The organism is Pseudobutyrivibrio sp., assembly GCF_015057185.1.
Lineage (GTDB): Bacteria > Bacillota > Clostridia > Lachnospirales > Lachnospiraceae > Pseudobutyrivibrio.
In genome coordinates, this window is the sequence record NZ_SVEV01000017.1 from 1 (window position 1) to 57,671 (window position 57,671).

Annotated in this window: 49 protein-coding genes (1 of these 49 running past the window's edge); 11 read left to right on the plus strand and 38 right to left on the minus strand. The window is 38.2% G+C overall.

The window, feature by feature from the left end; all coding sequences use genetic code 11:
- Positions 1–229 precede the first annotated feature (229 nt).
- Positions 230–673: a C-glycoside deglycosidase beta subunit domain-containing protein gene (locus E7276_RS08210; RefSeq protein WP_294216138.1), complete on the minus strand. Its 444-nt coding sequence runs from the start codon at positions 671–673 to the stop codon at positions 230–232.
- Between the two features lie 10 nt (positions 674–683).
- Positions 684–1,556, minus strand: a complete 873-nt coding sequence (locus tag E7276_RS08215; protein WP_294216141.1) for a sugar phosphate isomerase/epimerase family protein — start codon at positions 1,554–1,556, stop codon at positions 684–686.
- A gap of 334 nt (positions 1,557–1,890) precedes the next feature.
- Here E7276_RS08215 and E7276_RS08220 point away from each other — a divergent pair, with 334 nt between their 5' ends.
- Together E7276_RS08220 and E7276_RS08225 are read left to right on the plus strand one after the other, a co-directional pair.
- Positions 1,891–3,771, plus strand: coding sequence for an OPT family oligopeptide transporter (locus E7276_RS08220; protein ID WP_294216143.1), 1,881 nt, complete (start codon positions 1,891–1,893; stop codon positions 3,769–3,771).
- The gene (locus E7276_RS08225) at positions 3,761–4,096 is read left to right on the plus strand and encodes a PqqD family protein (protein WP_294216145.1); all 336 of its coding nucleotides are present in this window, start codon (positions 3,761–3,763) and stop codon (positions 4,094–4,096) included. The genes E7276_RS08220 and E7276_RS08225 overlap by 11 nt, the downstream gene beginning before the upstream one ends.
- Before the next feature lie 115 nt (positions 4,097–4,211).
- On the opposite strand, the gene E7276_RS08230 is transcribed toward E7276_RS08225, so the two are convergent.
- The 19 genes from E7276_RS08230 to E7276_RS08320 form a co-directional block, all read right to left on the minus strand.
- The gene (locus E7276_RS08230) at positions 4,212–5,378 is read right to left on the minus strand and encodes a MalY/PatB family protein (protein ID WP_294216147.1); all 1,167 of its coding nucleotides are present in this window, start codon (positions 5,376–5,378) and stop codon (positions 4,212–4,214) included.
- Between the two features lie 14 nt (positions 5,379–5,392).
- The gene (locus E7276_RS08235) at positions 5,393–6,277 is read right to left on the minus strand and encodes a DUF3737 family protein (RefSeq protein WP_294216150.1); all 885 of its coding nucleotides are present in this window, start codon (positions 6,275–6,277) and stop codon (positions 5,393–5,395) included.
- A gap of 70 nt (positions 6,278–6,347) precedes the next feature.
- Entirely contained in the window at positions 6,348–6,701 is a 354-nt protein-coding gene (locus tag E7276_RS08240) for a nuclear transport factor 2 family protein (protein WP_294216153.1), read from the minus strand.
- A 177-nt stretch (positions 6,702–6,878) separates the two neighbouring features.
- Positions 6,879–7,118 (minus strand): polya polymerase, encoded by a 240-nt coding sequence (locus E7276_RS08245; protein ID WP_294216155.1) that lies wholly within the window; start codon positions 7,116–7,118, stop codon positions 6,879–6,881.
- A 14-nt stretch (positions 7,119–7,132) separates the two neighbouring features.
- Entirely contained in the window at positions 7,133–8,119 is a 987-nt protein-coding gene (locus tag E7276_RS08250; RefSeq protein WP_330598956.1) for a flavodoxin family protein, read from the minus strand.
- A 12-nt stretch (positions 8,120–8,131) separates the two neighbouring features.
- The gene (locus E7276_RS08255) at positions 8,132–9,094 is read right to left on the minus strand and encodes an ABC transporter ATP-binding protein (RefSeq protein WP_294216157.1); all 963 of its coding nucleotides are present in this window, start codon (positions 9,092–9,094) and stop codon (positions 8,132–8,134) included.
- Positions 9,094–10,083, minus strand: a complete 990-nt coding sequence (locus E7276_RS08260) for an ABC transporter ATP-binding protein (protein ID WP_294216159.1) — start codon at positions 10,081–10,083, stop codon at positions 9,094–9,096. Before E7276_RS08260 ends, E7276_RS08255 begins: the two co-directional genes overlap by 1 nt.
- Positions 10,084–10,101: 18 nt before the next feature.
- A complete protein-coding gene (locus tag E7276_RS08265; RefSeq protein ID WP_294216161.1) occupies positions 10,102–11,010 on the minus strand; it encodes an ABC transporter permease in 909 nt (302 codons plus the stop codon).
- Positions 11,011–11,034: 24 nt separating this feature from the next.
- Positions 11,035–11,997: an ABC transporter permease gene (locus E7276_RS08270; protein ID WP_294216164.1), complete on the minus strand. Its 963-nt coding sequence runs from the start codon at positions 11,995–11,997 to the stop codon at positions 11,035–11,037.
- 116 nt (positions 11,998–12,113) lie between these two features.
- A complete protein-coding gene (locus E7276_RS08275; protein ID WP_294216167.1) occupies positions 12,114–13,739 on the minus strand; it encodes an ABC transporter substrate-binding protein in 1,626 nt (541 codons plus the stop codon).
- A gap of 244 nt (positions 13,740–13,983) precedes the next feature.
- Entirely contained in the window at positions 13,984–15,624 is a 1,641-nt protein-coding gene (locus E7276_RS08280) for an ABC transporter substrate-binding protein (RefSeq protein WP_294216170.1), read from the minus strand.
- A 30-nt stretch (positions 15,625–15,654) separates the two neighbouring features.
- Positions 15,655–16,803 carry a Gfo/Idh/MocA family protein gene (locus tag E7276_RS08285; RefSeq protein ID WP_294216173.1) on the minus strand — a complete coding sequence of 383 codons (1,149 nt, stop codon included), beginning with the start codon at positions 16,801–16,803 and terminating at the stop codon, positions 15,655–15,657.
- 15 nt (positions 16,804–16,818) lie between these two features.
- The gene (locus E7276_RS08290) at positions 16,819–17,811 is read right to left on the minus strand and encodes a sugar phosphate isomerase/epimerase family protein (RefSeq protein WP_294216177.1); all 993 of its coding nucleotides are present in this window, start codon (positions 17,809–17,811) and stop codon (positions 16,819–16,821) included.
- 1 nt (position 17,812) lies between these two features.
- A complete protein-coding gene (locus E7276_RS08295) occupies positions 17,813–18,223 on the minus strand; it encodes a Zn-ribbon domain-containing OB-fold protein (protein ID WP_294216180.1) in 411 nt (136 codons plus the stop codon).
- A 12-nt stretch (positions 18,224–18,235) separates the two neighbouring features.
- Positions 18,236–19,519 (minus strand): thiolase family protein, encoded by a 1,284-nt coding sequence (locus E7276_RS08300; RefSeq protein WP_294216183.1) that lies wholly within the window; start codon positions 19,517–19,519, stop codon positions 18,236–18,238.
- Between the two features lie 10 nt (positions 19,520–19,529).
- The gene (locus tag E7276_RS08305) at positions 19,530–20,495 is read right to left on the minus strand and encodes an aldo/keto reductase (protein WP_294216187.1); all 966 of its coding nucleotides are present in this window, start codon (positions 20,493–20,495) and stop codon (positions 19,530–19,532) included.
- Positions 20,496–20,531: 36 nt separating this feature from the next.
- Complete coding sequence (locus tag E7276_RS08310) at positions 20,532–21,017, minus strand: VOC family protein (RefSeq protein ID WP_294216190.1); 486 nt, start codon at positions 21,015–21,017, stop codon at positions 20,532–20,534.
- Positions 21,018–21,038: 21 nt separating this feature from the next.
- Entirely contained in the window at positions 21,039–21,974 is a 936-nt protein-coding gene (locus tag E7276_RS08315) for a sugar phosphate isomerase/epimerase family protein (RefSeq protein WP_294216192.1), read from the minus strand.
- On the minus strand, positions 21,974–22,966 hold the full coding sequence (locus tag E7276_RS08320) for a sugar phosphate isomerase/epimerase family protein (RefSeq protein WP_294216195.1): 993 nt from the start codon (positions 22,964–22,966) through the stop codon (positions 21,974–21,976). The genes E7276_RS08315 and E7276_RS08320 overlap by 1 nt, the downstream gene beginning before the upstream one ends.
- A 138-nt stretch (positions 22,967–23,104) precedes the next feature.
- Between E7276_RS08320 and E7276_RS08325 the strand changes: the two genes are divergently transcribed.
- Positions 23,105–25,039, plus strand: a complete 1,935-nt coding sequence (locus E7276_RS08325) for a BglG family transcription antiterminator (RefSeq protein ID WP_294216197.1) — start codon at positions 23,105–23,107, stop codon at positions 25,037–25,039.
- A gap of 40 nt (positions 25,040–25,079) precedes the next feature.
- Here E7276_RS08325 and E7276_RS08330 read toward each other — a convergent pair whose 3' ends face one another.
- From E7276_RS08330 to E7276_RS08345, 4 genes are all read right to left on the minus strand, one after another.
- Positions 25,080–27,494: a GH39 family glycosyl hydrolase gene (locus tag E7276_RS08330; RefSeq protein ID WP_294216198.1), complete on the minus strand. Its 2,415-nt coding sequence runs from the start codon at positions 27,492–27,494 to the stop codon at positions 25,080–25,082.
- A gap of 35 nt (positions 27,495–27,529) precedes the next feature.
- Positions 27,530–28,054 (minus strand): nitroreductase, encoded by a 525-nt coding sequence (locus E7276_RS08335; RefSeq protein ID WP_294216200.1) that lies wholly within the window; start codon positions 28,052–28,054, stop codon positions 27,530–27,532.
- Positions 28,055–28,244: 190 nt separating this feature from the next.
- On the minus strand, positions 28,245–31,571 hold the full coding sequence (locus E7276_RS08340) for a DEAD/DEAH box helicase family protein (RefSeq protein WP_294216201.1): 3,327 nt from the start codon (positions 31,569–31,571) through the stop codon (positions 28,245–28,247).
- Positions 31,572–32,639 (minus strand): Eco57I restriction-modification methylase domain-containing protein, encoded by a 1,068-nt coding sequence (locus E7276_RS08345; protein ID WP_294216203.1) that lies wholly within the window; start codon positions 32,637–32,639, stop codon positions 31,572–31,574. It lies immediately after the preceding gene.
- Between the two features lie 203 nt (positions 32,640–32,842).
- Here E7276_RS08345 and E7276_RS08350 point away from each other — a divergent pair, with 203 nt between their 5' ends.
- Complete coding sequence (locus E7276_RS08350) at positions 32,843–33,085, plus strand: helix-turn-helix domain-containing protein (RefSeq protein ID WP_294216205.1); 243 nt, start codon at positions 32,843–32,845, stop codon at positions 33,083–33,085.
- A gap of 228 nt (positions 33,086–33,313) precedes the next feature.
- On the plus strand, positions 33,314–33,409 hold the full coding sequence (locus E7276_RS08355) for a putative holin-like toxin (protein WP_294216207.1): 96 nt from the start codon (positions 33,314–33,316) through the stop codon (positions 33,407–33,409).
- A 138-nt stretch (positions 33,410–33,547) separates the two neighbouring features.
- Here E7276_RS08355 and E7276_RS08360 read toward each other — a convergent pair whose 3' ends face one another.
- Positions 33,548–34,459: a restriction endonuclease subunit M gene (locus E7276_RS08360; protein WP_294216210.1), complete on the minus strand. Its 912-nt coding sequence runs from the start codon at positions 34,457–34,459 to the stop codon at positions 33,548–33,550.
- A 166-nt stretch (positions 34,460–34,625) separates the two neighbouring features.
- Positions 34,626–35,792, minus strand: coding sequence for an MFS transporter (locus E7276_RS08365; protein ID WP_294216212.1), 1,167 nt, complete (start codon positions 35,790–35,792; stop codon positions 34,626–34,628).
- A gap of 436 nt (positions 35,793–36,228) precedes the next feature.
- On the opposite strand from E7276_RS08365, the gene E7276_RS08370 reads away from it, so the two are divergent.
- Together E7276_RS08370 and E7276_RS08375 are read left to right on the plus strand one after the other, a co-directional pair.
- The gene (locus E7276_RS08370; protein WP_294216215.1) at positions 36,229–36,519 is read left to right on the plus strand and encodes a nucleotidyltransferase family protein; all 291 of its coding nucleotides are present in this window, start codon (positions 36,229–36,231) and stop codon (positions 36,517–36,519) included.
- Complete coding sequence (locus E7276_RS08375; protein WP_294216218.1) at positions 36,500–36,904, plus strand: HI0074 family nucleotidyltransferase substrate-binding subunit; 405 nt, start codon at positions 36,500–36,502, stop codon at positions 36,902–36,904. The genes E7276_RS08370 and E7276_RS08375 overlap by 20 nt, the downstream gene beginning before the upstream one ends.
- A 56-nt stretch (positions 36,905–36,960) precedes the next feature.
- Here E7276_RS08375 and E7276_RS08380 read toward each other — a convergent pair whose 3' ends face one another.
- A complete protein-coding gene (locus E7276_RS08380; protein WP_294216221.1) occupies positions 36,961–38,829 on the minus strand; it encodes a hypothetical protein in 1,869 nt (622 codons plus the stop codon).
- A 70-nt stretch (positions 38,830–38,899) separates the two neighbouring features.
- A complete protein-coding gene (locus E7276_RS08385) occupies positions 38,900–40,522 on the minus strand; it encodes a glycoside hydrolase family 43 protein (protein ID WP_294216224.1) in 1,623 nt (540 codons plus the stop codon).
- Positions 40,523–40,660: 138 nt separating this feature from the next.
- On the opposite strand from E7276_RS08385, the gene E7276_RS08390 reads away from it, so the two are divergent.
- Both E7276_RS08390 and E7276_RS08395 read left to right on the plus strand, forming a co-directional pair.
- Positions 40,661–41,485, plus strand: a complete 825-nt coding sequence (locus tag E7276_RS08390) for an AraC family transcriptional regulator (RefSeq protein ID WP_294216227.1) — start codon at positions 40,661–40,663, stop codon at positions 41,483–41,485.
- 121 nt (positions 41,486–41,606) lie between these two features.
- The gene (locus E7276_RS08395) at positions 41,607–43,148 is read left to right on the plus strand and encodes a DUF5597 domain-containing protein (RefSeq protein WP_294216230.1); all 1,542 of its coding nucleotides are present in this window, start codon (positions 41,607–41,609) and stop codon (positions 43,146–43,148) included.
- Between the two features lie 56 nt (positions 43,149–43,204).
- Here E7276_RS08395 and E7276_RS08400 read toward each other — a convergent pair whose 3' ends face one another.
- From E7276_RS08400 to E7276_RS08420, 5 genes are all read right to left on the minus strand, one after another.
- On the minus strand, positions 43,205–44,500 hold the full coding sequence (locus E7276_RS08400) for an MFS transporter (RefSeq protein ID WP_294216233.1): 1,296 nt from the start codon (positions 44,498–44,500) through the stop codon (positions 43,205–43,207).
- 141 nt (positions 44,501–44,641) lie between these two features.
- Complete coding sequence (locus E7276_RS08405) at positions 44,642–45,472, minus strand: ThuA domain-containing protein (protein ID WP_294216235.1); 831 nt, start codon at positions 45,470–45,472, stop codon at positions 44,642–44,644.
- Position 45,473: 1 nt separating this feature from the next.
- Positions 45,474–46,520 (minus strand): NAD(P)-dependent oxidoreductase, encoded by a 1,047-nt coding sequence (locus tag E7276_RS08410; RefSeq protein ID WP_294216237.1) that lies wholly within the window; start codon positions 46,518–46,520, stop codon positions 45,474–45,476.
- A gap of 127 nt (positions 46,521–46,647) precedes the next feature.
- A complete protein-coding gene (locus tag E7276_RS08415) occupies positions 46,648–47,307 on the minus strand; it encodes a class II aldolase/adducin family protein (RefSeq protein ID WP_294216241.1) in 660 nt (219 codons plus the stop codon).
- A 22-nt stretch (positions 47,308–47,329) separates the two neighbouring features.
- Positions 47,330–48,478, minus strand: a complete 1,149-nt coding sequence (locus E7276_RS08420; protein WP_294216244.1) for an iron-containing alcohol dehydrogenase family protein — start codon at positions 48,476–48,478, stop codon at positions 47,330–47,332.
- A gap of 302 nt (positions 48,479–48,780) precedes the next feature.
- Here E7276_RS08420 and E7276_RS08425 point away from each other — a divergent pair, with 302 nt between their 5' ends.
- On the plus strand, positions 48,781–49,500 hold the full coding sequence (locus E7276_RS08425) for a phosphatase PAP2 family protein (RefSeq protein ID WP_294216246.1): 720 nt from the start codon (positions 48,781–48,783) through the stop codon (positions 49,498–49,500).
- On the opposite strand, the gene E7276_RS08430 is transcribed toward E7276_RS08425, so the two are convergent.
- Positions 49,466–50,701 carry an MFS transporter gene (locus tag E7276_RS08430; RefSeq protein ID WP_294216248.1) on the minus strand — a complete coding sequence of 412 codons (1,236 nt, stop codon included), beginning with the start codon at positions 50,699–50,701 and terminating at the stop codon, positions 49,466–49,468. The genes E7276_RS08425 and E7276_RS08430 overlap by 35 nt on opposite strands.
- A gap of 9 nt (positions 50,702–50,710) precedes the next feature.
- Entirely contained in the window at positions 50,711–52,678 is a 1,968-nt protein-coding gene (locus tag E7276_RS08435) for an oxidoreductase (RefSeq protein WP_294216250.1), read from the minus strand.
- A 170-nt stretch (positions 52,679–52,848) separates the two neighbouring features.
- Here E7276_RS08435 and E7276_RS08440 point away from each other — a divergent pair, with 170 nt between their 5' ends.
- The gene (locus tag E7276_RS08440; protein ID WP_294216253.1) at positions 52,849–54,414 is read left to right on the plus strand and encodes a xylulokinase; all 1,566 of its coding nucleotides are present in this window, start codon (positions 52,849–52,851) and stop codon (positions 54,412–54,414) included.
- Between the two features lie 102 nt (positions 54,415–54,516).
- Here the strand turns inward: E7276_RS08440 and E7276_RS08445 are convergent, their stop codons facing one another.
- Together E7276_RS08445 and E7276_RS08450 are read right to left on the minus strand one after the other, a co-directional pair.
- Complete coding sequence (locus E7276_RS08445; RefSeq protein WP_294216256.1) at positions 54,517–55,944, minus strand: nuclear transport factor 2 family protein; 1,428 nt, start codon at positions 55,942–55,944, stop codon at positions 54,517–54,519.
- Between the two features lie 4 nt (positions 55,945–55,948).
- Positions 55,949–57,671, minus strand: partial view of a carboxylesterase family protein gene (locus E7276_RS08450; protein WP_294216258.1) — the 3' portion only. 122 nt of this gene lie beyond the right edge of the window; only the last 1,723 of its 1,845 coding nucleotides appear in the window; the start codon falls outside the window, past its right edge; its stop codon occupies positions 55,949–55,951.

Consider the following 57,671-nt stretch of genomic DNA (forward strand, 5'->3'; position numbering starts at 1 on the left):
CCTTTGAACAATGATTTTTATTAACCGGCAAGTTAACAATCATTATTCTATGAGAGGCACTCATTTTTTACAAACCTGATATTTTTACCCTAACAGGAATGCTCCTAGCCTTTGGCTATTGGAATATTATCATTAAAATTTAATTGATAATAGAAAAATATGCCATGAAATAGTAATATTTCATGGCATATCCTTCTATACATTATTTTCCTAAGTAGCCCACAAGAGGTTAAACTATTAATAATCGTCTCTCATTAACATGATGTCCAAACTCTGGCATGAATACCATGCTCTCCTTATCAGGATCCAAACCGTCCTGAATAATTGGTGGCATATAGCTTGAAGTAAAGCAGAATCCATACTTCAGGTCATGATAACCCTGTGCAAGTCCACCTGGCTTTTTCACCTTTAGAACTGCTGGACAGGTTGTTGCCCAATGTGTTTGGAAATCGGTACGCATTTCCTCATTTATGAAATCCTCACCCTTGATGTTCCAGACTATATCATCCTTCTCAATTTTCTCTCCATCGATGTAAAGAGTTCCCGGACGAATCTGTGAAAGAAAAATTCCCCTATAATATGGAAGTCTTACTTTAAATTGAAATCCTGTAATATTTCCATTTTCATCTTTTGTATTTCTAAATCCTACTGATTGAATAACCTGCTTTTCCATTGTCTACCTCCTAATCGCCCAAAAGATTCTTCAACATAATGTGGTGTTTTCTAAGTGTCTGACCAACCTCATAGCCATCATCATATTTGTCAGCACCTTCATATTCACTGAGCAAATATCCATCATAGCCATTATCCTGCATTACCTTGATGATTTCTGGATAAGGAATTGTTGTCTCTTCAAAATCATCACTCATATTGATGAATTTTGCATGGCAGCAATAAATATAAGGAAGTAATGGAATAATATCCTCTGGCTCATTAGGTGTGTAAAGTGGATCTCTCCACTCGCCCTCTTTGAAACCAGTTCTAAATACAGAGAAATCTATATTTAAACCAAAGTTCTTTGTGCCTGTTTCCTTAATAAAATCTACAAAATCTGTAACAAGCTTTCCTTTTAAATTAGAAGGAGTATGAATCTCAGGGCACATTTTGATGCCAAGCTCCTCTGCTAATGGAAGTGCGTCCTTGATAATCTCTCTCCAATTTGTCACAGGCTCAAGCAAGTCATTAATAACCGGCATTTTTGTTCGCATAACTGTAAATCCAAGTCTGTGAGCAAGGCGAATATCTCGCTTTAACATTTCCACAGACTCCTCCGTTGTCAGGTCTCTATCACCAAGCACATGAGAGTCTATCCAGTTTCCATATTCTAATGGAACGATTTCATACTTATCGCAAAGTCTCCACCAATTTTCTACCCATTCGTCTGTTGGATAAGGGTAATTCTCGATGTGAGTGTTAGCAAGGATTTCTATACCATGAGCACCCATGTCATGAATATCCTCAAAGCAATCCTCAAGTGTTTTTGTAAGACCAAATTCGGCTGAGTAACTATAAAGAGCCACACCACGCTTAGGTCCCGTCTTGTTGTACTGATACATAATAATTCTCCTTTTTCTTATAGTGTGTTAATGTTCTCTAATCACTCCAGCCGGCTATTTACCGGCGAGCTGTTCTACTAAGATGTCTAGGGATATTCTATGGGAGAAACCCGAATGAAGCTTTAAACTATTTACTATGAATCTGCCATTTTATTGCAATTTTTCACATCTAAATCCAAGTTTTGCAACAATTTAGATAATATTATTGCGACCTCGTTCATTTTAAATGCAAATTTAACTTTCACGCTTTAATGTGTTAATACATCAAATTGCAAACACTTTAAAGTGAAGGTATAATTGGTTCATTCTGTAATTTAGAAAAGGAGAAAATGTAATGAACGAAGAATTCAAACCTTACATCCCTGCGGATAAGGTTACTCCTGAGATTACTCCAGCTTCTATTATTATTGGTTTACTCTTAGCAGTAATCTTCGGTGCTGCTAACGCATACCTTGGACTTAAAGTTGGTATGACAATTTCAGCTTCTATTCCAGCAGCTGTTATTTCAATGGCAGTTATCCGCATCATCATGAAAAAGGATTCAATCCTTGAAAGCAACATGGTTCAGACAATTGGTTCCGCTGGTGAATCACTTGCTGCAGGTGCAATCTTTACAATGCCTGCACTTTTCATCTGGGCTAGAGAGGGCGTTATGGAAATGCCTTCACTTATCACAATCACTGTAATCGCTCTTTTCGGAGGACTTCTTGGTGTATTCTTTATGGTACCACTTAGAAGCGCTCTTATCGTACAGGAGCATGGTACTCTTCCTTATCCAGAAGGAACTGCTTGTGCAGAGGTTCTTCTTGCTGGTGAAGAGGGTGGTTCATCTGCAAAGTCAGTATTCCTTGGAATGGGAATCGGTGCCGTTGTTAAGTTCATCGTTGATGGCTTCCACTTAGTATCAGACGCTTGTGTGTTTACAATCAACTCATTTAAAACAGCATTTTCTGCTCAGGTTTATCCTTCACTTGTTTCAGTAGGTTACATCTGTGGCGCTCGTATTTCAGCATACATGTTTGCCGGTGGTATTATTGGCTGGTTTGTACTCATTCCAGCAATCGTTACTTTCGGTAGCGACATCACATTATATCCAGCATCTGTTTCTATTGCTGAGTTATATGCAACTGGTGGTGCTAGTGCTATCTGGTCAAACTACATCAAGTACATTGGTGCTGGTGCAGTAGCTTCAGCTGGTATCATCAGTCTTATCAAGACATTACCACTTATCGTTAGAACATTTACAGACTCAATCAAGAGTATCTCTCAGAAGACTGCAAAGTCATTCGAGCGTACTGCTTTAGACTTAGACATCAGAGTTGTACTTATTGGTATTGCCTTACTCATCCTTGCTATCTGGCTTGTACCTTTCGTACCTGTTACACTTCCAGGTGCAATCCTTATCGTAATCTTCGGTTTCTTCTTTAGTGCCGTAAGCTCACGTATGGTTGGTCTTGTAGGTAGCTCAAACAACCCAGTTTCTGGTATGACAATTGCTACAATCCTTATTGCAACAATCTGCCTTAAGGTTCTCGGCGACACAGGCGCTCACGGTATGAAGGGTGCTATCGCAATCGGTTCTGTTATCTGTATTGCAGCTTGTATGGCTGGTGATACATCACAGGATTTAAAGACAGGTTACATTCTTGGTGCTACACCTAAGAAGCAGCAGATTGGTGAGATCATGGGTACTATCGCAGCAGCTCTTGCTATCGGCGGTGTTATGATTCTTCTTGATAAGGCATATAGTTTTGGTTCAGGAGCTCTTGCTGCTCCACAGGCTACAATGATGAAGATGATCATCGAAGGTGTTATGAATGGAAACCTTCCATGGAACTTAATTTTCATCGGTGCATTTATTTCAATCGCTGTTGAGATCCTTGGTATTGCAGCCCTTCCTGTTTCAATTGGTTTATACCTTCCACTTGAGCTTTCATCAACAATTATGATTGGTGGTCTTATCAGAAAGTTCACAGACAGCTACAGCAAAAAGCGCCACGGAAAAGAAGGACAGGGTGTTCTCTTCTGCTCAGGTCTTATTGCTGGTGAAGGTTTAGTTGGTGTTATCATTGCTATTTTTACAGTTACAGGTGTTACAGGCTACATTGATCTTTCTTCAAAGGTTCCTACTGGTAATACTTCTGTAATCATTGTATTAGTATTAATCGCAGCAGCTGTAATTAAAGCAGCAGTAGACAAAGGAAATGAAAAATAATCAAAACTTTTTAGACTATGTATTCAAAATAAATGATGACCTTGTTTGGAAACAGGACGAAAACGGACAGGTCACAGTAGATATGGAAAACAAAGGTTTCACAAATAGAATTGCTCAGAAATTCTTTAAGAAGCCTGCTGTTTCCCATATAGAACTTGAAGGCATGGGAAGCTTCATATTTACCTGCATCGATGGAAAACGTAGTGTGTACGACATCGGATTATTACTCCATGACAAATTCGGAGACGAAGCCGAACCACTTTACGAACGCCTCAGCGTTTACATGAAGCACCTCGAAAATGTAGGATTTATACGTAAGGTATAAAAATACCCCGTTACGCTCTCAAGCCTGAGATATTGTCTTAGTGCACTAACACGTGCACTGCCGACAACACTCAGAGCTTGATAGCTACGGGGTATTTTTTTGCTTAAATTATATATTATCTAAGAATTTTATTGACTCCTTCTCTTAGACGACTTAAGCCGTCTTCTAGGGTAGCTTTTGTGCAAGCCACATTCATACGAAGGAAGTATCTACCTGCCTCACCATATTCAACACCCTCAGTGATATATAAGCCAGTTTCTTTTCTAATGAAATGGGCTACTTCATCACTGGTTTTGCCAAGACCGCTTATGTCTAACCATACAAGGTAAGTTGCCTCGGCCTTTACTACCTTAATCTCAGGAATCTCTTTTTCAACAAACTCCTCTACTCTATGTCTGTTGGCAAATACATACTCACGCATCTCATCAAGCCACTGTCCACCCTCATTGAAGGCTGCAATAGTGACTACCTGAGCAAATGCATTTGGCTCTGCTACCTCATCAGTATTAAGGGCTCTCCAGACCTTATGTCTAATGAATTTATTAGGAATAACAACTGCTGATGTCTGCATGCCTGCAATGTTGAATGCCTTTGTAGGAGCAATACATGTAATACTAATATCCTTACAAGTATCAGATACACTGGCAAAAGGAACGTAATCCTTGCCTGGTGCTGTTATGTCGCAGTGAATCTCATCAGATACCACTGTAACACCGTATTTCTCAGCCAGCTGACCTACCTTTTCAAGAGTATCTCTGTCCCATATATTTCCGGCAGGATTCTGCGGATTACAGAGAATCATAAGTGATGCCTGAGGGTCAGACATTTTCTCTTCTAGGTCTTCTAAATCCATAGAGTACTCACCATTCTCATATTTGAGCGGACTCTCCAGTGGTCTGCAACCATTATTGATAATGCTGTTAAAGAATATATTATATACAGGTGTCTGTATAATTACCTTTTCGTTAGGAGTTGTAAGCTTTCTAACTATAGAAGAAATAGATGGGATAACACCTGTAGAAAAAACAAGCCACTCCTTTTGAATATCAAATCCATGGCGAGTTTTCCACCAATTCTGATAAGCCTTGTACCAGTCATCCACAATATCTGAATAACCAAAAACCCCGTGTTCTAATTTCTTTGCAATAGCAGCCCTAATCTCTGGGGCAGCCTGAAAATCCATATCAGCCACCCACATTGGAAGCTCATTTGCTGCCACATCCCATTTTAACGAATCAGTACCACGTCGATTAATATCTACATCAAAATTGTATTTTCCCATTTTTTTCTCCAAAACTAGTTATTTCTACGCCACTCTACAACTTCCTGCTTTTCTCCAACTGCCTTGCAGACAATCTTTGTAAGGCTAGGATCTACCATATCCTTTTCTACAATTAGTGTCTCAATCTCAGGAGCTGAAATTGTACCACTGATTGGATTGAACACACTATCTACCTTGCTTGTAATCTCTGCGTCAATGTTTTTAGCATATTCAAATGAAAGGGTTGTATTGATAAGCTTGCAGTTTTTCATTGTAAGATTATCAATGTAGCAAAGTCCCTGTAAGCTCTCAATTGTACAATTTACAAATGTGACATTCTTAGAATTCCAGCCTAAGTACTCTCCACAAATATATGAATCATAAACTGTAACATTCTCTGTATTCCAGAAAGCATCCTTTGACAATAATACGGAATTACGAATTGTGATATTCTTAGCTCCGTCAAAAGAATAGTTGCCATCTAATCTAAGACCGTCAACCTCAATATTCTCCGAGTTCATAGCAAAGTAATGTCCCTTTGCTGTAACCTGCTTGATATTGATGTTTTTGCAATTCCAGAAGGTCTCCTCTGCATTTGTAAGGTCAACATTTTCAAGGGTAACTCCATCACAACGTCTGAAATTCTTAGGGGCAGTAATGAGAGAATCCCTGATAGTGATATTGTTAGTGTACCAAACGCCTGAACGTGCCATCTCGAACCAGTTACAATTCTCTACTAAGACGTTGTTAGAATACCAAATAGGATACTTCCATTTGAACTGAGAACCATAAACCTCAATGTTCTTGCTCTCCTTTAATGGTGACTCTCCATCATCAAAAATAGAATCATATATTTTGGCACCATCTACTGCATATAGTGCTCTCTCGCCTTTGAAAAATTCTTGTCTATACTCGTTCATTTAAAATAACCTCCATAATCAAATCCAGACGTTATTGTATCACCGAAATTTAATTTTGTAAAATTAAATTTTACGGCATAGAGTCTGACTCTACTGGCTGTAGGACGTCCCAATGCTCTGCAAGTTTTCCATCTACAAGTCTATATATATCAACTACCCTACAGCGAGTATCACCGTTTGGAGCAGTATTTTTCAGATAAACTGCCACCATATTATCCTCTTCAATCATAAATTTAATTTGAAGATGAAACTCTGGATTTTCCTTGAATTTATCCTCAAATGCATCCATGAGTGCTTGACGCCCCTGTCCAACACCAGGATTGTGCTGGATATAATCTTCTCTAACGTATTTTTCTGCTGCACTTATAATGTGATCATTAAAAAATTCCTGATAAAAATTTCTAATAACTTCTTTGTTTGTCATTTTAATTTCTCCTAATAATATTAATTTTTATTATAACCGATATTTGTCTTATGTCTTACAACTAAAAAGTTTTTTCACATATTTCACACAAAGTTGCAAAATTTTAAAAAGAACTAAAATAAAAATAACCTCTAAAATCCACAAGGTGCAGCCAAGTTAATGGCTGCACCCTTTTTTTTATGACTCTACTGGTACCAGATATTCTTTGATGTACTGAAAATCATCAATGTTGTAACACACGATTTCATACTCAGTAATCTCTGGATTAGAAAAAATACCTGTGAGAGCAATGAATTGTGTAAGCTTTGATGCAAGGTTAAGAACATCCTTTTCATCAGTGATAAGCTCTACTCTACCTGTACATTTTTCCAACGCCTTAAAAAATCCATCAATGTTTTGTATTTCTTTTACTCTCATGGTTTCCTCCTAAACTATGCATTGATTGTAGAATCAAAATTCTTAATTCTTTCATTCATAAGCTTATCAAGCTTTTCCTTATTTGCCATAATCTTTGGACCACAAATTGCACCAAATCCTTGAATTTCCAGTGTGTGCTCTCTAAGCCCCTTGAATGTACCACGCGCACGCTCCTGCTCTTCTTTTGTAAACTCTACCTGGATTCCATCATTAACAATTGAAAGCTGACCATGAATTCCACAGATTGGGCATGTTACTGTTGTAGAACCTGGGTTAACCATAAGAAGTCTCTGATGACATACTGGACAAACCTCTTCAGGCTTTCCTTCTGGACGGAAGAACTCAACTGAGTCATCCTCAAGACCAAGAACTGTTCTCTTACCCATCTCGTGCATATTCTCAATAAGCTTGTCATCAAGGTATGGATTTCCTGTTGTACCCATGCAATTAGCATTGTAATTGCCCATTACCTTCATCATTGGAGGGAATCCAAAGATATGAAGTGTTGCTGTACCCATTGATGTCCAATCGTCTGTGATAGCTCCACCAATCGAAATATATGATACAGTTCTCTTCTTGAGTCGCTCCATTGGAAAATCATCAGCATTTCCTGGGAGCTCACCATTTCTTCTCTTATCGAGAACATAAGTAATTGCAGAATAATCATGTCGGCATGAAAATCTGTCAATAAAATCCTTTAGCTGACCTACTGGCTGAAGAGCGTATACTGGGGCACCAAGAATAATTGCGTCAGCCTCACGAATTTTATCCTCAAGAGCTTGAAAATCATCTTGGAAAATACATACATTATCTTTTCCCTTCTCAAGAGCTGTGGAGCAAGCACCACAGCCACGGCATCTACCTATGTTCATGTTTATCGTATTTACGAATTCGATTATTGCATCCGGCTTAGCGGACTTTGCACCAAAAAGAGCCTCTTTTACTAATATATCTGAGTTTCCATTCTTTCTACCAAAAGAAATACCTAAAACTTTCATCATCTTTCTCCATTTCTATATAAATTGTTCTGCATAGTGACAAGCCACAACGTGATTTGGCTTCATTTCCCTAAGCTTTGGTTCCTCTGCATAGCATTTTTCTGTTGCATAAGGACATCGAGCTGCGAATCGACAGCAAGGCTTTGGATCGATTGGCGATGTAAGTTCTCCTTTTAACACCATTCTCTCATGTTTTGCATGTACATCAGGAATAGGTATAGCACTAAGCAATGCCTGTGAATATGGATGAATAGTGTGTTTAAATATTTCATCCGCAGGACATTTCTCAATCATCTGACCTAAGTACATAACTACAATGTCATCTGAGATATGTTTAACAACTGACATATCGTGAGTGATAAACATGTATGTGAGGCCTCTTTCCTCCTGTAAATCCTGAAGTAGATTTAAAATCTGTGCTTGAATAGAGACATCAAGAGCGGATACCGGCTCATCACAAACAATGAACTCAGGGTTAAGTGATAGGGCTCTGGCAATGCCTATACGCTGACGACGTCCGCCGTCAAGTTCATGAGGGTAAACGCCCTCTAGTCTCTTTGCAAGCCCAACAAGTTCCATCATCTCTTTGGCCTTTGCAGTAACCTCAGATTTTGACATTCCCTTGTTGTTAGTTTTAATAGGTTCCTCAACAAGCTGAAGAACGTTCATTCTTGGATCCAAGCTGGCATATGGATCCTGGAATATCATCTGTATATTTGCACGATATTTTTTCTTAAATTCTTTAATTGGCATATTTGCAATATCTACGCCGTTATATAATACTTCTCCTGATGTTGGCTCATGAAGTCTCATGAGAGTTTTTCCAAGTGTGGATTTACCACAACCTGACTCACCAACAACACCTACTGTTTTTCCTTTTTCAATACTTAAAGATACATTATCTACTGCATGAAGGGTTCCTCGAGGAGTAGAAAAATATTTCTTCAGGTTTTTAATCTCTAATAAATTCTCTGCCATTATTTTTCTTCCTCCACTTTTTCTCTTGCCTGATATTTAAGGCATTTAACCACATGACCATCTGAGATTTCATATGGTGTTGGGTCGTGAAGCTTGCATGCATCACATTTTTCATCACATCTGTCATAGAAGCTACAGTGGCTTGGCAAATCTGATGGGTCACAAACCATTCCTGGGATAACATGTAGACGCTCCACCTCTTTGTCTAATGAAGGAATTGATTTGTATAATGCCTTTGTGTAAGGATGCTTTGGATTATCAAAAATTTCCTCCAAAGTTCCATATTCAACAATTTCACCAGCGTACATTACTGCACAGTGGTCACACATTTCTGCTACAACACCAAGGTCATGAGTGATAAGTATTGTTGATGTGTTGTGCTTTTTTTGAAGAGCACGCATCATATCAAGAATCTGGGCCTGAATAGTAACGTCAAGTGCTGTAGTAGGCTCATCTGCTATAAGCAGCTCTGGCTCGCAGGCAAGTGCTATGGCAATTACGATACGCTGCTTCATTCCGCCTGAGAACTGATGAGGATAATCCTTATATCTTTCTGGAACGATTCCTACAAGAGCAAGCATATCCTGAGCGCGCTTTAATGCCTCTGCCTTAGAGCATTTGTCATGTAACAAGATAACCTCTGCTATCTGGTCACCTACTGTTTTAACCGGATTAAGAGCTGTCATTGGGTCTTGGAAAATCATTGAGATTTTCTTACCTCTTACTGCCCTCATTTCTCTTTTTGATTTCTCTAAAAGGTTTTCACCCTGGAATTTTATTTTTCCTTTTTTGATAGCTCCAACTCTCTCTGGAAGAAGTCCCATGATTGCCAGAGCAGTTGTTGTCTTACCTGCACCTGTCTCCCCAACAAGTCCAAGGATTTCCCCTTTTTTCATGGTAAGCTTTATATTATTTACAGCCTCTACTACCTCATCTTCTGTTTCGTAGTGAACAACCAAATCTTCTATCTCTAAAATATTTTCGTCCATCTCTAACTCCTCTAACATTTACTTCGACTTAGGATCAAATGCGTCACGCAAGCCATCACCTAAAAGGTTGAAGGCGAAGCATGTAATCATAATCATAAGAGCTGGGAAAAGCATCATGTATGGACTACTTGTGAGATAAGATTTGCCATCATTAAGGATAAGTCCCCACTCTGGTGTAGGTGCAGCCAAACCAACTCCGATGTAACTCATTGAAGACATCATCATGATTGATACTGCAAGGAATCCTACAAAATAGATAATCATTACACCTGCTGCATTTGGAATCATGTGTTTGAAAATCATTTTCATCTGGCCAACACCGATTGCCTCTGAAGATTCGATATAATCACAGCCACGAACACGAAGAATTGCCGCGCGGTTGTTTCTAGCCATTGTAGGCATTGATGCAAACATTACTGCTGCAACAAGTTGTGGAATACCATTTCCTAATACAGAAACGATACACATTGCCATCATAATCATTGGAATAGACTGGAAAATATCCATAATTCTCATGATTATTGTATCTACCTTTCCACCACAGTAGCCTGCAATAATTCCAAGCAAACCACCGGAAAAAAGTGCTGCGATTGTACAGAACAACGCAATAAATAGTGAGTATCTAGCGCCGTAAACACATCGGCTAAAAATATCTCGGCCAAACTGGTCTGTGCCAAATAAATGAGCACTGCTTGGCTTTTGCATCATTGCTGTGTAGTCCTGAGCCTGATAATCATATGGTGCTATAAAATTAGCGAATAATGCTACTAGGATAAGAAGGCCTACAACTATAAGACCAATGATCGCTGTTTTATTTCTTCTAAATCTTTTCCATGCTTCATAAGCTGGAGTTGATTTAATAGGTTTGTTTCTCTTTGCCTTTTTCTTTGCTATTTTCTCCATCTCTGGAGTGTACATTTTTGCCATTTCTTTCTCCTCCGTCAATGAATATTAAGCTACTTTTTTTACTTTCTTTTTACCACCAGAAATAATGGTAGTTTTAAGTCTTGGATCAATGATGATGAAGCTTATATCAACTAGCAAATTGATTACCGTAAGTACGATAGCTATGATAAGGGCTCCACCAAGAACTGATGGGTAATTACGCTGTGTAATTGAATCCGTAATGTACTTACCAACACCAGGAACACCAAATACTGTTTCAAGAACCATAGCACCACCAATGGAATTTCCAAGGTTTGTTCCTATTGACTGAGCAACTGGAATCATTGCATTTCTAAGGGCATGGTGCTTTGTGATGTTTCGCTCTGTCTGTCCCTTTGCTCTAGCTGTTCTGATGTAATCCTCTGAAAGCACCTCAAGCATTGATGAACGAGTGATACGTGTGTAGCTTGCTACCGATGAAAGTCCGATACAAAGCATTGGCATAATATATCCTGCTGCTGTCTCAATTCCGTTTGAAGGAAGCAAGTGATAAGTTACGGCAAATATAAAAATCAATACCAAACCAACAACGAACTCTGGCACTGATTGGAAAAACATAGAAATGACAAGTACTAACGAGTCAATCCATGTGTATTTTCGAAGTGCAGATATAATACCTAAAATAATACCGATGATAGCACCAATGGCCACCGCTCCAAGTGTAATAAGACCTGATGTCTTTAGTCTTGGAAGAATCTCTGATAATACTGAATTTCCTGTTCTATAGGAATCTCCAAAATCTCCTCTTGTTACAATACCTTTTATATAGTTTCCATACTGAATAATAACCGGATCATTAAGACCTAATTCTTCACGTTTTGCCTCTACCTGTTCTTGAGTAGCATCGTTACCTAGAATTACTCTGGCTGGATCGCCAGGAGTAAATGTTTTTAGTGCAAAAATAATTGCTGACACTCCAAGCATTATAGGAATGAGATACAAAATTCTCTTGATAATATATTTAATCATCGCATTCTCCCATAATTTAATAATCTTTTCCCTTTCGGGAAGAACCGCCTATCGAAGACCTCGCAGGCTCGGAAGGCGGTTCGTGGTAAACAATTTCTTGCTCAGCAAGAAATTATTTACTCCCTGTAGAAATTAGTTACATCAAGGAATCCTCTTTCTCTTGTTGTAAGTCCCTTAATATCTGTCTGAGTAATAACAGCCTTCATTTCTGGGCAAAGGTTAAGTACTAATGTGTCCTTCTTGAAAAGCTCTTCAAGCTCTGCAACCTTTTCTTTAGCCTCATCATTGTCCTTAGCCTGAATTACTGCCTCAACTGCTGCTTCGATTTCAGGTGTTGTATACTTGTCACCACCGATATTGAATGTATCAATTGACTCCTGATCAAAGAATACCCAAGCTGATGGATTTCTTGAATCAAGGTACTCACCTACGATAATTACATCATAGTCGCCACCATTAGCACCCTGTACAAATGTTGGAATGTCAACTGTGTTGATTTCAAGTGTGATACCAACCTGTGCAAGCTGTGCCTGCATTACTGTGTACAAACCTTCTGTATCCTGAGCACCAAGTGCTGTGATTGTAAGTCCATCACCATAACCAGCTTCTTCAAGAAGTGCCTTAGCACCTTCAATATCCTGTGCTCTTTCCTCTGTTGTATAGTAATCAACTGCAAATGGTACATCTGCATCAATATAGCCAAGTGACTGTGTTCCCTGTCCACCAGTCTGGTATGCAGCAATTGCGTCGTAATCAAATGCCTTATCAATTGCTTCTCTTACTCTTACGTCCTGCATTGGCTTAGAATCACGAATGTTCATCCAAAGGTGCATTACCTGACCAAAGCTGTAGAATGAAGTCTTTACATTCTCATTGCTTACATATGTTGATGCCTGAGCAACTGAGATATCATAAGCTACTGTTGCATCACCAGCTTCAACTGCCATTTCACGGCTTGCAGCATCCTGAGTGAATGTAAACTTGATTTCTTTGAAGTATCCAGCGTAATCTGGGTTCCAATAATCTTCATTTCTCTCAAGGAGTACATACTGTCCCTGAACCCATTCCTTAAATTTGTACTTACCAGAACCAATAACTGGATTCTTAGAAGCAGCTTCATATCCGCCACATGCTTCAACTTCTTCCTCTGAGAAAATACCAAATGGAGTCCATGTAAGCATTGTGATAATATCTGGAGCAATAGTATTAAATCCAAGGATTACTGTATGCTCATCAACAACCTCGTTCTTTGAAGGATCAAGGAACTTACCACCATCATTGTTGCCTGACTGAGAAGCAAGTGTCTCAAATGTGTAAACAACATCTTCTGGTGTCATTGTTGAACCGTCTGTCATTTTTACATCATCACGAAGTGTGAACTGTAATCTGTAATCATCAACCCATTCCCAGGCTGTAGCAAGGTTAGGAATAATCTCACCAGTTGTCTGATCCTGAGCTACAAGTGTATCAAGCATAGCGCCAGAAATGATACTAGACTCATTTTCTGACTGGCCAACAAGTGTTGGTGCAAGTGATGATGGTTCAGAAGCAAGTGCAACCACGAGAGTTTCATCAGTTTTTTCTGTGTTTGCAGCGTCTGTGTTAGCTGTATTTTCAGCTACAACCTTTTCGCCTTCACCAGAAGCTGTGTTCTGGCTTCCTGAATCAGAGCCGCCGCAGGCAACCATTGAAAGTGCCATTACTGCAGCAAGACCAGTACTAACTAATCTCTTCAATTTCATTTTTCTTCTCCTTTTCAATCCCTAATTCTTTCAAGTGTTTTTTACCCAATACTAACTACTTGATGTATTAATTTTAGCGATTAAGGAGTTTCGAAAATATTTCGTTTTTGTCCAAATTGTGAACAAAACACATCAAAAATAGCCTGATGTTAATAATAATTTTTATCAAATAGTCATATAGGTCAAAAATCAAATATGGATTTTTGACCTATATCTTTTTATTCATGTGTATATCAAACTTGATTTACTTATAAAGACTAGTAATATCGATATAACCTCTTTCAAGAGTCTTATATCCCTTGATATCCTTTGATGTCATATTTGCATACATCTCTGGGAAGGTATTTGAAAATGGCATACTCTCTTTTACTAGATCTTCAAATTCTTTTGCATATTCCTTTGCCTTTGTCTCATCTGGCTCCTGAATCAGCTTGTCCAAAATCTCTTCGATTTCAGGTGTTGTCCACTTTGCACCACCGATGCAGAATGTATCAATACTAGACTGTCTAAAGAATGTGCAAATAGCAGGATATCTAGCATCAACCATATCACCTACATGAATCAAATCGTAATCACCACTGTTAGCAGCGCCTACAAATGCAGGAGTATCTAAGATTTCAATTGTGACATTGATGCCAACTTGACTAAGGTTATCCTGAATAACAGTAAATACCTGTTCCTGATCCTGCATTCCTACTAATGTAAGATCAAGACCATCGCCGTAGCCTGCTTCCTCAAGAAGTGCCTTAGCTCCCTCAATATCTACTGCTCTTTCCTCTGCTGTAAATGTTTCATTATAGTATATGCTGTCATCTGGGAAATAACCATGGACTTCTGTTCCAAAGCCACCGGTTCCTACCTGGGCAATAGCATCAAAATTTAAAGCCTTATCAATAGCTTGACGAACTCTAATATCACTTGTTGCACCAGCATTTGGTCCCATGTTGTACCACAATCTTGTATTCTGACCAAAGCCATGAACAATAAGATTGATTTCCTCGTTTCCAGCATATGTAGCAGCTGTATTTATAGGCATGTTATAGGCTACCTGTGCGTCTCCTGAAAGGATAGACATTGCACGTGCAGCTGGGTCCTGGATAAATACAAGTTTTATCTCTTTGAAATATCCTACATAATTGTCATCCCAGTAATCATCATTTCTCTCAAGTAAAATGTACTGACCATTTACCCATTCCTTGAAACGATATTTTCCTGAACCCATAACAGGATTTTTATCTGCAGCTTCATAGCCACCTAAAGCATTTACCTCGTCCTCACTAACAATTCCAAAGTTACCCCAAGCAAGCAGATTCAAAAAATCTGGTGCTGTTGTATTAAACTCAATTGTTACAGTATGCTCATCATCTGCTACTGCTCCAGAAAGGAATCTTCCTGTATCAGTATTTGGACTCTGCTGCATCCATGTATTAACACAGTACACAACATCATCTGCTACAAGTGGTGAACCATCAGACATAATTACATCATCACGAAGTGTAAATTTGCAATGTGTATCATCAATCCATTCCCACTCACTAGCTAAAGCAGGAAGAACATCACCTGTGTTTCTGTCAACGTGAACTAAAGTATCAAACAATGCAGAACCGATAATTACGCACTCGTTTTCCTGCTTTCCAGTACCACCTGCCCACAGGCCTGATGGCTCAGAGGTAAGCTGAATAACAATCTGTTCATCCGATTTTTCTGTATTATCAGGATCAACATTTGCATCGAATATATTCGATGCAGTAGGTGCTGTAGAAGCCTCACCAGTCTCTCCAGCTGTGTTTGTATTATCAGTAGTACCTGAATTACTCCCACATGCTACCATTGCAAAGGTTGTAATAACCGTAAGCCCCAATGCAACCATTTTTCTTAACTTCATAAAAATCCTCCTTCTCCATAAGAGTTTATTTTATATTGTTACCCATGCTGCATCCTGATTACTGCTTTCCACACATGCATGTGTAAATTTAACCCCATGTACACCTGCATCTACCGTTGGAAAATCGTAGTCCTTCTCTGTTAATTTTTCCCCATTCTTTTTCTTTAGGAGCGCCTTTGCCCATACTTTGTACATATTAGCAAATGCTACATATAATCCTTCAGGATGTCCTGATGGTAACCTATTTAGCTCGGCAGCATACTCTGACATATATGCCATTCCTCTGTGGCAAACCTGAGTAGGCTGACCCTTTTTAGTAACATATAAAACATTAGGATTCTCTTGCTGCCATTCGATAGCACCCTTTGTACCGAATATTCTCACCACCAGACCATTCATATGTCCTACACACACTTGTGATGAGCAAAATACGCCATGGGCTCCATTATCAAACTCAACGAGAATATTTGCATTTAAATCTAGAGGCTGATTAAAATAATCAAGCTTTGCTGCAACTCTTTTTACAGTAAGTCCTGTCATATAAGAAACTGTATGTTCAATATGAGTGCCAATATCACCAACACAGTTTGATATACCAGCAACCTTAGGATCCTTTCTCCATACAGAAAGCTTATTCATGGTGTCCTCGCCAGCTTCCACGTCATCAATTAACCATTCCTGAAGGTATTCCGCATTTACGTTAATAACCTCTCCTATTTCGCCACTAAGGATTCTCTCCCTAGCTTCTTTAACCATTACATTTCCAGAATATGAATAGTTAACACCAAAAAGTAATCCCTTTTCAGCTGCGATTTTTTTCAATTCTTCTGCTTCGTATTCTTCAAAGCAAAGAGGCTTCTCACAGAAAACGTGAATACCATTTTCAAGGAAAACCTTTGCCACACTATAGTGGACTCTATTTGGAGCTGCGATGGTTACAAAATCAATTCCATCCTCTCTAGCTCCTTCCTTGATAGCCATATCCTCATAGCTGTCATAAACACGCTCATCATCCAGTTCATAAAACTCTTTACAGGCTTTATTTTTCTCTGGGTTTGTACTAAATGCGCCTGCAACAAGGACACAGGTTTTATCAAACTCTGCAGCGATTCTATGAACATTACCTATGAACGAATCAAGGCCTGCTCCTACAACACCATATCTAAGCTGTTTCACCATAATCAAATCCCCCTATTAATTAGTTGCAATAGCTGCGTCAAAAGCTACATCAGAAGGAGCAAAATCTACCTTTCTGACAAAGGCTGCAGCCTCTGTTCCGCCAGCAACACGCTCCATTCCAGAATCCTCCCATTCTACTGAAAGAGGTCCCTGATAATTTACAGCATTGAGAACTCTAATGATTTCCTCAAAATTAACATCGCCATGACCAAGGGAACGGAAATTCCAACCTCTTCTTAAGTCACCAAAATCAATGTGCGAACCAAGTAGTCCACTTCTGCCATCAAGAGTAACTGCTGCATCCTTCATATGAACGTGATAAACCCTATCTGCAAAATCCTTTAGGAATAAATGAGGAGTGATTCCCTGCCAAATCAAATGACTTGGATCAAAGTTAAGACCAAACTCAGGTCTATTCTCAAATTTCTTTAAAAGTCTTTCTGTAGAATAATAATCAAATGCTATTTCACCTGGATGAACCTCAAGTGCAAATACACAATCATTTTTCTTGAACTCATCTAGGATTGGACACCATAATTTATAGATTTCATCAAATCCAACAGCAATCATTTCCTCTGTTGTCTGAGGGAATGAATATAAATATTTCCAAATTGGGGAACCTACAAAGCCTGTGATAATTTTTACACCAAGTTTTTTTGCAACAACTGGTGCGTATTTCATCTGCTGAATTGCCCAGGCTCTAATCTCATCTTTTTTACCAGCAAGCTCTGCTGGAGCAAAATTATCAAGTCGAGGATCATTGTAATCGCCTACGCATTGTCCAATTACATGTGTAGCTAATGCCTTGCAAACAAGTCCATTATCTTTTAGATTTTTTTTAATTTCTTCTACATATGCATCATCCTTGATAGCACGCTGCAAATCTAAATGACTGCCCCAGCAAGCAATCTCAAGACCGTCATAGCCCATTTGCTTTGCCAATTTACACATTTCCTCGAATGGTAAATCAGCCCACTGACCTGTCATTAAAGTTACTAATCTTCCCATGTTATTCGCCCTCCTTATCTACTTCAAAAAACATTGTTGTAAATCCATCTCGTTCTACAAATATTGCATGAACTGGAAGCGGGAGCTTAGTGCGATATTCCTTAGCAGTCTTTTTACTTACCCCAAAAACAGTGGCGTTAAACTTTACTCCCTCTTCTAATTCCACTATTCCATAGCAGTATGGTCCTATTTTTGAATTCCATGGATCAGCATTTAATGTAGCTGGAATGATTATGCTGTGTAGCTTGCCCTTGCCTGACAGCTCTACCCATTCAGTCTCATGATAGCCACAGGTATTACATGCATATCTAGGCGGAAACTCGATAGCTCCACATTCCTTACATTTTCTTGCCAGGATTTTGTGATTCTCAAGGCCTTCATAAAATGGGGCGACAATTTTTTCAATCTTCATTTTTCTCCCTCCTTAATCAACTGCCTTTAGAATTGGAATACAGCAGTTTTGTCCACCGCCGAATCCTCTAAGCATTGCTGTCTTTGGATTATTCTTTACCTGTCTAGGACCTGCCTGACCTCTAAGCTGTAAAACAGCCTCATAAACATCAGCCATTCCAGATGCGCCAAAGGCATGTCCGTAAGAAGTTCTTCCTCCATGTGGATTGATTGGCTTATCACCATCAAATGCTGTACGTCCTTCCAGTACCCATTTCCAGCCCTCACCTCTTGGTAAATAACCTACCTCTTCTGCTGCAAGTAACTGAGATGGTAGTACAAAATCATTTACTAATAGAAGATCAATATCCTCTGGTTTATAGCCTGTAGACTCATAAACCTGTCTTGCTGCTTCTTTTGTTATTTCCATTTCATTGTGTGGTCTCATAAGTTCTAAACAAGATGAACCTATGCCAACTACCTGAATCGGTTTTTGCTTAAACTTTTTAGCCATTTCAAGAGGGCAAACGATACAACATGCGGCGCCATCAGCGCCTGGAGCATTACCGGTAACACGAAGATACTGAGTTGTTTTTGGATTGAATGGAGATCTAAGATATTCCATTGGATCATCCATGCCTGCTCTTTTTGCCGCCTCTTCGAATGGCTCTCTATACATTGCAAGTGGATTGAGTGCTGCTGCACGTCTTCCGTGATAAGACATAGTGTTTAATACTTCATCAACCTGCTCATCTGTCAGACCGTATGTATTTTTATATAAATCAATCCAATCATCCTGACCTATATGACCGCCACCTAATGCTCTAGTGTAGGCTCTGTCCATAATTGCTTCCAAATCTGGAACAAGCTCCTCTAATGTAAGAGGGGTTCTAATATGAGCTGGCTTACCTTTTACCGGCATGCCATTTGCCATTTCAACTGCACCTGTAAGTACAATGTCATGGGCTCCGCTGGCTACATCCTCAACTGCCTCCTGCAATGCAACATATCCGCTGCAACATGCTTCTGAATGGTGGACTGAGCCTTTACCTCTCACTCCAAACCATTCAGCAACTTGCATGTTAGGAGTAGCAGCATTATTAAAGAATTTAGGATTTGCAGAAGCGTGATAGAAGAATTCAATATCTCTTGGCTCCAACCCAGCATCTGCTATAGCCTGCAGTGCTGCTGTGCCAAAGAATTCTCCCTCTGTTAGACCCTGTAATTCTGGATCATCATTAATATTGCAAAATGGTGTTGCCCCAATACCTATAATTGCAACTTCACGATTATATTTACCTACTCTCCCTGGGACCATAACTGTCCTCCTATTTTCTACTGTCAGCCTTAAGTTCCAAATATAAAACTTCCTGTGGTGTTAGCTTAACGTTTAATGCACCAAGTGAAGATTCAATCTCACTTCTGTTAGCTGCACCAATAATTGGAAATGCATTAAGAGGACTATCAAGAACATATGCCATAGCTACCTGTGGAATTGTGCAGCCCTTCTCCTCTGCGATTTCCTTGCATCTATCAAGTCTTACGAAGTTTTCTTCATAGCAGTATCCAATTCTGCAGAACTGATCAATTGCCTCTGGGTCATTTGCAAGAAGCTCTCTTGTAATACGTCCTGAGAATAATCCACGTGCAAGTGATGAGTATGCTAAAACTGGCATTTGATTTTTTGTGTACCACTCCTGTGCTTCTGCATTCTTGTTGCCTGCGATTGTTACACAACCTGGTGCAAATGGATTCTTAACCTGCTCAGCCAAGCTAAAGTTTGGAGAAGACACAGACATCGGTGTGAGATTATGAGCGTATGCATACTCATTTGCCTCTTCCAATCTCTGGTGTGTCCAGTTAGAGCCACCAAATATTTTGATACGTCCTGCAGCCTGATGCTCATTTAACTTTTCTACAATTGGACCTACTGGAAGCTCTGTGTTATCTCTGTGTAACAGATAGATATCAAGATAATCCGTCTGAAGTTCTGCAAGTGTTTCTGCAAGGTCAGAATCAATATCATATGGTGTCACACGCTGGCGATAATCTGTTGGGTGTGCGCCCTTTGATAAAAGTACGATATTCTCTCTTACACCACGTGTCTTAATCCACTCACCTACAGTTGGCTCAGAATCATATGCTCTAGCTGTATCAATAGCTGTAATTCCTAAATCATATGCAGCGTCTAGTGTCTGAAAATGCTTTTCCTTGTTGTCTGGAAACATTCCGAATGTTCCCATGAAAAATTTACTAACCTTCTTGTCGATTCCATCAAACTTTACATATTCCATAATTTCTTTCTCCTTTAATTAATTCGTATTTACGTATTAGCTAACCTTGAAATTGGCATCTAAACCGCCAGTTTTCTCCTCGTTGTAGACCTCAAGGAAAAGACCTGTCTCCTTGTGTAAATCAAGATATGCAAACTCCATACCGATTTCTGGATCCTTGCACCACAGCCATGGGTCCCTACCTGTGAGCTTCTTGTGCTCTTCGATTACCTTTCCAAAATCATCTCTTGTGATTACTGCAATGTGATGCATTCCTGGGCCATGTTCCTCAAGCCAACTCTTATATGGGCTATCGCTGATAGGCTGAATAAGCTCAATTTCAAATCCCCAGCAATTGCAGAATGCCATGATTGTCTGAAGTCTTTCTCTCTTACCATTTAATGTGAAATCAGGGAACTCATTTGAATCAAGTGGGCTAACTCTCCATGGTCCAATGCCAAGCTTTTCATAGTTCTTGATTGACTCCTCAACATCCTCAACGATAATTCCAATCTGTAAAAATTTTGCAAGTTGTGTATCCATTTTTATTCCTCCTAAAATTTGTTATTTGTATATTGGATCTAGCACTGTGTCTATATAATTTTTTGTAAGTAATATGGTTGCAAGTGGCTCAGGTGTTCCATCAGATTCGATTCCAACCCAGCCCTTGTGATTGTGCTTTTTCATAAGCTCCCACAAGCCTTCAAAGTCAAGGACTCCACCACCTGGCTCCCAGAACCATCTGCCACCTTTTTCATCAAACTCTGCACCTGGACCAAATCGCTTTTTATCAGGTGCATTAACATAAGTTGTATCCTTAATGTGGAAATACTGAACTCTATCATGATAAGCATCATAGAATTTCAAAATATCCTTACCCATGATTGCTACCTGTGCAGTATCCAAACAGTAGTAAACATATCTTGGATCAGTCATCTCTAAGAATTTCTCATGGTCATATTTATTTACTGCGCACCAAAACTCATTATGGATTGATACTGCCAGTCCTTTTTCTGCACACATGCGACCAACTGTATTCATACACTCTGCCACATTTTTAAGTCCTTCTTCATCAAGAGGCCCTGTTCCATAGTATTGACCTGCTGGCTGAACAATTAAATTTATTCCACCACACTCAGCCAAGGCATCTATGGCCTGCCGTTCGTACACATAAATTGCTTCGTGGTTTCTCTTGTCTTGTGAACCAACATGATGAGAAAACATTCCTGTAATTCGTTCAATGCCTCTTTCTTTAGCAAAATCCTTGAAGTTTTTCATAGAGCCAAAGGCATTTTGAATACTAGGTACAGAAAAGACCATTATCTCTATTCCCTTAAAGCCTGCTCCTGCAAAATATCTAAGGATTTTATCCCAGTCCTGATAGTAATAGGCATTTCCAAAATCACCCATGTACCACTCGTTGAAATTATTTATTTTCTTGTAGTTAATGTTTCCCCAAAGGTTGGTCATATATGAGTAATTAATATTTCTCTCTTCCATTACTTATCCCTCCCTTTGGTGTATTCTTTTTCCAATCTATTCCAGAAGGTTCTAAGTCGAAGTATTCCTTTAGGAATGTCTAGAGAATATTTAGATTCAAGAATTACAGGACCATCAAAGCCTGCTTCTTTCAAAGTTTTGTACAAACCGTTAAAGTCTATGTCACCATAGCCTAAATCCCAGTAAACTCTTTGGTTTTCACCGTCCTGAGGAAACTCTGGAGAAATAGTAGCTCTCACATTTGCCTCGTCCTTGAATTTGGAATCAGTGAAATATGCCACCTGTAGCTGGTTTGCATACTTTTTCATGTAAACCTTGTAATCCGTATTTACGATATATAAATGTGCTGGATCTGGAGTGTAACTAATTAGGTTTTTATCTAGCTTTTCAATAAAAGCATCTACCAAATCACCTGCCATAGTCGTCCAAAATTCATTTCTCACTACAGCATTAATTCCTAGTTCCCTACATTTTTCTCCAATTCGATTAACACATGCTGCCATTTCATCTTGAAATTTCAAGATTTTACCTTCGTCATCACCAAATTCCTGTTTTAGAAATCCAGCGCCAGGTGTCGGCGAAATAACAAGAGTACTGCCTTTTAATTCTTTTAATGCTTGTGCAGCATCAACCGCATACTGGTAAAATCCATCAGCATATTTATCCATTGTCAGTCCAGTTTCAAAAAGGCTGTTATACATAGCCTGAGCTGAAACTGACACAGCTTCTACATTCTCAATTCCCTTGTCATTAAGATAATCAAGATATCCTGCTGGGGAGCCAAAGCGAGTCCTTATTGATGCTGTGCATATTGGCGCACCATTACGGGAAACATTTTCCGTATTAGGTACAAGTGGTATCATCACAGAAGTAAACCCTGCTGCCGCAAACATATCAGTAAGTTCATCCCAATACCATTTTGCTGCTCTTAAGAATGCTCCTGGTCCGCTAGTATCCGCATTTACGATACCGTAGCTTGCAACTGGCTTCATATCATTTTCCCTCCTTCATTTGATGACTTAATGTTAATTGAGACACATTTTCGTCACAATCTATGTATTTCCACTTTAAAGTGGAAAATATAAATGATATCATTTCATTTATGGGAAAGTATTTTAGGGGGATTTCATATGGACTCATTAGCTTTTACTCTTAGACAGCGTAAAATTCTATATTTGATTCAAAATAGTTCTGATTTTATCACTAGTGGAGAAGTGGCAACGGCATTGAATGTCTCGTCAAGGACTGTTCGCAATGACATTAATGTAATGAACGACATTATGGCGCCATACAACGCTAGAATCATTTCTACAAATAGTAAGGGATTTATCTTCGAAGCTGATGATCCTCAGCTGATTAGACAGATAAGTCAAATAGATGTGGCTTTTTTTACAAGAGAGGATCGAGTACGCTATTTGGCATTTCGTTTATGCGAATCTAAAAAACCCCTTGATTTATATGACTTAGAGGAAGAAATATTTATTAGTCATTCAGCACTAATATCTGATATTCAAAGTCTTAAAAAGAAATATAGCTACGGCGAACCTAACATTAGAATAAACATTCATGGAGATAGTATCTCACTGGAGCAAAATGAATTTAAAATCCGTCTTTTGCTTTTGAACCTTTTCCATCACGACTGGGATTATGACTCAGATATTAACGCTTACTATAATCATGACTTTTTAGATGGAGATTTGTTAAATATCATTATGACAAAAACACCTGCTATATTGATAAATCACGGCCTTCAGCTGGATGATCCTACTCTAAAGGCACTAGAGCTGTCTCTTGCCATAATGCATAAAAGATACTGTGACAATCACATATTACCAGATGTACTACCACCCTATAATCCAAAGTCAAATACCGGATTTATTGTTCAAGAATTATTTGAAATAATAGAGAATCATACAGATATATGTTACGTTGAAAGCGAGAAAAACAGAATTGCACAGTTCATTTCAAATGTTAGTCTCGCACCACAAAAATGGTCAATAGCAGATGATAGCAATCAACTTATATCTCCTTTTACAATCAAAGAAACCCATAAATATTTAGATTTTATCAATGAATTTTATTATGTGGATTTTTCTAAGGACAAGGAGTTTGTTGGGATTCTGCAGATTTTTTTACAACAGCTTTTGTCAGGTCACACAACTTTCCAACAGTTTCAAAGCTCATACTCACCTAAAGAAACACTTACGGCTGAATATGAATTGGCATGGCTGTTTCAATATCTATCAGTTGATTATATGAATCGATATCTACAGGAATCTGAGCTAAGTAGCTTGGCTGTTTGCTTTAGTGGAGCCATTAGACATTATTTACAGGAGCATCCTAATAGAAAATTAAAAGCAGTATTATTTAGTCATAGAAATATGACTTCTGCCTGGGCATTGAAGAGACACATTCTAGAGTCTTTCCAGCTTTATCTGGATATAATTGACATATTGCCATTGAACTACATTGATAACTACGATTTTTCCGGATTAGATATAGTTTTTACAACTATACATAAACCAATTTCTAATAAGTATAGAATCAAACAAATTATTATTAATGACAGTCTAGATGTTGAAACAGTTGCTGATGTAAAAAATATAAAGTTGCTTTCTTTCAATAATATTTGGCCTAAAACATCTTCCATTAATTATTTATTGATTAATGCTTTCTTTCATGAAAATGTAGATATTAAAGATGAGCTTCGACTAATAGAAATTATGATGCAAGATTTTATAACAGATGGAATCGCTACAGAGGAACACCTCCTAGATATTACAAAGAGAGAGGCGATATCTTCATTTGGAATAAAACCTGGCTTGTTTTTTGTCTACAGTGTTTTACCTGCGCGAAAAACAAAGCTTTCAATTATGACACTAAAACATCGTATGCGCTGGAATGGATACAGAGTTTCCACCATAGTCATGGGAACTTTCTCGAAAGAAGACTCTACCCTGTTATTTCATCTAAAACTTCTTTTGTGCAACAGAGATTATGATTGCGAACTACTAAGACAGTTAAAAAGTAAAAATCAAATCATTGAATATCTATTAAAACAATAATGTCAAAAAAATAGCCGCCAAATGGCGGCTAATTCTACCTTTAAGAATTTTTCTTTACACTAATGCATGCAAACTCATTTGATTTTAATTTCACTGAGAACTTCAGGACGTTATCCTGAGCTTCTTCTGTTGAAATTGTAAGTCCCGGTTCACATACTCTTCTACAAAATTTGATGTCATTTTTCGAAAGTGATTTTTCAAAATCAAGACTCTTCCAAATGCCGAGAATACTTCCATGGTCCTCATTGACACGATATACTCTGGCTTTGTATTTGCCATCATCAATATTTGATATTTCAAAATTAATATCAAGAGAATCATTGTCTTCGTAATATTTCCAAAGCTCTTTTTTATTAATGTCCCCTTCGTTAGTTAAATAATAACTATAATTTAGTTTCTTTTGATTATGGCAGAGGATAATCATGCTACCATTCTCGTCAATGGTAATGATATAGTTTTTCCCCTGACCTACTACCTTTGGCTTGAGCCTGTTCATAAAATCAAATGCAAATGCTGAAGGCTTGAATATACTATCTTTTGTAATAAGCCCAGAGCCACCAAAAAGCAGCTCATTAGTGTCAGAAAACTCAACTAGTCTGTCACTGGCTATAAAGTAGCCAACTCCCTCTATTTTATCTGCCACCTGCAAAAGATTTTTGATTATATATGCCCCCTTAAAGCAGGAATCATTTATTGCGTTTCTATCTGAAAGAGTGGCATTCCATTCGCTGACAAACAGCGGCATATTTGGTGGAAATCCAGCTTCATTCATACAACCGCGAATCATATCAGTAGCATGGAGCAAGAAATCATTGTCAGTGCTTCGTCTAGAATACAAATCATTTTTTATTTCTCCACTTGTGTATGGGAAACTAATCATTGATATGAAATCTGGTTGATATGGTTGCTTTCTCCATTCTCCAAGGAAATCTGTAATCCATTCCTTTCCTCTATCATCTCTAATTCCGCAGCCGCCAAATCGAACCTTTTTATTATGCTTGCGAATAGCCTGAGCTGTTGCATTAAAAATATCATAGTAATTGTAGTTAGGTATTGTTTCCGAGCGCTCATCATACCACAATTCTACTATCCAAGTGCCGACTTCCTCAGAACCATAATAATCATTGAGATGTAAAAAGAATGCTTCTATTAGCTTTACCCAAACATCTCTATCATATCGTAAATCCGGATTTAGTGTACAAACAATAGGTTCACTAACATTTTTTATTATCCTTTTAGGCTTGATTCCTAATTCTATTGCAGGCTTAAGGTTATGCTCTAACACAAAGTCTATGATGCCATCAATTTTTGAAAAGTTATACTGTCCTTCATCATCATCTACAGCTAAAAGCATAGTCTTTGTAAATAAATTCCAAAACCTCACATATTCAAAATGTAACTGATCCGCAAGCTTTGCAATATGCTCTCTGATTTCAGCCTGCATCATATCATCTGCGCATCCACCATTAATTGCATTGCGATATCCATGCTTGATAGATTGCAAGCTTTCAAAATCTCGTATTGAATGTTTCGCAATGACTTCATTTGGATTGTCAAACACATCCACTAAATCTGTGAAACCATTTTTTAAAATATATTCCAATTTATCCTGAAGCTTTTTATCTAAGGTTGTACTCTTATTCTTATGTTTACATTCTCGTTCTTTTCTAACCTCTGATGGTGTCTGACCATACACCTGCTTGAAGCCCTTGTTAAAAAGGGCCACTGTGGAAAATCCATTATTAAATGCCACCTTTGTTATAGGATCATCTGTGTACATCAAATCATCATAAGCATGGCTCAAACGCACATTGGTAACATATTTGAGAAAACTCATTCCAAATGTTTTCTTAAAAAATCTGGATAAATAAGCCTCTGATAAATATAGCTTGTCCGCCAAATCCTTTAGGGATAATTCATTTTTATAATTTCCCATTACATAATTATTAATCTGCGCAATACGAGTATCTATTGAATCCTCATTTTTGTATCTAATATCCGAATCTCTCAGAAGAAAATTTATGGTAAGGACATCTAATATCTCATAGCAAATGGAAATATGCCCAAAATCAGAAGTAGACCCATTCGTATTTACGTAATGTGTCAAAAGCTTTTTTATTTTGCTTCTAAGTAAATCATATTGTTCTGAATCCCCTAGATTGCTATTGCATAGAAAACGTACATCCAGCGCTCCTAAAATATCTGCCATAAGACCAAATGAAATAGATATTTTAACAAGAAGTCCATCATCTGAAAGTCTGATGCAATGCTTTTTATTTGCATTTACCAAATAGATTCCTTCTTCAAAAAGAGTAATTGTCTCGTTCCCCATTTGAATATCAGCACGCCCTTGCAAAACATAGCAGAGCTCCACACTCTGATGAAAATGCTCAGTCTCTATTCGTTTGTCACAAATCTCTATTCGTACACGATCCTTAGCCCTATTTATCTCCATCAAGTCCCCCATTGTAAAATAATCCAAGCCATTGTTTAGATATAGTAAATATAGTTCTCTTTTCTAGGTGCTGCCTCCTTTGGCGGCTCTGCCTCATATCCTAAGCAACAATGCCCTATACCTTCGTACTCATCACTGATTCCAAGTTTCTTTAAAATCTCCTTGCCAAGTGTCTGCTCAAATTCCTGCTTTGCTCTATGCACCCATATGCTTCCAACTCCAAGGGATGCTGCAGCATTGAGAAGATTTCCCATTACAAGTGAGCCATCATAAACATGGTCTGGCATATCCTTTTTGCCTAAAACAATAGCTACTACTGGAGCACCGTAAAATACATCAAAGCCCTCTGGTGCACCTGCAATTTTTCCATTTAATGCAGAAAGCTCATCTCTAAGCTCTTTGTCTGTTACAACTACAATAATAGCGCTTTGTTTTCCACCACCTGATGGTGCAAAAGTACCTGCTCTAAGGATTGCATCAAGCTCCTCTTTTTTAATCATGTCTGGCTTGAATTTGTGACAGCTTCTTCTTGTTTCCAGTGTTTTTAATGTTTCGTTCATATACATTTTTCTCCCATTTACACATACAATTGTTTTACAACCTATAGTTACTCCAATTTAACTATTATAGGTTTTATTTTATTAATAATACTACTGAAATAATTCTTCTCCATTTCATATTTCTTATATTTTTTTGCAACTAAAAACAGACTGCCTACACGAAACAGTCTGTTTTGAAACATTTAGATATTTACTTAAATAATTCATCAATCTTAGCCTGAAGAGTTCCATCTTTTGCATATGGTAAGGCGTCTACCTGCTTAAAATTATGCTTTGTTATAGTAACATCTTCATCAAATCCCAAGATAAAGCTAGTAGCTATCTTATAAATAATTTCAGTTGGCGCCAAGCCAAATACCTGCCTTTCAAAGATATGCTTCAGTCTTTCTTCCTTATCAGGAAATAGTTCTTTCATCCTTTCGCTTTGATACAGCCTTTTTACTATTTCAGTAATATAGAGCCCTGATTTCATATAAAGATCTATAAAAGTTTTATCTGGATTATCAAAACAACCAGGGTTTTCTTCTTCCAGCATATCAACCATCTTTTTTACAACATCCTTTGGTGTATATATCTGATTTGTCTTCTGCGCAGGGATATAATCAAAAATATCTTCCACACTCTTCTCATCAAAATAATCTGCTAGCTTCTTTTTTAGATTCAAAAACTCTTTAACTGAATCATCAAATACAACTGAATCAAAAAGATGACCATTAAAATATCTTTCCTCGCCAGTTTCACTATCAATATATGGTCCACCATCTCTTAGAAATCTAAACTGTTCCAATGTGATACTAGTTACCTCAAGAAAGACCTTATCCGGGATAATGTTGTCAAAGGTTGCAAGAGTTACAGTATCATCACCATATGCCATCAAAAATGATGGTATAGTTCTAGAAAAACCACGTAGATGATCTCGAATACCAGCCTCAATCACATCACGTTCTCTTTCTTTGATTTTTGTATCAACAGTTTTAGCAGTTTCAAGTCTGGATTCTTCTTCAAACTTTGACATTACATCCGCTAGGCCGGTCTGGAATTTTTCTTGTACATTCTGTTTTCGCTGATTGAATTCTTCATTTATCTCTTCAGTTGACTTTCCAGTTTCATGACGATTTTGCATCGCCTCGATACGTTCTTGCTCTAAAACGTTTTCCTCGATGGTATAATTGTTTACTGCCCTTTCAACTACTCTTTCAACATCAGAATTAAGTTTTGATTCTAATTGTCTAACATCAGATTTTTTCAAATCATCTTTATAGCTTTCCCTTGTAGATTCTACTATATTATCGACAATCATCCCCTTTGCATAATCTACTAGAACCCTTGTTAGTTGTTCCTTGCGATCAGATTCGTTATTTACAGCCAAATTTTCTATAATTGTTGGTATCTTTTCAGTATCAACAACTTTGTCTCCAAATATATCTTTTGAAAGACCTATCACATACTCTTCTGAAAGTTCCACTTCACCATTATCATTCAAGGACAAATCCTGTTTTACTTCCTCGCTGAGAGAAACATTTCCCTTTGGTTCAGATACAGCTGTGAATTGTTCTATGATATCCATAACCTCTTTAGGTGCAGAAAAGACATTTCCTATGTTTTGGAAAAGGAAGTTACTCATAAATCCTCGCCTAACTACTTCAACTGACTTAATCTTTCTTGGGATACTTAATACCTGCTCTGCATCAAGCTCTACTAGCTCACCGTCTTCATCTTCACCAATTACAGGAAAGAAATTTAGAAGTTCTCTAATATTCTGTTTTCTAGCAACAATATCACCTCTACCAGATACCGTATTTACGGACAAATCATTAGCAAACTCTTCAAAAATTACAAGTGTTCTGGCTGGATCAAAATCAAAAACATAAGCATTTTCCTTACGTTTAAACACACCATCCTCATGAAACAGGCATGGATTCTGTGCCCTGAAAGCCGCTTGCATGTATAGCGATGGTGACTTCATATTAGACAACATCAATACACCAGTCCACTCAGGAATAGTTATACCTGTTGTAAGCTGTCCTACAGATATGGTAATTGTCTTTTCATAATTAGCTATAGCTTTTACAACTTTGTCATACGACTTTTCATTTTCATCATCATCATCTATCTTGCCATCACCCGCAGCAAGTATAATCTCATACTCCGCAAACACTGGATGTTCCTTAAGTTTTTTGGCAAGAGCCTTTGCACTATCAACTCTGTCTAATAACCAGACTGTATGCTTTAATTCATTCCTAAGCTCTGGAGTAGAAAACGGGAACTTTGTTTGGACTGTGAGTGCATCCAAAAATTTGTCCACTGAAGACTCGTGTACAAAGCTCCCATTATTCGTGCTAAAGAATTCGTTCAAGTCGAAGGCATACTCCACCGTCTCTCCCTGAATCTCTATTCCCTGCTTCAACTCATCTTTGATAATTTCAGACATCTGATATGTAAAAAGATTAAGCTTTGGCAAATTGATATATGGATTTTCCTGCTCCTCTCCATTATTCCAATCACGCTTTCTTTTCTGCTCATCAGCATATGTATAATTAAAGATTGCTTCTTCAGAGAACTTATTATTTGCCAATGCTTTGAATGGTGTACCAGAAAGATGTAATGTGAACTTACGGTTAATCTGATCAAATGCAACATCCGTCTTATATGTATCAACGCCCTCATGAGCCTCGTCAACTACCAGTACATCCCAGGTCATGCCATTGGACTTACTGATTTCTGCCAGCTTGTCATATTGTCCACCAAAATAGATTGATCCCTTCATATCTTGAAGACTTACAAACTCTATACATCCCTTGTAATTATCTAAGGCTGCCTCTGTAAAAATTGTAGTAAACTCTTGACGAGTTAATACTCCTGGGCGATTCTTAAGTGCGTCAACTTCGCTAACAAAATAATAGCCAGAATCTGTACCAATATATTTCATATAATCGCTATACCATGAGTTAGCGATAGCTGGTCTGTTTGTAACAATAAGCACAGACTGTGCTCCAATAGACTTACAAAAATCATATACAGCCAAAGTTTTTCCAAATCTAGGCTTGGCATTCCAAAGAAACTCTCCATTTTCGTGAGAGTTATAATAAGCTTTTGTTAAATTAACTGCCTCCTTTTGTTCCTCTCTTAATTGATAAGGAATAATATGGAAAAATGATTTTAGAATACCATGATTCTCTCTAAAATCATTAAAATTACTTTTGGACTCTGGTCCTGTAATTTGAAACCACTCGTTATTTTTACCTTCCTCTTGCTTTACCCCATCTTTGCGTAAATAAGCATGAAAATCCTTATCTGTAAAACGTTCCTCAGAACCATCGTCAAAAACAGCTCTTCCTCTCCACTCCTCGTGGAACTCTATATCTGCTGTATGAGTCTGCTGCTTTATTCTTTCTGTTACATCCTGTTCTGTGTACCCTATCTTTGTCCAACCATTATGTCTAGCTACTTCCGGAGTGGTATAAGCATAAATCATTGGCACAACAGGAGCTGTTGATTTTATATTAGGCGTAATCATTTATACCATCTCCTTTACATTGGTTTCTATGAATTCTATCTCTTCTTGTGTTAATCCGTATTTACGATACAGTTGTTGATCTATTTCTTGGATTGATTTCGACCAGTCTATATCTGAGGATGGGGTGAAGTCTTGAAGTGGGACATATTTAAAATTACCCGGTGTCATATTTTGAGTTTTTTTCAAAATAGATAATAAAGACCTAGAAAATCTTCCTTTAAGATACTTCAACAAATTATCTGCTTCTTCCTTACTTTTATAATTTCCAATGCTAAAAAAAGTTTCAGTATGTCCCATTCCAGGTTCTGCCACAATTGATGGACCAAGAGTTTCTCCAAATTCTCCTATTCCACTTGCTTTAGGAATTAAAACTTTATATAAATTCAAATTCTTAACTTCATTTATATATTCTTTTTTTACAAATTTCACAACACGCTCATTATTAACACGTCCTACTATTTTTATAAATTCACATTTTGGATCATTTAATTTATCCAAAAAAATCATCGGCAATTTATTTATTACATTAGATTTTAAATCGTATTCATGCCCCTTACTCAATAAAGGTTTTTCCTTGCCGTTCTCATAAATTTTTGTAGTTTTTATTTCAGGAAAGTCCATATGCATTTTTTCAGTAAAATGATAAGCATATCCAGATACAGCAATAGTATCTATCCCAACAAAACCTTTACTTTTAAGAACCTTTTGTAATACAGTATTCATTTCTTTATACTCAACAAATACCCCAATTGGTGTGAATTTGTTTATTGCATCATAATATGTGATAGCTACTCCACCTTTTATATCAGTATTAGAAAAAATATTAGTACAATCACTCTCATAATCTAACACCTTGAAATGCTCATCATTCAGCATTTTTTCGTTCCATGATTTGGGTGTCGATCCTGCATTAAACAAAAATCTGGCAGGATGTATTAATTCAACTTTTGTTGCTATTTCACACGCTGCGTCAATAAACTTGTCATACACCGGTGGTGCAAACCCCTCATTGTCCCCCAGCGTATTATCTTGATAAGGCGGATTCCCAATAGCAAAATCAAACTTCATATCATCATTCTCCTTTTTGACATTCACTAGATGTCATTCTAAGCAAAATAAAAACGCTTAATTAAGCGCATATTCTTGAATTCAGCTCAGACTCTATACAAATTAATAAAATATCAGACTTTGACATTTAGTGAATGTTAATCTTCTTAAAATATACCTCAAAATCAAAGCTGTGACAATCATAGAATGTCACAGGAGGTCATATGTTTATTAACAAAACTCAATCTGGAAAATGTAATATCTGCGGTCCAAATGTCAAAATCCGCCGCAAAGAAAAAGACCTATCTCAAAGGCAGTTTGCGGAGAAACTCCAACTGCTCGGTCTTGAAATTGATAAGAATGCCATTCAGCGTATAGAATGCGGAAAAAGATTTGTCATCGATACAGAACTAAAAACTATAGCAAAAGCATTAGACTGTTCTGTTGCAGATTTATTAGAAGAGTAATTACAAAAGGCACCACTCAAAATCTGAGCGGCGCCTTTAAATCAGCATATTCCACAAGTCAAAAGTATCTATTTCCGAATATTTGTTCGATATATCAATAGTTTATTTTACCTATTTCCTGTATAGTATTGATTGAGCACTCGTGTTTCAAGGTGCGGTTAATCTCCCTAGTTAGTTACTTGTATTGCATGTATTACACAACACTCAAACTAAACGGGAGGTGGTGCAATGGATACTTATGAAGTTCTTTCTTTGTTATTCTTTGCAGGGACATTCCTGCTTGCATTGCTTACCTACATCGATAGGAATAATAAGCGAAAATAAAAATAGCCTATCCTTGTACTTTGGCGAGTCCGAATAGGCTATCGTACTATCTAGGGCGCTAACCCACCTTGTGGGCGAGTGCTCATTTATTTATATAAATATTAAGCCCTACACTATTATTTGTCAAATTGATCTTGATTATCCCCTTATACTTCTATAAGATACTTCTTCCCCTTTTGTCCAATCATAAATCTTACAGTCTAATTGTTCAGGTTCGGTATCGTTTATTCCCTGTTCAAAATCCCAAAATGTCATTTGATGAAACTCCTCTTGAGGCTTGCCAAATGGAACTGTTCCTGTTATTCCATCCATCTGCCAAAAATTCCACACGATAATTTTAACAATCTTATTTAATTCTGAAGCAGTCGGTTTTCTTTCCCATCTATCCTGAAGATAATCCACAAAAGTATATAACAAGTTTACCCTAGCTATGAGTAAATTATCTCCTTGAAACTCATATCCATAAACACTTTGATACGCCTGGTAAATCCATTTAAGCCATTCTTTTTCTGAATCAGTATTTTCATTGATTATCCTAAGCTTTCTATCCAGAATTCCTATTCTCTTTTCAATAGGAATAATTTCTCCTGTAGCAGCATCATATCTTGAAACTATATACGGAGCTTCTCCGCAAGTAATTTCCAGTCTTTTAGACAAAACATAATCTTGCCACGTTTTGTTATCTGGAAAAAGAATTTTTTTGTAAATAGGATTCCAACTCTGTTCATCCTCTACATTAAATATATTTTCTCGTCCAAACCATTCAGCATCACAATGATTATTCATCTTGTTGCATATCCACGATGGCGTAAACACTTCAGCTTTCGCTCTTGTTCTATCATTCTGCACTTCTCTATTCTTTTCGACCCTCGGACAAATATCATATGCTGCCCTACTAGACAGCACATACTCCTCAGTTATTTCATCCTTTGAATTTCCAGTATATATGTCGGTAGCAAATATAATGTTCTTCCCTGTTGTCATATCTTGTAATAACTTTTTTAACAAACCTCTAATAGGTTCTTCTCTTAAATTTATTAAATTTGACATATAGCCATCCTTCTCATTGACATTTAGTGAATGTCATTTTAAATATAAAATTAATGACATTTAGTAAATGTCATTAATTTCCACTATACATCAAATTCTTATAACAAAAAAGTCCCAAACCTAAGGGCTTAGAACTTTTTTAACACATCAAAACTCTAGTTATTATTTAAAAACCTCTTTTCCTCAAATTCAAAAACAATGAATATACCGCCACAGCCTCAATTACTATACCTGCAAAAATAAATTTAACTGCGACCCCATCACCAATTATCCCAGCGCAGAAGTTAACCAAGATTGGCGAAAAGGCACCACCAAGATTAATAAGCGCAAGATAAACAGATACCGTAAATGCGTTAGTCTCAGGTCTAGTATTCTGAGCCAACAGATATGTACCTGCTGCATTAAACAAGGCAAAGCCATAGCCTACGAATAGACTACCTATTATTATAGCTACAAAATGGTGAATCAAAAATGGAATTATAAATCCTATTCCAACAATTGCTAAGGTAACTGTCTCGATATGATTTCTAGTCTTCATCACGATTCCCCTAAACATGGCACCACCCACAATTCCACCTAAGGTGTTAACCATAGTTACAAGGCTTGCTACAGATGCACCCTTGCCAAGAACATCTGCAACATATGCTGAGGAGTTTGTATTAAATGCATTTTGAATTGCAAAATAAATGATTCCAATGATGAAAATTCCTAAAATGTAAGGATTCATCTCAAACTGACTTGATTGTTTTGAGTCAGTTATCTCAGAGGCAGCGTGTTTCTGAGGCTCGCCCTTTGGCATACAGATGGCAACCATAACAATAATTACAACTACTAAGGTAAATACTAAGTATGTATATCTCCAACCAAATCTAGCCAGCTGTCCACCCATAAAAATAAATGAAAGAGCCCCAAGAGCTGTGCAGGTAGCATTTAATCCCATAAGAGATGCCTGTTCTTCTTTTTCAAAATACTGGACAATGAAGCCATTAATTAGTGGCATCATAAAACCAGAGCCAAGTCCAATAATTGCGCTGCCAACAAGTAATTGCCATATATTAGAATTAAAGAAAAATGGAAACAATCCACCTACCAAATAACAACAAAGTGATGCCAATGCGATTGTCTTTTTGTTTACATATCCCATTATGTATCCACTAATTGGAGAACTTACAATAAACAATAGATTAGGCAAAGTAATTATCATTTGCACCATTGTTTCACTGACACCGCTGAATTCACGACCTATGTCTGCCAAAACTGGAGAAAGTGCCATATATGAAAGTGCAACTGCACAAATAGACAGTACACCTACTTTGATTTTTGTTTTAGACATAAAAACCACCTCTTATCAATTTATTACATACTACAATTCTAGTAAATATTGGCGTTTGAATAAAACAACTGTTTTCAAGATTATGATAAATTTTTGCAAAAAGAAGGTGAACTGACATTTTTTCAGTTCACCTTCTGCAATAATTATAAGCACAATATATTACCATTCTTCTCTTATCTTATTGAAATCAATTGTCTTACCCACTTTTTTCCCTTTTTATCATTCTCATATAGAGAACTCCCAAAATTCCCGTAGTGATTAACCCTGCAATTACTTGTTGAATAATAGTGATCATTCTTATACCCCCCTATTCTACAGTTACATACTAAAGTGTATAAAACTTGTATGTTGAAAATGTGTAAATATAAAAAGTACGGTACAGCTTACGCTTATCTAAATTCTATTTTATGCTATAATACTTGTGGAGGGATTTGTAATGATTCAACACAAAACTATGCCAATATCAGAAATAATTGATAGAGTCACAGCTATCGCTCGAAAGTATAATGTAAAGCGATTGGATTTATTTGGCTCTTTTGCTTACGGGAATGCTTCTGAACGTAGCGATATTGACTTTATTATACGTGGATGCGAAGACTTCAATTCATTCATTGAAGAAATTGATGAAATCCCCACCCTACGCAGAATAGACATTTTTAACTACGATGAAGTTTGTAGTGATTTACTCAGAGAGGATATGGACAAATATGGAAAACAAATATTTTAATAGATACCAAAGTCTATGCAAAAGCTTAGCTAATCTGCAACTCTCTAGAGGGGCCGACATAGATGCTCCTTTTGTACTACCTGCTACTGTACAGAATTTCAACCTAACTTTTGACTTATCATGGAAAGTTTTAAAAGAACTTGTTACTCAAGAATTTGGAATGACCGATTTTGCTTCCGGTTCTCCTAGAGAATGTTTAAAAGCAGCTTTTTCTGTCGGATTAATTGACGACGATAAATGGATGGATATGTTGAAAGTACGTAATACCTTAGCCCATGATTATGATGGTCAGGTAGCACTTAGATATTATGACAACATCATTGGTGATTACTATATTTTATTCGAAACTATGGTTCGTGGAATTGAAAAATATTATAAAGCATAATAAAAGCGGGACAGCTGAGAGCTGTCCCTTTTGCTTTTAATTGTAATTAAATTATTTTATCTAGTGAGAGTATCGGTTCCAAATAGCTCCTGGTAGGTAAATTCATATTCCATAAAGCCATCTGCATAGGATGCCAAATCATATGGATAGAAGTACACAATCACTGAATCCTCATTAAACTGGATATTATTTGTGTCCAATGTAATCTCATCATACACCTGCTGATATAATTCGTTTTGAGAGGATGCAAAATATGGTGGGTAATCATCATCCTCATAGGAGATATAATCAGCCTTTACCTTTTCTGCAACAAGAGTCTTAAATTCTTCCTCTGTGCCCTTGTAGAAATCCGAAAATCTCAACTGCTCACCTGTAGTTAGATCGAAAACATATTGATCTCTGCCAGGATATCCATGGGCACCGCCGCCATACCAGTAGCCTGACATATTAACAAGCAAGAATCTGTCATTAAGAATATTTACATCATCTACATAAGTCTCGTTAGTCTCACAATATTGATCTGGATATTCCAAATGCCATTCACAATTATCTCCAGAGGTATCTACCTCACCTGAAGACCCTAATGCATTTTCCTTAATGGTTTCTAGTGTGCCATTAATTAAATAAGCATAGTCAGAATATGAATCATCTAAAATAAAGTATTCCTCATAAACCTTGTAAAGTGGAGTGCTGCAATTTGGACAAACCTCCTCTGCAGTACCGTAGCTTACATACCCATACTTGTATGCATTGACAGTTTTTACTGTTGCATCTATATCCACAGCTGTTTTTGAATCATCGATAAGATACCACTTTATGGCTTCCCCATCTAAATTCTTAAAATAGAGATTTCCACCTGATATATAATAAAAGCCATAATTAATACCGGTACCAGGTGTACTATCAAATGATTGCACAAGGCTTGATACACAGTTATCTAAATCATAGCTATATAGTTCATAGGTATTTACATCGTAATCAACAGATTGGGTTTTTATATAGTAAAAATCGTTATTTTTTACACCTACATAATTAGTCAAATCAGGTTCATCAATAACTATAGACTCATTTGTTTTAAAATCCATTTGATAATAGTCTGTTCTTGAGTCGCCATCATCATCGTTATATGTATACTCATAATACACAAGGTAATCACTGCTGTACCCTATGATCCCAATGGTCCTGTCGGCAAGTGAGTCAATCTCCTTAATATTTCCATTTCCAGTATAGATTGCAAATTTTTCACCTACCTCATAAAAAGATTCTACCAGGATAAATCCCATTTCATCTAATCCACGAGCAACGCTAAAATAGCAACCATTGGCATTCTTAGTTGCATAATAGTCCTCTATCTTTATTGTGGCTTTAGAATCCTTCTCATATGTACCATCCTCAGACTTAGTGTATCCCCACTCATAGAATATATTTTTATCTGAGTTAATCCCATCAACATAGATTTCTCCATTGTAAAAATCCACAGATGACAAATCTACACCATTTGGAGCATCCAATACTGTCGTAACACTTCCTGATGCTGTATCAATAGCTACAAGAGTTCTTTTTGTCTCATTCCCACTATAATCAACTATTTCGGCATAAATAAGCCCATCATCAACACCCATAATATAAGGGTACTCGTCCTTATAGCCTGCGCCTGACATAGCTGATGTGATATCAGCGTATTTGTATTCGTTTACTTTATTGCCATCCTCGTCAACAGAAAATAGCACCTCATCTTCACTGTCAGTTGAAATCAAATATTCGTTTTCATATTCATGTTTAGGTAAATATCCATCTACTTCCTGATACTCCTCTGAACTTTCGGTAGCTTTCTCATCAGGTTCGTCAGCACTATCTTTCCCACAGCCAATTAATGCAAAACTGCTTATGCTAAAAAGCAAAAGACATAGTATCTTCTTTTTCATGTATATCTCCTTTCGAATACCTACATTTTGATACTATGCCTTTTATACTCATAAATCAATATGATGTTGTCTATTGTTGTAACATGAACCAATCAAACTCTGCACAGTTGTCAACATCCTGACCGTTTCCTGTTGCAAACATTCCAATTAAAGTTCCTGTCATGCAGCCTACCTTTTCAGGGTTAATAATGTGTCCATCAACCTTGCAAAGCTCCTTCAAGGAATTCTCATCAGTACCGTAAAGGACCGTGAAATCCTCACCCTTGATATCAAGCCCAAGTACAATATCCTGATTATCCCACTCTACAGTACCTACTACCTGTCTGTTTGTAGTACTTGTAAAGCCTGGAATATATGGTGGCAAATCGTAATCTGCTGTCACAAGGATTGCCTGTAAAACCTGCTTGCCATCTACAAGAGCTCTTTCAATGTGAAGCTGGTGATTCATAGCCTGAACAAGTGCAAGACCTGCCACTTCACCTGCCTTTGGAACAAAGCTCATTTTGCATGTTGCCTTTGTGTCAATCTGACACTGTCTGCGACCTACAAATGCAACGTAATTATCATCAGAAAGATTTACCTCAAAGCTTTCTGGTCTAATATCATCCTCAAGCTTTTGTCGAATGCACTTAAGTGATAATTTTGAATCATGAATAGAGCACATTCCCTCTGCTGGTGCTCCCCAGAATATATAATCAAGAGGAAGCTTATCGCTATCAAAATCTTCCTTTTCAGGTGTCTTAGGAAATACTGTTTCCTGAAGAGACTCTGGACCATCATAGCTCCATTCTACCTTGCCTGTTTCTGGTGAAAAAAGCGGCCAGTCACGCTCCCAAATCACTGGACAAATAAATGTCTCACGACCAAGGTTTTTGCACTGTCCATCAATAAGTCTTGATGCTAAAAATACTGCATACCAGCTGCCATCCTTGAGCTGCACAATATCTGCATGACCAACATTGATAATAGGAGCTTTAAATCCCATATGTCTGTGTGTCAAAACTGGGTTTGCAGGATTGCCTTCGAAAAAGCTGAAAAGCTCCTTTGAACGAGCTACTGCAACTGAGTGGTAGTGCTCTGTACCGCCCTCGGCAATAATCAAATAATAGTAATCTCCAATATGATAAAGATGTGGAGCCTCTGGAGAACCTGCACCTCTAAGGGCACTATTGAAAATAGTGAAAGGCTCGCCCTTTAATTTATAGTTTTCGATATCAAATTCTGCTACCCAGATACCTCTTTCCATCTGGCCAGCACCATTATCCCAGCAATCGCCTGTGCCCATGATGTAGCATTTGTCGTCATCATCAAAGAAAATAGATGCATCAATACCTGGAACATCATCAAGCCAATGAGGCTCAGACCAAGGGCCAGCTGGGTCCTTTGCTGTGATAATGTAATTACCCTTGTCAGCAAAATTAGTATTAATAATATAATATGTTCCCTTGTGATAACGAATTGTTGGTGCCATAAGTCCACCAACACCACTATTTTTTTCCATATGAAGACCATTTTCTGGTCCAATAGCATTAGCTATCTGCTCCCAGTTTGCCAAGTCCTTGCTATGGAAAATTGGAAGACCTGGACTCATTTCAAAGCTGGAGCATGCCAAATAAAAATCATCTTCAACTCGAATAATAGATGGATCAGGATAATATCCTGAAATTATCGGATTAGTAAGTTTATAGCTCATAAAAAACCTCCCTAAATTGTTTCCTTAATTAAGTATAAAAACAGGATTCACTATCAACAATATTAGTAATATAATATTCATATAATTATATTAATAAATCGTCTACCTATTTTTAACAATTTATAGAGGGAATAATTAATGCTTAATTCGATTCAATACAAGAAAAATGAATACAACAGACTTCCTTTGATGGTTGTATTATTGGGACTTGACCATAATCAAGAGCCAGTATATCGTCCCCATGGTGTGCCTATGTATCAGGTGCTATATTGTAAAAATGGACGTGGCGAATTGGTGGTTAATAATCGTAAATACGTTATTGATAAAGGTCAATGCTTCGTTATTCAAAAGGATACTCCCCATGAATATCACAGCACCAGCGATGAATGGATAGTTAATATTGTAGGCTTCACTGGAATAATAGTACCAACTCTTTTACGCAGTCTCAAAATAGAATCATCCGGCGCATACCTACTTAAAAGTAATGGATTTTTCAATGCTCATGTTCACCGATTAAATGAGCTTGCAAAAGAAAAAAAACAGCGCACCAAGCTAGAGCTGTCCCAAGAGCTATATTGTCTGCTTACTGATTTGTCCAACGAACTAACTCAGATTAAATCTAACGCTGCAGACTACGGAAATCCTACCATCACTCAGGTAATCGAATATATCGAATCAAATTACTCAGAGGATATAGCGCTTTTAAAGCTGGCGGAAATATCCTCCCGCACACCAGAATACCTGTGTAGTGTTTTCAAAAAGCACACCGGATTAACAATCGTAAACTATATTAATAACATTCGTTTGCTACATGCTTCCCTTACTTTAATCGAGGACCCTTCTGCTCCAATAAATGAGGTAGCTATTTCCTGCGGTTTTAGAAGTCCTAGCTACTTTGGCAAGCTTTTTCACAGTAGATTTAAAATGACACCACAGCAATATAGGCTGAAACATATCATGTAATTATTATAAGTACAATTTTCGTTCAATTCCTTAATATTGTTATAGTGTACTTATATAAATAATATTTATAAACCTCCAGTTAAACTCTACAATAGAGTTATCAACTAACGGAGGTTTTTATATGTGTAAATCTATAGTAAAAAAAGATGAAAAAGGCATAACCACATTATTTGTTGATGGTAAGCCATTTTTCATGCGTTCTGGAGAGATTCATAATTCCAGCGCATGTACACTTGAAGTTATGGAAAAAGAAATTTGGCCACAGGTTCGCCAGTTAAATCTTAACTCGCTTATAGTGCCAATTTATTGGGAGTGCATTGAAAAAGAGGAAGGAAAATTTGATTTTGCTTTAGTAGACGGAATAATAAATCAGGCTCGCAAAGAAGGATTAAAGCTTGTTTTCCTTTGGTTTGGTCTTTGGAAAAACGCTGAGTCTATGTATGTTCCAGCATGGATTAAAACAGATTCTAAAAAATATTTCAGAGCTGAAAAAGTAAATGGAGACAGAATCAATACTGTTTCTCCACTCTGCAAGGAAGCTGTTGAAGCTGACAAAAAGGCTTTTTCTACCATCATGGCTCATATTAAATCCATTGATGAGGACCAGTGCACCGTCATTGGTATGCAGGTAGAAAACGAAATCGGCTTACTTGGAACTCCAAGAGATTATTCTGCAAAGGCAAATGAGCTTTTTGAGTCAAAGGTTCCTGAAGAAATCGGAAAACTCTATGATGTAAGTAGCACATGGAAGGAAGCATTTAAGGATGATGCCGAGGAATTCTTTATGGCATATCATTTTGCAAAGGCTGTTGAGGAAATCACAGAAGCTGGTCAGAAGGAATACAATCTTCCATGCTATGCCAACGCATGGCTCAAGCAATATCCATGGATTGCTGGCACTTATCCATCAGGTGGCCCTAACAGAAGCGTCCACAAAATTTGGAAGGCTATGGCACCATCACTTTTCGCTTTAGCTCCTGATGTTTACGTTCCATTCTGTGCCGATGTTATGGATGAATATGCTTACGAGGACAATGCTTTATTCATTCCTGAAATCAGAAAGGATGCAGTTGCTTCGTCATATGCTCTTTATGCTACACTTCATCATAATGCACTTTGCTTCTCTCCATTTGGAATTGAGGAGTTAGCTCTTAATCCTGAACTAGTGGACAAACCACCAATGGAGGTTATGATTGCCCTTAACATTGATCCATCGGCATTTGATACTCGTGGTAGCAAGGAAGCACTTGCCGCTACCTATAAGCTGTTAGACGAGCTGGAGCCATTATATTTACAGTATCGTGGTACAGACAAGCTTCAGTCCTATGTACGTCACGGCGAATATGACTATGGTTGTCTCGCTCGTTGCAAGGAATATGACTTTAAAATCGGTTACTCACCAAGAACATCTGGTAAGCCGCTTGGAAGCTTCTCAGTATTTGAGCTTAGCGATAACAAGTTCTTATTAATCGGTTTAGAGTGCTCTGTAAGCTTTAATGTAAAGGCTGGTGAAAACAAAACAGCTGAAATTGTTAGTCTTCAGGCTGGTCACATTGAAAATGGTCAGTTTGTCTCTGACAAGCTATTGAATGGCGATGAAAAAATGGCTCTCCGCTTCGGTGCTATGCCAGCAGTATTTATGCTTGAGTTATTTAAATACTAAAACAAAAACGGATGACATCCCTGATGCCATCCGTTTTTTACTCAATAGGTTATTTTTTAAGCAATCTCTGTCTTCACTTTTTTCTTTGCAGCTGAGGTAATCCCCTCAGTTTCATATTTTGCTTCCTCTGCTTTTACAAAACCTGGTTTGCATGCAAATAGATAAATAAGTAAACCAACAAGCATAAGAATACCACCACATACATATGGAATTCTATAGCTACCTGTAAGTCCATAGAATAATGCAAAGAATGCAGGTCCTACAGCGCCAACGCATTGAATCATTGGTTGAATAATTCCATATCCATTTGCAAAACTATCGCCAAATTCTTCAACACAAAGAGATGCTGGCCAGTTTGCTGCACCACCAACTACCATACCAATACAAACAAGTGAAATCCATACACCTGCTGTTGTACCTGTAAGATTTGCTGCCATTGCAATCATGCCAAATACATATGATGTGCAGGCTGCTTTACGAGCACCAATTTTTGAATCAATAACACCACAGATGTAAGAACCAGGAAGTGCAAGAAGTCCTGAAGCTAACATCATTAGTCCGGCTGTATCTGGGGTGAAGCCAATTTCAAGTAATCGTGGGAACAACTGAACCATCAAACCTGATGCGAAAAGTAATTGTAATCCAAGTGCAATACTATGTATCCAAACCTGTGGAGTTTTTAACAGCTTTGAGGTTGTCCAAATGCTCTCAGTGTTAACTCCAGTTTCTTCTTTGTCCTCTACAGCAACTCCATTATCAGGAATATATCCACAATCTGCTGGATTTTCTTTGATGAATAACAAAAGAATTACAAGGGCAACAGCTGCAATACCAATAAATGGTAAAAATCCGCCAAGAGAACCCATTGCGCTATAGCCTTTCTGATAAATCATTGTTGCAACACCTGCGCAAAGAGGAATTCCCATTGTAACGATTCCCATAACAATTCCTTTTCTCTTAGGGAACCATTTTGAAAACATTACAGGTCCTAACTGATAACCTATACCACAAGAAATTCCGTTTGCTAAAATCAGACAAACTGCAAACACTGCAAGATTTGTAGTTACGCCTAAGCCGACCATTACAAGCCCATAGATTATGAAACAGATTACACTAAGTGTCTTTGCAGATCGTTTTGCAGCAAGTTTACCAAGTACAAAGCATGCAACTATATTTGCTAAACTTCCAAGGGAAATAAAGCTTGTTAAGAGTGCTGCCTCCCAGCCTCTTAACTCCGCTAATGTGCCTGCTGCTGCATTCATTGCACTACCTACTGCTGTGGCTGTGAAATATGCTAAGAACCCATAGATAATCAACAGCCATCCTTTTCCAAATCCTTTTTTCTCCTTCATAAAATACCCTCTCCTTTAATATGCTATATTTAAAACAGGAAAGCGGTGTCCATGCAAATTGCCTTCGGCAATGGACCCGCTGTGGCAGATGGGCAACTCCCACTAAAGTGTGACCCTCCAGTCTGCATTTCCCGTCTTCTTTTAATAATAAGGAAACAATTTCAGGCGATTATCTCCGCTTCTATTTGGTCTTTCAAGTGTAACCTGACCAGAAGCGGCCCACTCTGTTCCTCGAACAAGCATGGTGATGAAGTTAAATCTATCTAATGCTTCCCAGTGACCAATTGAAGTAACAAAAACCCTCCCCTTACCATACTCATTGGTCCAAATAACTGGTGTATACTCATTTACTCCCGGCATGTTCTCTAATTTTCCATCTGGAATATCTACCGGATGATGCTTTGGTGGCCAACCAGGAATTCTATAGTTTTCCACATCATCATAGATGGAGCAAAGTACATGCATTTTTGCTTCAGGATGAACAATAACCTGTGTAAATAAATCATCAAAAACATTCATCCATTTTTCATCAATGTCCTTGGTAATCGGGCTATTCTTATCAGTAACCTCAACGAAATGATCATCCTTTGGGCAGCGTCTACAGCCCTTGTCCATTGCACAATATCCACCAAGGAGCTTTCTCCACTCATCTGGCCAATCTGGATCTACCCAAATAGATGAATGGTAGAAAACAATGCCCTTGCCCTTGGCAACGAAATCATAAATTGCAGCTTCTGTCTGCTCTCCAAATCTCCTTGCATGTTCTGTAGGCCACTTCTTACCATCATAGTTTATAAATAGTGCATCATATGGCTCCAAGTATGCAGGGGTGATATTACGCAATTCCTCAGTAATAACTACCTCAAATCTGCCTGTAGCCTCTAGAAGTTCTCTCAACCTCTGGGCAATAGCTCGACCCTGGTGCTCCGCAGTCACAAGGCCTGTAACAAATAAAATATTTAGTTTATCCATATTATTTACTCCAAACGTAAGGCAACTTCTCACCTGCCAGGTATGCGTTGACGTTTTCTGCCATCTTGCGTCCTGACCAGCCGTCAACATCTGTTGTAAGACCTGCAAAGTGTGGTGAGCAAAGCACATTCTTCATCTTGAGAAGTGGATGATTTGCTGGAACTGGCTCCTGCCAATATACATCAACTGCTGCACCTGCAATTGTTTTGTTCTCAAGTGCCTCTACGAAATCTCTTTGATCAATAACTGCTGCACGAGCTGTATTGATAACAAATGCTGTAGGCTTCATCTTTGAGAACCAATCCTTATTTACAATGCCGCGTGTTGATGGAACAACTGGAAGGTGAATACTGACGATGTCTGACTCTGCAAGCATAGTATCCAAATCAACAGCCCTTGCTCCTGTCTCCTCAATCTTTGCTGCATCAAGATATGGGTCATAGGCTAAGATTTCCATACCAAATGCCATAGCACGTTTTGCTACCTCACGGCCAATTGCGCCATATCCTGCAAGACCAAGCTTCTTTCCATAAAGCTCAAAACCAATGCCGTAATCTGTATAAGGATGATTCTCATCAAGTGGTCCCCAGATTACATTTTTTACATCAGGAACATCATATATATCATCTACTGGTGCACCAAGGTGCTCACCCATAAGAAGTCCTGCAACGGCTCTTGTCATGAAACGAGTTGATGCAATCATCATACCCATGCAGTACTCAGCAACTGCCACTGCATTTCTACCTGGTGTGTATGTAAGCTGGATACCAGCTGCCTTAAGAGCCTCATTATCAACTGTTACTGGAGTGCCCTTTGCAACACCAATAAACTTCATTCCTGACTCAATCCAAGCGTTAATTGTATCTGTGCCGGCAACCTCATCACCAAGTACTACAATCTCTGCTCCCATACACTCTTCGCGAGTCATTTCCTCTGTAACATTACCTTTACCGTGCTTGAGCTCGCCGCAGATGGTAACCTCGCACTCTTTCTTTATTTTCTCAAGCTCCGCTTCTGGAAGCGAAGTACATAATGCTAATTTTTTCATCTTATTTTTTAACCTCCATTTTTCTAAGCCCCACGGGAAAGCACAGCCATTTATGATTGCCTTCGGCAATGGGCTGTGCTGTGGCAAGCAGGTTCTCCCCACTCCGTGGGTCCCCCCTACTTGCGTTTTAAACAGCCTTATCTGCTGCGATGAGTGCCTGCATTGCCTCTTCGGCTTCGCGAGGCATTGGCTCGTATGTGCCGAGAGTCTTTGCGATAACTGTTGTCTGTGCCATTTCTTCTGTGTAAATTGTTGCATGCATTGCCTGCTTCATGTTTTCTCCACAAGTGAACATACCGTGGTTCTTAATGAGGCATACAAGTCCTTTGTCGCCAAGTGTTGTAGCAACCTTGTCAGCAACTTCATTTGAGCCAGGCATTGTGAAGCCTACGATTTTAACTGGTGTAAACTCACACTGTGGTGGTGTGATTGGACGAAGTTCTGGATTCTCACCCATTGCACAGATTGTTGCATTCATGCTGTGTGTGTGAACAGTTGCATTGATTTCTGGACGACGTCTAAGCACCTCTGAGTGCATTGGAAGTTCTGATGATGGCTTGAAGTTTCCTTCGATCCACTCGTTCTTTCCATCCTCATGCATTTTTACAACTGCGATGTCTTCTGCAGTCATTCCTGAATATGAAATACCAGATGGTGTGATGCAGCAAATTGTTGGATCCTCTGGTGTTCTCATGCAGATGTTTCCTGATGTTCCGTTGATAAGGCCCTTGTCTACTGCCTCAAGGATTGCCTCTAATACTGTCTGTCTTGTTTTTTCGTAATTCATTTTTATATCCTCCCTAATACAATTAAAATGCTTGTTTCAAAATATTAATGATGTCTTCTTTTGTGATTCCCTGACGTGGGTTAAAGCCTAATACTGGCTCCTTCAACACATCCTCAGCCAACATATCAAAGTCACTTTCTTTGATTCCCTGCTCTGAAAGAGTCTTAATTCCAAGAGCCTTTGTCATATTAAGAAGCTCCTTTGAAAGTGCCAAAATATCTTCATCTTCATTTCCTGTAAGTGGCAAATCGATTGCTTGAGCAAGCTCTATCATTTCCTTTTTACAGCTTGGTGCGTTAAAAGCAATTACGTATGGAAGCACGCATGCATTTGCCATGCCATGTGGCAATCCGAAATGAGCACTAAGTGTATGTGCAATGCCATGAACAAATCCAAGGTTTGCATTTGAAAAACCAAAGCCTGTGATGATACATCCAAGCATCATCTGCTCTCTAGCTTCCATGTCCTCACCATTTTCTACAGCTCTCTGAAGATACTTGTGGAAAATCTTAAGTCCTTCTATTGAGTTGTACTTTGTAAGTGGGTTGGACATATTTGAAATATATGACTCAACTGCATGTGTGATTGCATCCATACCAGTTGCAGCTGTTACTGACTTTGGCATTGTGCGTGTAAATTCTGGATCAGCAATTACATGTGTTGGTGTAATCTTGTTGTCAATAACTACGTATTTGCATACAGCCTCGGTATCTGTAAGAGCTGTAACGTTTGTTATTTCGCTTGAAGTACCAGCAGTTGTTGGAATTGCGATAAGTGGTAAAACATTTTCCTTTACCAATCCGATTCCGCCGTACTGACCAATTGGTCCCTCATTTGTCATAAGAACATTTACTGCCTTTGCAGAATCAATTGATGAACCGCCGCCGATAGCAACAAATCCTTGAACCTCTTCTGCCTTTGCTATTCCGTAAATTTTTTCAATAAGTCCATTTGATGGATTAGGCTCTACACCGTCGAATACAGAAACTGTAAGGCCTTTTACCTTATTCATTTCCTGTAAAACCTTTTGAGCAATTCCAGCTGCCTTTACACCAGCATCATAGATAACAAGTACTTTCTTGATGCCTTCAGCTTCGATTATTTCAGGCAAAGCTTCAATAGCGTCTTTACCGAATGTTAAATCTGTATGTACAAAAAAATTGTATGACATTATTCTTCCTCCAATTCCCTTCTCTTCTGCAAAGCTTTGTTCTGTATCAACATTAACTTTTATAAGCGGCACTATCAATTTGGATATTTCCGCTAGTATGCGGCAAAGGTTAATCTTTAACGTGTAAAATTCATAATTTTTACACACTTTTAGAGCCTATTTATTGTGTCTTTTTCTACTATTAATGCAATTGGCAATCTGTTAATATTAGCTTTGGAAGTTTTTTATGGGCTATTTATGTAATATGTCCATATGATTACTAATACAAATTCAATGTATTCTATTTTTGTATAGGAGTTGTTATGAATTATCTTAAGAATTTGATATCTAACTGTAAGCGCAAGAATCACGTTCCAGTTCTTACTCTTGCAGTTCTTTCTCTAAGCACCAACATGCTTACATACTTTGGCACTCGAGTTTTCACTAAATATTTCCAGCATCACGATATGACACTAGAATTTGATACAAATACACCATTCATTCCTTGGACTGTGGCTATTTATTTGGGATGCTACTTGTTTTGGATTGTTAATTACATTCTTGGATGTTTTCAGGATGATGAAGAAACCATGCGCTTCTGGTGTGCAGATTTTTTTGCGAAGTTAGTTTGTTTAGCATTTTTCGTTTTACTACCTACAACTAATATTCGACCAATTATTACAGATACAGATATTTGGAGCAAAGGAATGCTATGGTTATATCGTAATGATCCAGCAAACAACCTTTTCCCATCTATCCACTGCCTTACTAGCTGGTTCTGTGTTATTGCCATTCGCAAGCAGAAAAACATACCATCTTGGTATCAGGCTGTTTCAGTTATCATAGCATTGTCAATTTGCATCTCTACACTTACTACAAAGCAGCATGTTGTAGTTGATGTATTTGCTGGAATATTCCTTGCTGAATTTGCTTATTGGTTCGTACAAAAAAGCGGCTTCATTAACTTTTACAAGAAAATGATAACCGCTATCAATAATATATTCAGTCCTATTCCATCTCCGTCTCAGCCTTCAGAGTCATAGCAAGCATTACTGTTAGAATCAGTAGCAGAGCAAATACCATATAGGCTGATCTGACTTCACCAAATAGCTTTATACACAAAGCTATTACTAAAAAGGCTGCTTGTCCACACATACATGCCACTGGGAATATTAAACTGTTTACTTTTTTGAAATTATCTCGTCCAAATACAGTGATTTCAAACGCTGGCATGTAAATTTGGAACAATGTAATACACAATCCAAACATTGGAACTGATAAATACATAAGAGGCAAAACATTTGTAAAATTAAGGATAAACGCTGTTGCAAAAATAGTTGCTAGCAGTGAGTATCCTTTTTTTGTGCCCAATTTATTCTCTAGATATCCGGCAACAACACTACCGAATATTCCAACTACGGCACAAATAGACATAAGCATAGCTGCTTTTGTTTCTGAAAAACCACTACTTGTATATCTTACAAGCCATTGAGCCATAAGACCTGTCAGACACATATTACAGATTCCAACAATCAATAGAATTGCCCAGAAATCCTTTTTCCTTAATAACTCTTTGGTTGAAAGTGTTGCTGTTGCTTCACCCTCTTCTATCTTTTCATACTCGGCCACCGGCAAATTATCAGGGGTGCAGCCAACCTCCTCAGGAGTATTCTTTACGGCAAATGCACAAACTACTGCCATAAGAATTAATGCTGCGCAAATAGTATATATTCCACCATTAACTCCATTTTTATTGATTATATGGTTCAAAACAGAAACCATGATAATAGTTGAGGTCGGTGGTCCAATGGTAATGAGTCCCATTGCAAGGCCCTTTTTCTTTGGAAACCAGTTTGCCACTACAGAATTAGCACCAAAAAATGAGATGGACTGACCACAGCTTATAGTACCTATAAGACCGATGACAAATACTCCAAGACTCTTAGAGGTTCCGTAGATATATGCAAAAACTGCTGCGGAGAGTAACCCGAATATAATAGAGAACTTTCCACCGAATTTCTCACATAACTTTCCAAGGATAATATTTCCTATAACAGTACTTACACCGGCAACTGTTGCCAGTGTAAGCACAAGACTGTAATCCCAATTATTTTGAGCTGACAGTTTTGGAAGAATAACATTCTCAGAATCAGTTGTTACTGCTGTTGCAATTAAAAACAACAGATAGCAAAGGAATATTACTCCCCAATGTTTCTTACTAAAACTATATTTATTATTACTCATGTTGCTAATTTAGACCCTTCTAGCTGCGTGATATCCAGCATCCATTGCCTGGTAAATCATTGCGACTTTATTACAATCGCCAATTATATAATATTCATCAACCAAATCACAAAGTTCATCCACCTGAGCAGACTTAGGTCTAAAACCAAGAGCACATACTACGCTATCAGCCTCAACCAAGAAGCTTCCCTTCTCATTTTCAACCATAACGCCCTTATCTGTTATTTCAGTTACCTTCGTATTTACGTATAAAGTTGCACTCTCTTTTACATGTGGCATGAGACCGCCTCTGTAGAATGAGTTAACCTCCATTGCCACATCAGGCTTCATTTCGATAATAGAAACTTCATGGCCTTCTGCTTTAAATGAGCAAGCTGCCTCGGCACCTACGAGTCCACCACCCATGATTGCAACCTTCTTGCCAAGCTTTTCTGGATGAAGCTCTGCTTCGATTGCCATAACAACATTATCACCATCAATACCCTTGATTGGTGGACGAAGCTCATTAGAACCAATTGCTACAAAAAGTGCATCTGGAGCGAATTCCTTTACATACTCAGGAGTAACCTCTGTGTTAAGGACAACCTTTACACCAGCTTTTTCTACTCTGCGCTCAAGTACGCTGCAAAGCTTCTTAATATCCTCCTTGAAGAAAGCAGAACCTGCTGGATGAAGATTTCCACCTAAACGTCCTTCCTTTTCTACAAGAGTTACATCATGACCGCGCTTTGCTGCTGTGATTGCAGCTTCCATACCAGCTGGGCCACCACCAGCAACGAGAATCTTTTTCTTGAATTCCGGCTCTGGATAACCATGCTTTTCCTCAAGCTGCTGACCCTGGCATGGGTTAACAGTACATTTAATCATCTCAAGCTGACCTGTTGCTCCAAAGCATTCATAGCATCTCAAGCATGGGCTAATATCATCTGCTCTACCCTCTAATGCTTTCTTTGGAAGATATGGATCTGCCACAAGAGCACGACCAATTTCAACCATATCAGCCTGACCACTAGCAATAATCTCTTCCATCTGAGCTGGATCATTAAGAGAACCTACACAGGCTACTGGCTTGTTAACATGCTTTTTAATCTCAGCCGCAAGATAAACATTCACACCTCTTGGGAAAAATGAATTTGGATGAGTTCTACAGAACATTGCAGGATCCTCATGATTTCCACATGAGATGTTGAACATATCAACCTTATCCTCAACCATCTTTGCAATTTCCACATAATCTGAAAGTGTAAGTCCACCTTCCTGGAAATCATCACCGTTCATACGAAGCTCAATTGCCACTGTAGGACCAACTTTTTTTCTAACAGCATCAAGAGCAAGTGACAAGAAGCGCACTCTATTTTCTAATGAACCACCAAACTCATCAGTTCTATGGTTGAAAAGTGGCGACATAAACTGGTTGAACAACCAACCATGAGCAGCGTGAACCTGAACCATATCATATCCAACGTCCTTGCAAAGAGCTGCTGCTTTACCATAGGCTTCAACTATTTCATATATTAATTCCTTTGGCATCTCATAAACATGACCTGCTGGCATTTCCATCTCACTAGGTCCATATGCCTTTTCATCCTTGCCGATATCGCCGCCTACTGATGTAAGACCACCATACATTCCACCATGTGAAAGCTGAATATTTGCAAGTCCTCCTGCATTGTGAATCATACGAGTTGATTCTGTTAACCCCTGTCTGACACCAAATGCATCCAACTGAAGCTGCTTATTATGGCTCTTTCCTGTTTTGCTATGAGGAATAGCCTCACCATAAGTAACAACTGCGCAGCCACCAAGAGCTTTCTCCTCTAAGTAAGCTGCCATCTCAGGCGTAAACAATCCCTCTGTTGTAATCATGCTTGGACTTGTTGGTGCTGCGATTATTCTGTTTTTTAATCTAATATTTCCTATTCTAATTGGTTTAAATAGGTTTGGATATAAATCCTTGCCTGGGAATCTATCTGACATAAAACTGCCTCCTAACAAATTTTCTACATCAACTTTACCGAGATGCCATTAGCGCCGCAATTTTTTTATTTCCGCTTACTAACGGAAATCCGCTCCATTTTTTTAGGCTATAAAAGGTGAGACAATGTTATCAGAAAAAATTTAGGAAAAATCTATTTGGGAGGTTAATAATGGATTTGAAAGAAAGCTATCTACTTGGCATAGACCTAGGCACAACTAATGTCAAGGGAAACATAATGAATGGTGAAGGTAAGCTAATTGCAACAGCTTCAAGAAGTCTTGGAAAAATATTTCCTGGGCAAAATATGATTGAACAGGATCCCGAGAGATGGTGGAACAGTACCATTTCTATCCTAAAGTACATGACAGCGCTCGCTGGGGACGAGGTTGTCTCTAAAATAAAAGGAATATCCATCAGCTCTCAGTGCCCAACATTTTTACCACTTGATGAAAATGGCGTACCTGTACACAACGCTATCATATACGCTGATGGTCGTGCCGTAGCAGAAACTGATGAAATAACAGAAAAATTAGGCTTTGAAAAATTTGTAAACATTGTAGGTGGACAGCCAAGCGTTGCCTTTTTACCAGGCAAATTCCTTTGGTTCAAGCGAAATCTTCCAGATGAATTCGAAAGAACAGCCACAATCATGCAGGCCAACAGCTACCTGAACTACAAGCTCACAGGTGAACTTACAATAGACATAGACACTGCATCCCGCACTCAGCTAATGAATTTAAGCACCCTTAAATGGTCCAAGGAAATTGGTGATGCCATTGGCGTAGACCTAGACTCATTAATGCCACCAGTAAAGAAATGCACTGACATTATCGGAACAGTTACAAAGGCTGCCGCTGAACAAACTGGATTAGCAGAAGGCACACCTGTAGTGGCAGGCTGCTCTGATGCCATGGCCTCTATGTATGCCATCGGACTTTCAAAGCTAGGGGATGCTGGTGAAAGTGCCGGCACCTCATCTTTAATATTTGCCAGTGCACCAAGGGCTAGCGCCAGCGACGTTCCTGTGGTCACACGCCCTGTGGGTCTGGAAACTATGCCATTCGTCTATGACGGCCCTATCGGAACCACCGGTGCCGCCCTCAGGTGGTACGTTGAACAAATGGGTGAAGCCGATATTGCCAGCTCCATTGAAGCCGGCAAAAACATTTACGACTACATGAACAAGGTAGCCCTTACCATAAACCCTGGCTCAGATGGACTATACTTCTTTCCATACATGGCTGGCGGTGAGCGTGCACCAATTTGGAACTCTCATGCCAGAGGCATGTTTATAGGACTAAACCTCACAACCGACAGAGCCCACATCATCCGCTCAATATTCGAAGGCACTGCATTCGCCCTTCGCCACGTTATGGATGCCATCAAGGACGCTGGCGGCGTAGCCGAAAACCTTCGCATCACCGGAGGCGGCTCAAAATCAATGACCTGGAACAAAATAAAGGCATCCATGCTCCACATGCCGGTCTACGTACTAGACGACATCTCTGGAGACGTACCTTTCGGCGACATCCTTCTCGCCGGACACGCCGTAGGCATCTACCCAGACCTATCAGAAGCCGTAACCAAAATGGTCAAAATCAAAGAAGTCGTAGAGCCTATCCCAGAATGGGAAGCTGCCTACGACAAGCTCTACCCTTACTACGTGGAAATGTACAAGCACTTAGATGCCGATTTGAAGGGACTCCAAAGCACCGTTACCTCACTCTGCTCATAAGCCTGTACTACCCACAGTGCCCTTTGACACCCCAGAGATATTTTATAAGTAAAATGGCGGAGAAATCTCCGCCAAATGTTTTATCTATATACAATTCAATATCTAAGCAAGGTTGAATTTATCAGGATAAGCGTCGGTATTTGGAATAGAAACATAGCCTGAACTTGTAAGCATATTAAGATGCCAGTCTGGCATGGCTATCATTGGCTCTGCATAGAAATCTTCTATATACCATTTTCCCTCTATTTTTACAAATCGATGAACGTATTTGTTTACAAATATCATATAGTCAACCTGCCCTGGCGAATTTTGCTTTTCTCCCAAGTTAGTGGTGCCACAATCAAACCAAGTGCCTACGACATGATTCTCATCATTATCGAAAGCTATTACAGGTGTTGTGGGCGCATGAAATGTATAAAATCTATTCTTATATAATGCTGTCATTCCATTAGTTTTCTCACGAATAGCTTCTATGTTTTCTAAAACTGGAGTCTTATTACCAAAACTTCTGATCAGCATTCTCACATTTCCCTGATGGTCAAAATAGCGAGATACATACTCTGGTAACTCCCCTCGTCTACATCCATATACCCAACCATTTATTATATTTTCAATTTCCATGGCAGTCTTTATGTTAATTCGACTATCATCCACTTGATCAACAGACCATGGCTCATCACTCTGACCGCATTTATCATATCTCAGGTCGTTTCGATATTGGTTGATTGGCAATTCAACAATTGAAGAAATTGTCATTGTAAAAATTTTCCATGCACCATTCTCTTTAATGTAAGTAGATTCCAAGACACACAATTGTCTGTGGAGCGTCCAATTTGATTTATTTTTATCCTCCGCATCAATTCGGTACATTTGAACAGTAAATATTCCCCTTGCTGAATTACCATCTTCATTTATTTCAATAATAGGCGCTCCACTTATTCCCAAAAATTTGTAGCAATGATTATTTAACCGTTCACTATTAATTATTCTATTTACCTCTTGTCTAATGGCATCTCTACCATGAACGGTTCCATCAGTAACATTTTCAATATTCAAAGTTGCCCCATCCGAAATAGAAAAGAGAATATCTACCCCATGTAGTCTATGTTCAAAAAATTTATTCTGAAGATTTCTAATTGCTAGAATCTCTTCAGAATTACCGTATTTACGAATTGGAATACTCGGATAACAACTTTTAATATTTATCTCTCCCTGATAAAACTCTGGCTCCATCTCCTGAATAGTCATCCATGAGACATCTATCATGGAGATTCCTTTGGAATTTTCAATAAATCTCCCCTCTAACTTTTTTATGATGACTCTTGCGACTGAATCACCTGCTCTACTACGGACTATTTGCCAAGTGAATGTATCACAAGACATTCCACCTTCATTCTCTTTTATCCAGTAGGTAGGTGATGCCCACATTGAAAATTCAAAAACGTCAGTATTATTGTATTCTCTAAGGCTACTCTTGTGGGCTAAATGTAGATAACGAGCCATCTCATTTTCAAGTTGTATGTAATCCATAGAATTAGTCCTCAATCATAAATTCTGGCTTTTTGCCATACTTTCTAATAAGCTCTTGCAGCTCTGTATCCGAGTCCATAAGTCTCATTCTTGAATTAGACATAATAATCGTACAGCCTTTGCTGCCCTCATATGGAGGCCAACTATCAAAGCCATCCCCGTCTGGCTTTCCATGTCGAGCAAAATTCATCCATATTTCTGCCATACTATTTTCCAAATCCTTAGCACCTTTAAAATTACAAACCGGCACCTTGTCAGTATTATGGAAAATGAAAGGAATCTCTGAACAATGCCATGCATTCTTTCCTCCGTTGTATGGAAATACTGGCGCAAAAATATAAGAATAACATTCACACTTGGCTTCCCTTGAAAAAGCATTCATAAAGCTCAATGCTTCTCCCCTAATCATGCTGTCTAAATATAGTAAATCAATTGACTTTCTCTCAGGCCACAACCGCTTGTATATTGGAAGGATTTGTTCTAGTCCTTCCTTTGAAAACTTCTCCTCAAGCAATTGCTGTACTTTATTATCTAACAATTCATTCTTATCTGGTATTTCTTCTCCAAATGAAATCTCTGCATAAGTAGTTCCACATAAAACTGGAATCTCCTTTGCAAAGCTGGAGAATCCTTTTATTCTTGGATCCCCTATGTAATAATCATTTGGAATTGGTCTATTTCCAGTACAAGGAATCCCTTTGATTCTGCATTCTTTTTTCGATTCTAAATACACTTTCACCAAATCATGATAATCAGCTTGAATGAGAGAATTTATATCTCCTCCAAGCTTTTCCATCATAAGTTTGGCTAAAACTTTATTTCCGTTTTTTAAATCCACATCTAACGTATTATCTATTGGAAGAACACCACTTTGAATAATCGCCCTATGAAACAGACCTTCTGCTGCTGGGATTTGCATCAGACTGATAATTTTGTCTCCCCCTCCAGACTGTCCAAATAGAGTTACATTATCTGGATTTCCACCAAAACGTTTTCCATTTTCCCTTATCCATCTCAAAGCTTCGACCAAATCAGTCATTCCATCATTTTCAGTCTGACTTTTATCTGTCTTTATCGAATTTTCATTTCGATATTCTGATGGAGTTGTTCCTATATATTTAAGGAACAGCTTGTTCATGGCAGATGGGCTGCCAAAGCCCACATTCAAAGCTATTTCAGTAATAGAATCCCCTGTTGTTTCTAGTAACTCTTTTGCCTTATTAAGTCGCAGTGTCCTGACATAATCTCCAAACTTTACACCTGTAGCATCATAGAAGACACGAGATGCTGTAGGTGTCGAAATAAAAAGACTACCTGCTACTTCATCCAGGGAAATGTGCTTTCTATAATTCATATGGATGTAGCGAAGCATTTTTGTTCCATAATCATCTAAAGAGTCTTTAGAAATCGGATTTTTTACAACATAATGCTTTAGCAAGTCATCCATCAGCGTATAATACGCCCCCATTTCACCAAAACCATCTCTGGAATTACCATCTGCCCTAACAGCCCAAAAGGTCTTGATTAAATCAGCTGTATGAGCCTGTCTATTGTGTTCAGGAGATTTTCCTTCAAGAGAAAGAAAAATATTTTGCTTTCCACTTTGGGCATGAAGGATTCCTGAATCAATTTTTAGATTTAGGATTACGCTTTCCTTCTGCCAGTGAAGCCTTGCCGATTCTGATGGATTTAAAAAGAAAAAATCCCCTTTTTCACATCTATGTAGC

Bases quoted from the DNA above. Each gene is read 5' to 3' on its own strand.
- E7276_RS08210 (WP_294216138.1), bottom strand. From the start codon at position 673: ATGGAAAAGCAGGTTATTCAATCAGTAGGATTTAGAAATACAAAAGAT.
- E7276_RS08215 (WP_294216141.1), bottom strand. From the start codon at position 1,556: ATGTATCAGTACAACAAGACGGGACCTAAGCGTGGTGTGGCTCTTTAT.
- E7276_RS08220 (WP_294216143.1), top strand. From the start codon at position 1,891: ATGAACGAAGAATTCAAACCTTACATCCCTGCGGATAAGGTTACTCCT.
- E7276_RS08225 (WP_294216145.1), top strand. From the start codon at position 3,761: ATGAAAAATAATCAAAACTTTTTAGACTATGTATTCAAAATAAATGAT.
- E7276_RS08230 (WP_294216147.1), bottom strand. From the start codon at position 5,378: ATGGGAAAATACAATTTTGATGTAGATATTAATCGACGTGGTACTGAT.
- E7276_RS08235 (WP_294216150.1), bottom strand. From the start codon at position 6,277: ATGAACGAGTATAGACAAGAATTTTTCAAAGGCGAGAGAGCACTATAT.
- E7276_RS08240 (WP_294216153.1), bottom strand. From the start codon at position 6,701: ATGACAAACAAAGAAGTTATTAGAAATTTTTATCAGGAATTTTTTAAT.
- E7276_RS08245 (WP_294216155.1), bottom strand. From the start codon at position 7,118: ATGAGAGTAAAAGAAATACAAAACATTGATGGATTTTTTAAGGCGTTG.
- E7276_RS08250 (WP_330598956.1), bottom strand. From the start codon at position 8,119: ATGATGAAAGTTTTAGGTATTTCTTTTGGTAGAAAGAATGGAAACTCA.
- E7276_RS08255 (WP_294216157.1), bottom strand. From the start codon at position 9,094: ATGGCAGAGAATTTATTAGAGATTAAAAACCTGAAGAAATATTTTTCT.
- E7276_RS08260 (WP_294216159.1), bottom strand. From the start codon at position 10,083: ATGGACGAAAATATTTTAGAGATAGAAGATTTGGTTGTTCACTACGAA.
- E7276_RS08265 (WP_294216161.1), bottom strand. From the start codon at position 11,010: ATGGCAAAAATGTACACTCCAGAGATGGAGAAAATAGCAAAGAAAAAG.
- E7276_RS08270 (WP_294216164.1), bottom strand. From the start codon at position 11,997: ATGATTAAATATATTATCAAGAGAATTTTGTATCTCATTCCTATAATG.
- E7276_RS08275 (WP_294216167.1), bottom strand. From the start codon at position 13,739: ATGAAATTGAAGAGATTAGTTAGTACTGGTCTTGCTGCAGTAATGGCA.
- E7276_RS08280 (WP_294216170.1), bottom strand. From the start codon at position 15,624: ATGAAGTTAAGAAAAATGGTTGCATTGGGGCTTACGGTTATTACAACC.
- E7276_RS08285 (WP_294216173.1), bottom strand. From the start codon at position 16,803: ATGGTGAAACAGCTTAGATATGGTGTTGTAGGAGCAGGCCTTGATTCG.
- E7276_RS08290 (WP_294216177.1), bottom strand. From the start codon at position 17,811: ATGGGAAGATTAGTAACTTTAATGACAGGTCAGTGGGCTGATTTACCA.
- E7276_RS08295 (WP_294216180.1), bottom strand. From the start codon at position 18,223: ATGAAGATTGAAAAAATTGTCGCCCCATTTTATGAAGGCCTTGAGAAT.
- E7276_RS08300 (WP_294216183.1), bottom strand. From the start codon at position 19,519: ATGGTCCCAGGGAGAGTAGGTAAATATAATCGTGAAGTTGCAATTATA.
- E7276_RS08305 (WP_294216187.1), bottom strand. From the start codon at position 20,495: ATGGAATATGTAAAGTTTGATGGAATCGACAAGAAGGTTAGTAAATTT.
- E7276_RS08310 (WP_294216190.1), bottom strand. From the start codon at position 21,017: ATGGATACACAACTTGCAAAATTTTTACAGATTGGAATTATCGTTGAG.
- E7276_RS08315 (WP_294216192.1), bottom strand. From the start codon at position 21,974: ATGGAAGAGAGAAATATTAATTACTCATATATGACCAACCTTTGGGGA.
- E7276_RS08320 (WP_294216195.1), bottom strand. From the start codon at position 22,966: ATGAAGCCAGTTGCAAGCTACGGTATCGTAAATGCGGATACTAGCGGA.
- E7276_RS08325 (WP_294216197.1), top strand. From the start codon at position 23,105: ATGGACTCATTAGCTTTTACTCTTAGACAGCGTAAAATTCTATATTTG.
- E7276_RS08330 (WP_294216198.1), bottom strand. From the start codon at position 27,494: ATGGAGATAAATAGGGCTAAGGATCGTGTACGAATAGAGATTTGTGAC.
- E7276_RS08335 (WP_294216200.1), bottom strand. From the start codon at position 28,054: ATGAACGAAACATTAAAAACACTGGAAACAAGAAGAAGCTGTCACAAA.
- E7276_RS08340 (WP_294216201.1), bottom strand. From the start codon at position 31,571: ATGATTACGCCTAATATAAAATCAACAGCTCCTGTTGTGCCAATGATT.
- E7276_RS08345 (WP_294216203.1), bottom strand. From the start codon at position 32,639: ATGAAGTTTGATTTTGCTATTGGGAATCCGCCTTATCAAGATAATACG.
- E7276_RS08350 (WP_294216205.1), top strand. From the start codon at position 32,843: ATGTTTATTAACAAAACTCAATCTGGAAAATGTAATATCTGCGGTCCA.
- E7276_RS08355 (WP_294216207.1), top strand. From the start codon at position 33,314: ATGGATACTTATGAAGTTCTTTCTTTGTTATTCTTTGCAGGGACATTC.
- E7276_RS08360 (WP_294216210.1), bottom strand. From the start codon at position 34,459: ATGTCAAATTTAATAAATTTAAGAGAAGAACCTATTAGAGGTTTGTTA.
- E7276_RS08365 (WP_294216212.1), bottom strand. From the start codon at position 35,792: ATGTCTAAAACAAAAATCAAAGTAGGTGTACTGTCTATTTGTGCAGTT.
- E7276_RS08370 (WP_294216215.1), top strand. From the start codon at position 36,229: ATGATTCAACACAAAACTATGCCAATATCAGAAATAATTGATAGAGTC.
- E7276_RS08375 (WP_294216218.1), top strand. From the start codon at position 36,500: ATGGAAAACAAATATTTTAATAGATACCAAAGTCTATGCAAAAGCTTA.
- E7276_RS08380 (WP_294216221.1), bottom strand. From the start codon at position 38,829: ATGAAAAAGAAGATACTATGTCTTTTGCTTTTTAGCATAAGCAGTTTT.
- E7276_RS08385 (WP_294216224.1), bottom strand. From the start codon at position 40,522: ATGAGCTATAAACTTACTAATCCGATAATTTCAGGATATTATCCTGAT.
- E7276_RS08390 (WP_294216227.1), top strand. From the start codon at position 40,661: ATGCTTAATTCGATTCAATACAAGAAAAATGAATACAACAGACTTCCT.
- E7276_RS08395 (WP_294216230.1), top strand. From the start codon at position 41,607: ATGTGTAAATCTATAGTAAAAAAAGATGAAAAAGGCATAACCACATTA.
- E7276_RS08400 (WP_294216233.1), bottom strand. From the start codon at position 44,500: ATGAAGGAGAAAAAAGGATTTGGAAAAGGATGGCTGTTGATTATCTAT.
- E7276_RS08405 (WP_294216235.1), bottom strand. From the start codon at position 45,472: ATGGATAAACTAAATATTTTATTTGTTACAGGCCTTGTGACTGCGGAG.
- E7276_RS08410 (WP_294216237.1), bottom strand. From the start codon at position 46,520: ATGAAAAAATTAGCATTATGTACTTCGCTTCCAGAAGCGGAGCTTGAG.
- E7276_RS08415 (WP_294216241.1), bottom strand. From the start codon at position 47,307: ATGAATTACGAAAAAACAAGACAGACAGTATTAGAGGCAATCCTTGAG.
- E7276_RS08420 (WP_294216244.1), bottom strand. From the start codon at position 48,478: ATGTCATACAATTTTTTTGTACATACAGATTTAACATTCGGTAAAGAC.
- E7276_RS08425 (WP_294216246.1), top strand. From the start codon at position 48,781: ATGAATTATCTTAAGAATTTGATATCTAACTGTAAGCGCAAGAATCAC.
- E7276_RS08430 (WP_294216248.1), bottom strand. From the start codon at position 50,701: ATGAGTAATAATAAATATAGTTTTAGTAAGAAACATTGGGGAGTAATA.
- E7276_RS08435 (WP_294216250.1), bottom strand. From the start codon at position 52,678: ATGTCAGATAGATTCCCAGGCAAGGATTTATATCCAAACCTATTTAAA.
- E7276_RS08440 (WP_294216253.1), top strand. From the start codon at position 52,849: ATGGATTTGAAAGAAAGCTATCTACTTGGCATAGACCTAGGCACAACT.
- E7276_RS08445 (WP_294216256.1), bottom strand. From the start codon at position 55,944: ATGGATTACATACAACTTGAAAATGAGATGGCTCGTTATCTACATTTA.